Annotated in this window: 40 protein-coding genes, 3 pseudogenes and 1 other annotated feature (2 of these 44 only partly in view); of the genes and pseudogenes, 33 read left to right on the top strand and 10 right to left on the bottom strand. The window is 39.0% G+C overall.

Annotation, left to right across the window (positions count from 1 at the left end):
• On the top strand, positions 1-177 hold the 3' portion of the coding sequence (locus SJY28_RS12025) for a hypothetical protein (RefSeq protein ID WP_379544623.1). The gene continues 459 nt to the left of window position 1, outside the view; only the last 177 of its 636 coding nucleotides appear in the window; the start codon falls outside the window, past its left edge; its stop codon occupies positions 175-177.
• 172 nt (positions 178-349) lie between these two features.
• On the opposite strand, the gene SJY28_RS12020 is transcribed toward SJY28_RS12025, so the two are convergent.
• Positions 350-988, bottom strand: coding sequence for a TetR/AcrR family transcriptional regulator (locus tag SJY28_RS12020; RefSeq protein ID WP_156410701.1), 639 nt, complete (start codon positions 986-988; stop codon positions 350-352).
• Between the two features lie 378 nt (positions 989-1,366).
• Between SJY28_RS12020 and SJY28_RS12015 the strand changes: the two genes are divergently transcribed.
• The 7 genes from SJY28_RS12015 to SJY28_RS11985 all read left to right on the top strand — a co-directional run bounded on the left by SJY28_RS12015 (position 1,367) and on the right by SJY28_RS11985 (position 10,045).
• Positions 1,367-2,518: an acyl-CoA dehydrogenase family protein gene (locus SJY28_RS12015; RefSeq protein ID WP_379544622.1), complete on the top strand. Its 1,152-nt coding sequence runs from the start codon at positions 1,367-1,369 to the stop codon at positions 2,516-2,518.
• Positions 2,519-2,580: 62 nt separating this feature from the next.
• The gene (locus SJY28_RS12010) at positions 2,581-3,789 is read left to right on the top strand and encodes an acetyl-CoA C-acetyltransferase (protein WP_379544621.1); all 1,209 of its coding nucleotides are present in this window, start codon (positions 2,581-2,583) and stop codon (positions 3,787-3,789) included.
• A 72-nt stretch (positions 3,790-3,861) separates the two neighbouring features.
• Entirely contained in the window at positions 3,862-6,051 is a 2,190-nt protein-coding gene (locus SJY28_RS12005; protein ID WP_379544620.1) for a 3-hydroxyacyl-CoA dehydrogenase NAD-binding domain-containing protein, read from the top strand.
• A complete protein-coding gene (locus SJY28_RS12000; RefSeq protein WP_379544619.1) occupies positions 6,044-7,201 on the top strand; it encodes a CaiB/BaiF CoA transferase family protein in 1,158 nt (385 codons plus the stop codon). Before SJY28_RS12005 ends, SJY28_RS12000 begins: the two co-directional genes overlap by 8 nt.
• Before the next feature lie 303 nt (positions 7,202-7,504).
• Positions 7,505-8,209, top strand: coding sequence for a hypothetical protein (locus tag SJY28_RS11995; protein ID WP_379544618.1), 705 nt, complete (start codon positions 7,505-7,507; stop codon positions 8,207-8,209).
• A 306-nt stretch (positions 8,210-8,515) separates the two neighbouring features.
• A complete protein-coding gene (rluF, locus tag SJY28_RS11990; protein ID WP_379544617.1) occupies positions 8,516-9,520 on the top strand; it encodes a 23S rRNA pseudouridine(2604) synthase RluF in 1,005 nt (334 codons plus the stop codon).
• An 81-nt stretch (positions 9,521-9,601) separates the two neighbouring features.
• Entirely contained in the window at positions 9,602-10,045 is a 444-nt protein-coding gene (locus SJY28_RS11985; RefSeq protein ID WP_379544616.1) for an SRPBCC family protein, read from the top strand.
• An 87-nt stretch (positions 10,046-10,132) separates the two neighbouring features.
• Here the strand turns inward: SJY28_RS11985 and SJY28_RS11980 are convergent, their stop codons facing one another.
• Positions 10,133-10,444, bottom strand: a complete 312-nt coding sequence (locus SJY28_RS11980; RefSeq protein ID WP_341609467.1) for a DUF1244 domain-containing protein — start codon at positions 10,442-10,444, stop codon at positions 10,133-10,135.
• Between the two features lie 297 nt (positions 10,445-10,741).
• Here SJY28_RS11980 and SJY28_RS11975 point away from each other — a divergent pair, with 297 nt between their 5' ends.
• The 13 genes from SJY28_RS11975 to SJY28_RS11915 all read left to right on the top strand — a co-directional run bounded on the left by SJY28_RS11975 (position 10,742) and on the right by SJY28_RS11915 (position 25,040).
• Positions 10,742-11,263 carry a hypothetical protein gene (locus SJY28_RS11975; RefSeq protein WP_341609466.1) on the top strand — a complete coding sequence of 174 codons (522 nt, stop codon included), beginning with the start codon at positions 10,742-10,744 and terminating at the stop codon, positions 11,261-11,263.
• 11 nt (positions 11,264-11,274) lie between these two features.
• Complete coding sequence (locus SJY28_RS11970) at positions 11,275-11,721, top strand: hypothetical protein (protein WP_341609464.1); 447 nt, start codon at positions 11,275-11,277, stop codon at positions 11,719-11,721.
• A gap of 1 nt (position 11,722) precedes the next feature.
• Entirely contained in the window at positions 11,723-12,136 is a 414-nt protein-coding gene (locus SJY28_RS11965; protein ID WP_341609463.1) for an Imm44 family immunity protein, read from the top strand.
• A 95-nt stretch (positions 12,137-12,231) separates the two neighbouring features.
• Complete coding sequence (locus tag SJY28_RS11960) at positions 12,232-12,456, top strand: hypothetical protein (protein WP_341609462.1); 225 nt, start codon at positions 12,232-12,234, stop codon at positions 12,454-12,456.
• Positions 12,457-12,460: 4 nt separating this feature from the next.
• The gene (locus tag SJY28_RS11955) at positions 12,461-12,586 is read left to right on the top strand and encodes a hypothetical protein (RefSeq protein WP_341609460.1); all 126 of its coding nucleotides are present in this window, start codon (positions 12,461-12,463) and stop codon (positions 12,584-12,586) included.
• A 745-nt stretch (positions 12,587-13,331) separates the two neighbouring features.
• Positions 13,332-13,850, top strand: a complete 519-nt coding sequence (locus SJY28_RS11950) for a hypothetical protein (protein WP_379544615.1) — start codon at positions 13,332-13,334, stop codon at positions 13,848-13,850.
• Complete coding sequence (locus tag SJY28_RS11945; protein WP_379544614.1) at positions 13,834-16,074, top strand: hypothetical protein; 2,241 nt, start codon at positions 13,834-13,836, stop codon at positions 16,072-16,074. Before SJY28_RS11950 ends, SJY28_RS11945 begins: the two co-directional genes overlap by 17 nt.
• Positions 16,071-19,202, top strand: coding sequence for a site-specific integrase (locus SJY28_RS11940; RefSeq protein WP_379544613.1), 3,132 nt, complete (start codon positions 16,071-16,073; stop codon positions 19,200-19,202). The genes SJY28_RS11945 and SJY28_RS11940 overlap by 4 nt, the downstream gene beginning before the upstream one ends.
• Positions 19,203-19,570: 368 nt before the next feature.
• Entirely contained in the window at positions 19,571-20,278 is a 708-nt protein-coding gene (locus tag SJY28_RS11935) for a VWA domain-containing protein (protein WP_379544612.1), read from the top strand.
• Between the two features lie 13 nt (positions 20,279-20,291).
• Entirely contained in the window at positions 20,292-21,701 is a 1,410-nt protein-coding gene (locus tag SJY28_RS11930) for a protein phosphatase 2C domain-containing protein (protein WP_379544611.1), read from the top strand.
• 88 nt (positions 21,702-21,789) lie between these two features.
• Positions 21,790-23,088: a protein kinase gene (locus tag SJY28_RS11925; protein ID WP_379544610.1), complete on the top strand. Its 1,299-nt coding sequence runs from the start codon at positions 21,790-21,792 to the stop codon at positions 23,086-23,088.
• A gap of 75 nt (positions 23,089-23,163) precedes the next feature.
• On the top strand, positions 23,164-24,396 hold the full coding sequence (locus SJY28_RS11920) for a hypothetical protein (protein ID WP_379544609.1): 1,233 nt from the start codon (positions 23,164-23,166) through the stop codon (positions 24,394-24,396).
• A 14-nt stretch (positions 24,397-24,410) separates the two neighbouring features.
• Positions 24,411-25,040: a flagellar motor protein MotB gene (locus SJY28_RS11915; protein WP_379544608.1), complete on the top strand. Its 630-nt coding sequence runs from the start codon at positions 24,411-24,413 to the stop codon at positions 25,038-25,040.
• 21 nt (positions 25,041-25,061) lie between these two features.
• On the opposite strand, the gene SJY28_RS11910 is transcribed toward SJY28_RS11915, so the two are convergent.
• The 3 genes and pseudogenes from SJY28_RS11910 to SJY28_RS11900 all read right to left on the bottom strand — a co-directional run bounded on the left by SJY28_RS11910 (position 25,062) and on the right by SJY28_RS11900 (position 33,217).
• On the bottom strand, positions 25,062-26,021 hold the full coding sequence (locus SJY28_RS11910) for a tetratricopeptide repeat protein (RefSeq protein ID WP_379544607.1): 960 nt from the start codon (positions 26,019-26,021) through the stop codon (positions 25,062-25,064).
• 278 nt (positions 26,022-26,299) lie between these two features.
• Positions 26,300-27,434, bottom strand: a pseudogene (locus tag SJY28_RS11905) (IS3 family transposase).
• Positions 27,435-27,499: 65 nt separating this feature from the next.
• A complete protein-coding gene (locus SJY28_RS11900; protein WP_379544606.1) occupies positions 27,500-33,217 on the bottom strand; it encodes a UvrD-helicase domain-containing protein in 5,718 nt (1,905 codons plus the stop codon).
• A 626-nt stretch (positions 33,218-33,843) separates the two neighbouring features.
• Between SJY28_RS11900 and SJY28_RS11895 the strand changes: the two genes are divergently transcribed.
• The 4 genes from SJY28_RS11895 to SJY28_RS11880 are packed head-to-tail and all read left to right on the top strand — an operon-like array spanning position 33,844 to position 38,692.
• A complete protein-coding gene (locus tag SJY28_RS11895; RefSeq protein ID WP_379544605.1) occupies positions 33,844-34,866 on the top strand; it encodes a cyclic GMP-AMP synthase DncV-like nucleotidyltransferase in 1,023 nt (340 codons plus the stop codon).
• A gap of 8 nt (positions 34,867-34,874) precedes the next feature.
• Positions 34,875-36,566, top strand: coding sequence for a ThiF family adenylyltransferase (locus SJY28_RS11890; protein ID WP_379544604.1), 1,692 nt, complete (start codon positions 34,875-34,877; stop codon positions 36,564-36,566).
• Positions 36,551-37,066, top strand: a complete 516-nt coding sequence (locus SJY28_RS11885) for a Mov34/MPN/PAD-1 family protein (protein ID WP_379544603.1) — start codon at positions 36,551-36,553, stop codon at positions 37,064-37,066. Before SJY28_RS11890 ends, SJY28_RS11885 begins: the two co-directional genes overlap by 16 nt.
• Positions 37,067-37,069: 3 nt before the next feature.
• Positions 37,070-38,692, top strand: a complete 1,623-nt coding sequence (locus SJY28_RS11880; RefSeq protein ID WP_379544602.1) for an SAVED domain-containing protein — start codon at positions 37,070-37,072, stop codon at positions 38,690-38,692.
• A gap of 92 nt (positions 38,693-38,784) precedes the next feature.
• On the opposite strand, the gene SJY28_RS11875 is transcribed toward SJY28_RS11880, so the two are convergent.
• On the bottom strand, positions 38,785-41,046 hold the full coding sequence (locus tag SJY28_RS11875; protein ID WP_379544601.1) for a hypothetical protein: 2,262 nt from the start codon (positions 41,044-41,046) through the stop codon (positions 38,785-38,787).
• 549 nt (positions 41,047-41,595) lie between these two features.
• Here SJY28_RS11875 and SJY28_RS11870 point away from each other — a divergent pair.
• The 4 genes and pseudogenes from SJY28_RS11870 to SJY28_RS11855 all read left to right on the top strand — a co-directional run bounded on the left by SJY28_RS11870 (position 41,596) and on the right by SJY28_RS11855 (position 47,497).
• A complete protein-coding gene (locus SJY28_RS11870; RefSeq protein WP_379544600.1) occupies positions 41,596-43,989 on the top strand; it encodes an AAA family ATPase in 2,394 nt (797 codons plus the stop codon).
• Positions 43,986-45,263, top strand: coding sequence for an McrC family protein (locus SJY28_RS11865; protein ID WP_379544599.1), 1,278 nt, complete (start codon positions 43,986-43,988; stop codon positions 45,261-45,263). The genes SJY28_RS11870 and SJY28_RS11865 overlap by 4 nt, the downstream gene beginning before the upstream one ends.
• A 316-nt stretch (positions 45,264-45,579) precedes the next feature.
• Entirely contained in the window at positions 45,580-46,281 is a 702-nt protein-coding gene (locus SJY28_RS11860) for a hypothetical protein (RefSeq protein WP_379544598.1), read from the top strand.
• 12 nt (positions 46,282-46,293) lie between these two features.
• Positions 46,294-47,497, top strand: a pseudogene (locus SJY28_RS11855) (IS3 family transposase).
• Positions 46,569-46,685: a sequence feature (AL1L pseudoknot), on the top strand. (Overlaps the previous pseudogene by 117 nt.)
• 38 nt (positions 47,498-47,535) lie before the next feature.
• Here SJY28_RS11855 and SJY28_RS11850 read toward each other — a convergent pair.
• From SJY28_RS11850 to SJY28_RS11840, 3 genes and pseudogenes are all read right to left on the bottom strand, one after another.
• Positions 47,536-47,682, bottom strand: a pseudogene (locus tag SJY28_RS11850) (sulfite exporter TauE/SafE family protein); the annotation flags it as partial.
• 165 nt (positions 47,683-47,847) lie between these two features.
• Positions 47,848-50,151: a TonB-dependent receptor gene (locus tag SJY28_RS11845; RefSeq protein WP_379544597.1), complete on the bottom strand. Its 2,304-nt coding sequence runs from the start codon at positions 50,149-50,151 to the stop codon at positions 47,848-47,850.
• Between the two features lie 267 nt (positions 50,152-50,418).
• Complete coding sequence (locus tag SJY28_RS11840) at positions 50,419-51,012, bottom strand: hypothetical protein (protein ID WP_305936163.1); 594 nt, start codon at positions 51,010-51,012, stop codon at positions 50,419-50,421.
• Between the two features lie 1,002 nt (positions 51,013-52,014).
• Here SJY28_RS11840 and SJY28_RS11835 point away from each other — a divergent pair.
• The 3 genes from SJY28_RS11835 to SJY28_RS11825 all read left to right on the top strand — a co-directional run bounded on the left by SJY28_RS11835 (position 52,015) and on the right by SJY28_RS11825 (position 55,899).
• Complete coding sequence (locus SJY28_RS11835) at positions 52,015-52,455, top strand: YbaN family protein (protein WP_045456021.1); 441 nt, start codon at positions 52,015-52,017, stop codon at positions 52,453-52,455.
• 236 nt (positions 52,456-52,691) lie between these two features.
• Positions 52,692-55,178 (top strand): TonB-dependent hemoglobin/transferrin/lactoferrin family receptor, encoded by a 2,487-nt coding sequence (locus SJY28_RS11830; RefSeq protein ID WP_379544596.1) that lies wholly within the window; start codon positions 52,692-52,694, stop codon positions 55,176-55,178.
• A 142-nt stretch (positions 55,179-55,320) separates the two neighbouring features.
• On the top strand, positions 55,321-55,899 hold the full coding sequence (locus SJY28_RS11825; protein WP_290165007.1) for a biliverdin-producing heme oxygenase: 579 nt from the start codon (positions 55,321-55,323) through the stop codon (positions 55,897-55,899).
• Positions 55,900-56,319: 420 nt separating this feature from the next.
• On the opposite strand, the gene SJY28_RS11820 is transcribed toward SJY28_RS11825, so the two are convergent.
• Positions 56,320-57,072, bottom strand: a complete 753-nt coding sequence (locus SJY28_RS11820; protein WP_290165009.1) for a hypothetical protein — start codon at positions 57,070-57,072, stop codon at positions 56,320-56,322.
• 343 nt (positions 57,073-57,415) lie between these two features.
• On the opposite strand from SJY28_RS11820, the gene SJY28_RS11815 reads away from it, so the two are divergent.
• Positions 57,416-57,671: the 5' portion of a hypothetical protein gene (locus SJY28_RS11815; RefSeq protein WP_110817436.1), read on the top strand. It continues 185 nt past the right edge of the window; the window shows 256 of its 441 coding nt (coding positions 1-256); it begins with the start codon at positions 57,416-57,418; the stop codon falls past the right edge of the window.

The raw sequence follows: 57,671 nt of genomic DNA, 5'->3' as shown, positions 1-57,671 counted from the left end.
TTAGACGATGCTGCACGTAAATCAGTGATTCAGGATAGCATCTGCGAGCATTATCAGCAGTATGAGGGCAGTTTGCCATACGACGGTATCATCAAAGGCTATCGACTGACTATTGAACAAAACAACCATGTGGTCGACCATGCAGAGTATGGATTGCCAAAATCTAGCAGTATCTAAAAAACTTTGAATGTATAAGTAGTACGAGCTGTTAATTACACTGATTGAATAATCACATTGACCGAAAAAAAATATAAAAAAGCCTCACTTTATCGTGGGGTTTTTTACGTTAGGTTATCTTTTAAGAATCAAACACTGCTAAATATCAGTTTTATAAAATTCATTTTAAGCTTTAAGCTTCAGGTTTAGAGATGGCCCGCCATAAAATCACAAATAGCGCATCGAATTCTGCATTTAACGGTGTTTCTGTTTGGCGAATGGTATGCATTAAGCCAAGGCGACTGATAAACCCCATAAACACATCGAAGAGTATGTGTAGTGGGACAGTGTCATTGAGCACCCCACGATTTTGTCCATCTTCTAATACCGCCAAAAACGCGCCAATTAACTCTTTGTTTTCATAGATTGCGATATTACGTATCCGTGAGGCAGAGACCGAAGACAGCACCATCACCGCATCTGGGTGCGAGTCTACAAAATCAAAGCAGACCCACAGTGTCTTACGTAGACGATCTTGTACGCTATCAATCCCTTGCAGATGATCCATAATCCGAGCCGCTAATCTGCCGAGCACAATATCCATAATGGTATAAAACAGCGTCTGCTTATCTCCAAAATACTTGTAGAGTGTTTGCAAAGAGACGTTTGCAGACTTTGCAATCTGCGCCATCGTCACCTCATTAGCGTCAAATCCTGCAAAGACTTTACGAACAGCTTGCTCAATTTTATCCAAAGTTGCGGGCCGCATATCGGATAGGGGCGCTAGAGATCGAGTTTGCGTGAGGCTATCTGACTGATTAAAGGTTTTCATATTTATCGCTTCTTAAAGTATTGGCTATTTGATACGTCCTACCAGTTAAATGATTTGTTCCATAATTTAACGTGATTAAATTAATAAGTAATATAAATTACCATTTTTATTTAATTGATTGCGAAGTGGTTTTTCGTAGCCTAGTATAAGACTCATGTATTAATAAATACAAAGAATTTATAGTATATTTATAACGGTAATATAAATTACCATAATTTACAAAATGACTTAGTTATAGTCAGTTTAATATGATTTCGATACAAGGAAACCGAGTGCAAGTTATACATTAGTATGCTTAGCGAGGATGACGATGTAGCGGATTTATATAGACTTGACTATATAGTTGTTATTCACTCCACCTTGTCAAGGATAGACATCATGAGTATCGAAAAATTTACCCCAAACTGGATGACCGAAGAGCATCAGATGGTGCACGACAGCGCCTTAAAAATGTTTCAATCTTGGGATCACAAAGATGAGCAGTGGCGCAAAAATGGCATGATTGATCGTGCTGCATGGGAAGAGGCGGGCGAGATGGGGTTTTTGTGTGCGGCGATACCAAGCGAGTATGGCGGCGGCGGCGGGGATTTCGGTCATGAAGCCGCGCTTATCTACGCACAGACTGAGGCCAATCAATCGGGATTTGGCGGTATGGTGCACTCAGGTATTGTCGCGCCTTATATTTTAGACCACGGTACTGAAGAACAAAAACAAGCGTGGCTACCCAAAATGGCAACGGGCGAATATATCGGCGCTATCGCCATGACCGAGCCTGGTACTGGCTCCGACCTACAAAACATCAAAACCTATGCGGTAAAAGATGGTGATGACTACATTATCAATGGTTCTAAGACTTTTATCACCAATGGTCAGCACGCCAATCTTATCCTATTAGCATGCAAAACAGACCGTGAAAAAGGCGCACAAGGCGTCTCACTGATCATCGTAGAAATAGACAAAGTAGAAGGATTCGAACGTGGACGCAATCTCGATAAAATTGGTTTGACGTCGCAGGATACCTCAGAGTTGTTCTTTAGCAATGTACGTGTGCCACAAACTAACCTGTTGGGTACAGTAGAAGGTATGGGCTTTATCCAAATGATGCAGGAGTTGCCGCGTGAGCGTTTAATCATTGCGCTATCAGGGGTCGGTTCGATGAAGTTAGCGATCAACTTAACGCTAGATTATGTAAAAGGGCGCGAAGCCTTTGGCAAACCTATTTGGAAGTTTCAAAATACGCGCTTTAAGATGGCGGAATGCTATGCCGATTATCTCGCTGCCAGTACCATGTGTGATGCGGCAGTAGATGCGATGCTTGAGGGTAAATTATCAGTACCGCATGCCTCATTAATCAAATACTGGGTTACCGAAAAACAGTGCGAAGTCATCGACGAATGCGTGCAGCTATTTGGTGGCTATGGCTATATGACAGAGTATCCTATCGCACGTTTATATGCCGATGCGCGCGTGCAAAAAATCTATGGCGGTACCAATGAAATTATGAAAGAGCTGGCTTCACGCTTTATGTAGACGCTTATATTATAAGACTACGATAATTACTGTTTATTTAAAAAATAAAAAAAGGATTTTTTATGACTGAGACTGCATATATTTATGATGCTATCCGCACGCCACGTGGCAAAGGAAAAAAGGACGGCTCCTTATATCAAGCGTCACCAATTTGGCTGACACGAACTTTATTAAAAGAGATGCAGCAGCGCCACAACTTGGATACCAGTTTGGTAGATGATGTGGTACTTGGCTGCGTGACCCCAGTGGGCGAGCAAGGCTCTGATATTGCCCGCATTGCTGCTATTGATGCTGGTTGGGCACAAAGTGTAGCAGGGTTAACTTTGTCTCGATTTTGTGCCTCTGGTTTAGAGTCTATCAATTTAGCTGCTGCAAAAGTTATGTCAGGTATGGAAGACATGGTAGTGGCAGGCGGTGTGGAGTCTATGAGCCGCGTGCCGATGGGCTCTGATGGCGGTGCTTGGTACATGGATCCGCGCGTCAATGAAGCGACGCATTTCGTACCGCAAGGAGTAGGTGCGGATACCATCGCGACGCTCAAAGGCTTTAGTCGTAGTGATGTCGATGCCTTTGCCACCGAGTCGCATCGCCGCGCTGCACAGGCGTGGGAGAACGGCTATTATGATAAATCGGTCGTCCCTGTCACCGATATCAATGGCATGATGCTGTTAGATAAAGATGAAACTATCCGTCCTAATACCAAGGTCGAGACCTTAGCTGGGCTAAAACCTTCCTTTATTATGCCGGGAAAAATGGGCTTTGATAGCGTTATCTTGGACAGATATACCACGATTGAAACCGTAAACCACGTACACCATGCGGGTAACTCTTCAGGCATCGTTGATGGGGCAGCTATCTGTTTGGTTGGCAGCGCGGCGGCTGGTCAAAAAGCAGGGTTAAAACCACGCGCCAAGATCACAATGGCCTCAGTCATTGGCTCAGAGCCTGCCATTATGCTGACAGGTCCAACGCCAGCTTGCCAAAAGGCCCTTGATAAAGCGGGCATGCAAGCCTCTGACATAGACCTTTGGGAAATTAATGAAGCATTTGCTGCTGTGCCGATGAATACCGCTGATGACTTTGGACTCTCGCTTGATATCGTCAATGTCAATGGTGGCGCAATCGCTATGGGTCATCCGCTTGGCGCAACAGGCGCGATGCTCATGACGACTGTCCTTGATGAGTTAGAACGCCGCGACTTACAGACCGCTATGATTACGCTATGTGTGGGCGGTGGTATGGGAATTGCCACTATTATCGAGCGTGTTTAACTTTTCTCTAAAATAGACTGAAAACCAATTAGATTAAGAAATAATAGATAAAGAATCATTTAAGGGATAAAAATGATGACAAATAACCAGACAGCAGATAGCGTAACAGCCATTAATGAATTAGAAAACTTCTCAGCTCAGCGTGATGACGACGGTATCGTCACTGTCACAATTGACCAAAGCAAACGCAAAATGAATGTCATCGGTGATGGTTTTACAGAGTCGTTCGCCACGATAGTTGATAATTTCATCAATGATGACGCAGCCACAGGCTTAATTCTTACATCGGCCAAAGAAACCTTTGTGGTTGGCGCAGATATCGATCAATTGAACCAGATAAAGACAGCCGAGCAAGCATTTGCACTGACTGAAGAATTAAAAGGTAGTTTGCGTAAGCTTGAGACCTCAGGCAAACCTGTGGTCGCTGCTATGACAGGAACTGCATTAGGCGGCGGTTTAGAGCTTGCGCTAGCATGTCATTATCGTATTGCCATTGACACATCCAAGACCAAGCTTGGTTTGCCTGAGGTGAAACTGGGCTTGCTACCTGGCGGCGGTGGTACTCAGCGCTTACCAAGGTTGGTCGGCATTCAAGCAGCAATGGAGCTGATGACGCAAGGTAAAGAATTACGACCATCAGCAGCAAAAGACATTGGACTTATTGATGCGACCGCTACTGATCGAGCAGATATGCTGAAGCAAGCAAAAGACTGGATTCAAAATAATCCAAACGCTCAGCAGCCATGGGATAAGAAAGGTTTTAAAATTCCCGGCGGCGATAGTAAGCATCCAAAGGTGGTTCCTATATTTTCTATCGCCCCAGCCATGGCTAATCAAAAGTCACATGGCAACTATCCTGCGATCACTCATATTATGTCTTGTGTGTTTGAAGGGTGCTTAGTAGACATCGATACAGGGCTTGAGATTGAGTCACGTTATTTCGCAGCTTGCGTGATGTCTACTGAATCAAAGAATATGATTAACACCTTATGGACTCAGCTGAATAGCATCAAAAAAGGTCAGTCTCGTCCTCAAGGATTTGAGCGAACCCAAATTAAAAAGGTCGGTATCTTGGGCGCTGGCATGATGGGCGCTGGCATTGCTTATGTCACTGCCAAGGCAGGGATAGACGTCGTGCTATTGGACACGGATATTGCCAATGCTGAAAAAGGCAAAGCGTATTCTGCTAATATTTTGGATAAAGCCATCAGCCGAAAGCGCGCTACCGAAGAGAAAAAACAAGCTCTCTTAGAACGCATCACGCCAACCGTTTCTTATGATGATTTGGCAGATTGTGATCTTATTATCGAAGCGGTGTTTGAAAACCGAGAAATCAAAGCAAAGTGTACCCAGCAAAGTGAAGCAGTGATTTCAAGTAAGGCCGTCTATGCGTCTAATACCTCAACGCTACCGATTACTGGACTGGCAAAAGCCAGTACGCGACCAAACCAGTTTATCGGTCTGCATTTTTTCTCGCCAGTAGACAAGATGCCGCTCGTTGAGATTATCATGGGCGAGCAAACCGACGATGCGACATTGGCCAAAGCTTTCGACTATGTTGTGCAAATAGGTAAAACGCCTATCGTCGTCAATGACAGCCACGGATTTTATACCTCGCGGGTATTTGGCACCTATGTTTCAGAGGGTATTGCGATGCTAGGAGAGGGTATGCATCCGCGTAGCATCGAAGTCGCCGGACTAAAAACAGGTATGCCGATGCCGCCGCTAGCATTGCAAGATGAAGTGTCGTTGAGCCTCGCATTGCATGTCAGCGAACAGCAGCAGCTTGATATGGCAGTCGAAGGTAAGCCAATCGTAGTGCGGCCTTCTTATGACATACTAAAAACGCTGGTTAATGAGCATGGGCGCGAAGGTAAGAAAAATGGCAAAGGATTCTATGACTATCCAATAGAGGGTGATAAGCATCTATGGCCTGAGCTGGTAAATTTATATCCGCCAAAATCAGAGCAACCCTCGCAGCAAGATTTGGTTGACCGTTTGATGTTTATTCAAGCCAATGAATCTGCTAAATGCTATGAGGAAAATGTTGTGCGCTCAGTTGCCGACACCAATATAGGGTCTATCTTTGGCTGGGGGTTTGCACCGCAGCATGGCGGTACGCTACAGTTTATCAATGCAATTGGTTTGGACGAGTTCATCAAACGTAGTCGTGAGCTCGCGGCAAAATACGGCGAACGTTTTGAGCCAGCTCAAATCTTGTTAGATATGGCAGCCAAAGGCGAGGCCTTCTCCGATGACTGACATGCATGTATCAAATCATGATCAAATGGGAGACTGTCTACAAGGGTTACGAGTGATCGATCTAACTCGTAACTTGCCGGGGCCTTTTGCTACGCGTTTGCTAGCAGATTTGGGCGCGGACGTCCTTAAAATCGAACCCAAACAAGGTGATCCTGCTCGGGTATTTGGTGAGTTATTCGTAGCTCTAAACCACGGTAAGACGACCGAAAAATATGACTTTCATGATCCCAAAGCCATTGAAGCTATAAAAGCACATCTCAAAGAAGCTGATGTGATGCTAGATAGCTTTCGCCCAGGTGTCTTGGCGGAAATGGGGCTAGATGCTAAGACCTTGCATGCCATCAATCCAAAGCTAGTAATAGTGTCAATCACTGGCTATGGTGTAGCAGGCAATTACGTAAAAGAAGGCAATTACGTAAAAGAAGGTATTTACTTAGAAGATGCTGACTCAAAAAATGGCTCTCAAGTGAATCATGACTGGGCCAATAAGGCAGGTCATGATATCAATTTTATGGCTATGAGCGGTGTACTAGATCAGCTAAGAACAGCGCAGGGTGAGCAGGCTATGCCCAATATCCAGTTTGCGGATTTGGCAGGTGGTAGTGACACAGCCGTGATAGCATTGTTGGCTGCTGTATTTGCCGCCCAGCGTACGGGCAGGGGACGACACATTGCTATTAGTATGACGCACAGTTTGTACAATCATATGGTCATGCCAAAGGTCACAGGCAAACTGATTAATAGCCTTTCAGGAGATGGCTTAAACGACACTCTACTGCCGCAGCATGATTTTTTAGGCGGTGCATTACCATGCTATCGATTGTACCAAACCGCTGATCAGCGTCATATGGCGGTTGGTTCCTTGGAGCTGAAATTTTGGCAAGGTCTATGTGAGGTATTGGAGCTGCCGTCGCTTAAAGAAATACACTGGCAACTTGGTATCATGCCCAATAGACCCGAGAGTGAAGCCGCGACCAACACAATCGCGGAAAAATTTGCCAGTCAAACGCTTGAGTATTGGCAACTTGTATTTTCAGTAACGGATGTCTGTGTGACCCCTGTGTTGAGTTTACATGAAGCCAAAGTTCACCCTTTATTTGCACATCAAGATGAACATCATGCGACGTCAGGGTGGCAACAGGTGAATTAATAATTAGTATGTAAGTAGTCTTAGAGAAAAGTGAAAACTGGACTAATTCTTGAAGGCGATATCAAGATACTGCTGGCTAGTATCGTCTTTTTAGTCTGTATTATTCTAACTGCCTGTTTAAACCAGAGTGATTGAACTTGTATATTTACAACTGTCTATCTAAAATTGCCTGAATAAGAGACAATACGCCTATAAATCCTAAAGTCTTACGGTACTGAAAAATAGTAGCACGTTCAAAGGCTCTTAGAGATTGAGCAACACAGACATTTAATAAATTTAACTTAAGCAAAAAGGCAGTTCTGAATGACCAAACATAACCCGTATAATTTTTTACCTTTGCAGCCAATAGGTAGAAACGAGACCAATACTGCTAATACTTATGCTCCTGAAGATATGATTAAAATATACGAGCAGCAGTTTCTCATTCAAGTGCCAGAAGAAGAGCTGACCGAGTTTTTGCCAGCGTTAAAAGCATTCTATGATATCGACAACCATACCTTAGATGTCAGTGCCATTATTTTCGATGCAATCGCAGACTCTGCTATCATTTACAATCATAAAATCAAAGTCGGCGACTATCAAATATTAGGTGAGTTGATAGAAGAAGCGATTGAATATGATGAAGACAACAAAAGTGATGAAAGCGCTGAGAGTGAAGAGATTCAAGCCTATACATTAGAGTGCCAACGTACATTTTTTATCAATGATGTAGAAATACCTTATCATTTCAACCTATTCATTTATGGCGACGGTTATTCTACTTTAACCAAAAAAGAAACCGTACTAGAAAAAATGTACTGGTTTGTCAGAGGTAGATTTGAAGAGGATTTATTAGATGATGCTGAAGATAACGACAGCTTAGAATCTATTAATGCGCAACTAGCCAGTTTAGGTATTCGTGAAATGGATCTGACGACTGTAGATGAGATAATCAGCTATGTGGAAGGCAGTATCATTGACGATCCAATGGTGGACGAGCTTAATAAACTGTTGGATGATGCTGAGTAGTGAGTAAGATAAGTTAGTAGAGTGATCTAACGTCAAAAGAATAGATTTAAAAATAAAAAACTAGAAAAAAGCCTCACTGCTCGTATGATGAATGGTGAGGCTTTTTAAACTCACAACCTCATAAATAAGTTCTTTCAACATCATCCAAAATTACATGACGCCATACATTTCTAGGTTTTTACCCATCTCTCTTCAAAGGGTCAGTCGATTTCCTATATAATGTAAGCTATTTCATTATTGTTGATCCATTCAATTTAGGCTTTTTTCTTAGTAAAAAAAGCTTCTTATCAGGTAAAACGGTGCTTTATGTTCAACGCTTCCTCGACTCGTTTAAATAAATACATCAGCGAAAGTGGTATTTGCTCTAGGCGAGACGCTGACCGCTTTATTGAACAAGGTAATGTATACATCAATGGCAAACGTGCGTCGGTCGGTGATCAAGTGGTTGCTGGAGATGCGGTAAAAGTCAACGGGCAGCTTATTGAGCCAAGAGAGCCCGATGATTTTATTTTTATTGCGTTAAATAAGCCAGTGGGCATTGTGAGCACCACGGAAAGCTCTGAGAAAAATAATATTGTCGATTTTGTACGACATAGTTTGCGTATTTTTCCGATTGGTCGTTTGGACAAAGATTCTCAAGGTTTGATCTTTTTGACTAATAACGGTGATTTGGTCAATAAGGTATTGCGTGCTGGCAATAATCACGAGAAAGAATATCTAGTTACAGTAAATAAGCCGTTAACGGATAGTGTTATCGAAGGTTTGGCGGGCGGTGTGCCGATGCTTGGCAAGATGACCAAAAAATGCCCAGTGACTAAAGTAGCGCCTAATGTCTTTAACATCACGCTCGTTCAAGGTCTAAACCGTCAAATTCGCCGTATGTGTGAGCACTTTGGCTACGAAGTCGTCAAGCTTGAACGTACGCGGATTATGAATGTAAGTCTCAAAGGTCTTCCTGTTGGTGACTGGCGAGACTTAACCCCAAAAGAGCTGTCTGTGTTGCTTAAATCTGTAGAAGACTCTTCTTCACAAGACAACCACTCAAACAAGAAATCTCGCAATGCGCCACGAAAGAAACCTCGTACGGATGCTTCGTCAAAGTCAAAACCATCTACAAAATCGGCAGGGGCAGCAAAGGGGCGTAACAAATATGCCAAGGATGATGCTAGAAAACCAGCAGGTTCTAAAGGTAGGGATGGACGTCCTACTGGTCGTGGTAAGCCGTCAGGCAGTAATGGTAAGTCCGGAGGCAGTGGCAAACCTGCTACCAATGGCCGGCGTCCTTCAAAGGGACGCGGCTCTTCACGGTAATAATTTTTCACAATGTGACGGCTATATTTATTTCTGAAATAGCCGTAAGCTAAATAACTTTAGTCTTAATGAGATCATATTATGTTTAAAATAAAAGTAGAGCGCATTGTCAAAAAACCGATTGATGAGGTGTTTGAAGCACTGAGTGACCATGCCAGTTATGGCTCATTTAAAGCGGTGGGAGTGGCTAAGTTGGTGAATGAAGGTGACGAGGAGCGCAATGGCGTCGGGGCTTTACGTAGCATTCAAACGGGACCCGTTAAGTTCTGGGAGCGGATTACAGCGTTTGAGCGTCCTACTCATATGCAATACCAAATCGAAAAATCTAAACCCATCGAAATGCAGCATGATAAAGGTATCATTGACTTAAAAGACTTGGGCGATGGCACCACACGCGTGACTTGGGTGTCTGAGGGTCGATTGACGGTACCATTGCCATTAGTCGGTCGCCTGTTTGACCGTCAAATGCAGAAACAAGGAACCATAGGGTTTAGTAGCATACTCAAATCTATAGAAAGCCGCTAATCTAGCGGCAATGTTGGATTTTTTGATATAGTTATTTAGGACACGCCCTAGTGATGGCTTATTTTGTTTGAGCCATCACTATCAGTCTTAATCCGTTTTATTCTTAGCAGCTTCAATCTCGTTAAAACGCGCTAACTGCTCTGGCGTTGCTTTCTGTTGATATTTCTCTTTCCACTCAACATAAGGCATACCATAAACAAGTTCGCGCGCATCCTCGTAGTCGATGTCAATACCACGTTCTTCACCAGCCGCCTTATACCATTTGGATAAGCAGTTACGACAAAAATCGGCAAGGTTCATCAGCTCGATGTTTTGTACATCTTTACGCTCGTCTAAATGAGCTAGTAAGCGACGAAATGCCGCGGCTTCTAATTCGATGTTTGATTCTAATTTTGCCATAATATTTTCCTAATTGTAATTGAGTCATTTCAAAACTGAAATGATACTAACGATATAAATATTGCGCAACCTGTATGGGCTCAACATCTATAAAGTTTATGAATGGCTCAGTCAGTCGTTAATCAGAGTGCACTGTAGTGATAGTCAATTCTAATAGTACTATAACTCTCACAGTTGAAAAGAGACTTCAGTTTTGAAGATTGGGCACGAAATGGTCACGTTTTGGTCATGGTGCTGACTTTTAGGCTTTGTAAGTATTTGTAGTGGGAAAAAAGATTCGAACTCTCGACTCCAAGAATGGGTAATGGTCAAAGAGGCGCTATTGGTGATGCGAAAGAAGGAGCATACACTTACAATCCTGATGGTAGTATCACAGGCCCAAGTGGTGGAAGATTAACCAGTACGGGTAAGCGTGACGATAGTGGTAATGAAATCTATAAAAGAGACAGTGGTGGTTACTATGTGATTGATGATAATGGGGTTCAACGGACAACCAACTCGCCTAATGAGCATGGTAATACTTTAGGAAACCAGCCTACCGAAATTTACCAAAAGTATGATGCCGAGGGAAATTACCTAAAAACAGGCATTTCACAAAATGCCAATACTAGATACACAGATGCTGAAATTGACGGTGGAAGAATTAGAGTAATCGGCGAGCGTCCGCGAAATAAAGCTGTCCAGATAGAGCGTAATATAACCGAACGCCATCCAGGACCAGATAATAAGGAGTCATGGGCGGGCAAACGCGATCCCTCTCACCCTAAATACGACCCCAACTATATACCACCACATATAAAAAACAATACTGACGATTAAGGAGTATAACAATGTATATGATTCAATTTGGTGCTCAAAGTGGCAGTACTCAAGCTGACAAAATAATAGGTTCTTATCATCTTTTGTTAAACAAAATATTTTATCAGAAACAGGACGAAAGTGATTATTTTAAAACATTGCTCTTCCTATCCATTGTTTTTAGAGTTAGTGGTAAACATCAAAACTTTGAGTCTGAAGGAGCAGAATTTCTACAAAAGTCAGCAAGTAGGAATGTTTACACTATTGATTTCACCATTCCACAAGAGCGCTGGCAGAATAAAACCGATGTAGAGTTACGCTCATACATTGCCGAAGGGGTCAGATCCTGTTTTGATTTATTAAAACAAAAAGCTATAGAACTTGGTGAAGTCATAGATGAAGATAAGTTAGAGCGTGATTTTGAGTATGGCATGACGCAGTTTATGACTTTGTCACTCCCTGAGCTTAAAGGTAGGTAACATGAAATTATGGATAAGTTCGGAATATAGTGGTGATATTGGTCATGAGATGAGAACCGCAAGAAACTTCGTAGAAGATGAAATAAACGTAAAAATCAACGATAAAGACTATGATATTGACTTAGATAAATGGCGCTGCATAGCAATTTTAATGAAAGACAAAGTAGATCAAGAGCGATATTGTGAAGTCATAAAATACTCACCAAAGACTAAGAAAATGGATTTTAAATTACAAATTGATTACCCTGAATTTGTAAATGGAGATGCCAAGCGTCAGCAACAGTTTATCTACGAGATGCTGATGCGAAGTCTAGATTTATTAATTGAAAAGGGACTAAACGAAGCAGGCATTGAAAGCTTACGTCAAGATACACAAAGCGTTGCTTTAAAAAATGGCTGGATAATTGCTCATTAACATTACTGATTGTAGTGTGGGATGAGCCGTACACATAAAAGTTAAGCGCAATTAGATCAGAAAGCTACGATACTTCATGCATCGTAGCTTTTTTTATGTTTCTCACCAAAGCCACTGTTGGCCAAGGCGCTATTGTCACAGGGGACGCACTCACAGGTAAGGACAGCTTAGCAGGCGTCAACCGTGACGCCTTGAATACTGAAACAACTATTAAAGATGTGCAAACAGGTGGACTGGCTGTCGATACGGGTATTGATACGCGTGTGTTGACTCAGGCGGGTCGGACTGAGATTATTGATGAGCAAAAGGAACTTACCTAAGAATTTGAAAGCTATTGCAGCTATTACAGGTACGGCAGGGCTTGCTGTACCTGCTATCGCAGCGGGAATATTTGATAAAGGTAACAGCAACCCTGACAGTAAAAATAAATCAGGCCTTTTATGTATCTAACAGTCCACAGGTATCATTTACCGTGAGGAAGTTGACGAAATAGGCAATCCAGTTTTAAACGAGCTCATTTGGTGTGATATTAAAAACTTTTTATTCATGGCATCGTTGTATTGTTTAGAAAAAATTTCGATAAAACTGTCTCATTACAGTAAAGTTGCAAATAGCTGGATTACTGACTTTAAGCAGTCTAATAAATTATATCTTTTAGATGTGAATGATTCTGATATGGCATATTACTTAAAAAAAGATATGTTTTACTGTTTGTCAAAAGGAAGAAGTTATTTAATTACTTATAAGCTTTACACCGGGTTTTGTGAAGAGTTGAAAGATAAGCGAATGAGTCTGTGAGTAAGTGTCGTAACACATAAGCTTAAGTGGAGTAGCCCTCAAAAAACAAACAAAAAAAAGCCTCACTTCCTATTTAAGGAGTGAGGCTTTTAGTGCTTTTTCAAGCCATATTTGGAGCGGGAAAAGAGATTCGAACTCTCAACCCCAACCTTGGCAAGGACGCCGACCAAAGTAACATTGATGTTAATAAACCTGAAGTCTATTACTTTAAAGGGTTTCAGGTTTTTTTATGTATATAAATATTTATGAATTTTATGAATAATAATGATATAGATATATTTATGGACACTGCTATAGTATGGTAATATGACACCAACCAAAATACTATAGCGTGCCTGCCCTATCGACTATAATTGGTTTTGTACTGTATATGCGTTTGACATATGGATTAACGATTATGGCTAAAAATAATAAAGTAACTGATAAGTTAGTAGTGCATGAATGCGCTATTAAACCTTATCAAATATTTTGCGAATTAATCGAGACTGAGTTTAGTGAGTTTTCTGCAAACAAAACATTGTTTCTTGAAGTTGTTGATATCAATGACCAGTATTGGTTTTTTGATGGGTTTAGAGAAGTTAGTATGCTGACTTATTCTAATAAGGTTTCTATTAAACGAGTTAATCTATTTAATGCTGAAATAGAAAGACGTGCTTGGTCTTACTTGATAGAAGAGTTGAGAAATTTGAACCCTATCAATCCTAGAATTTTCGAAGCTATAAAAAACAATATGCCCATCTCAATACAACGTACTTTACTAGGGAGGGCACTGACTATTCAGTACGTGTTAAATGAAAAAAACTTAAAGCGTCATCATTATGATTATCAAGTGAGACATATGCGTAATCAGTGTACTAGTGAAATACCCTCGTTCTCTGAGTTAATTGATGAGGTGCGCTATGCTGATAGTAAGTAATGTGGAAAAGTTAATACCACCCACTGATGATGTTTATACCGATGAAATTAGTAACTTCTTTTTAACTGTCGCCAGCTTAGTCTCAAAGGACTTTATGGACATCACCATTGAGGTTGAACAATTAGAGTTTTTGACTTCAGTATGTTTAAAAAAAATATATAACTCCTACAAAGGCAAGCTAACTAAGCCCGAAAATTTGACTCGAGCTTTTATTGCTAGTACTTATCACTTACCAGAACTTAATGCTAGTAACCCCAGTAAAGAATGGTTGTGGGTCGCTAAATTGAGCCATTTACTAATCTATTTTGCTCAAAATGACTTACCTAGACGTATTGGTGAGACCACGGTTGAAGCTAGAAAATGGATGAATCAAGCAAGTAGCAATCACGGTATTTGGCAGCATTGCTATACAACATTACAAGCTGATACGTTAAAGACTACTTATGAAAGGTTTGAAGGTTATCGAGTCAAACTAGAAAGCAATAATGCTCTTACTCTCAAGTCATTTATCAAAATTTATAGAACCATCGATTTTGCATTCAACAATAGGGATAGCATAACGCGCACTTCCTTAGGCAGAAAACAGACTAAACAGAGCAAAGTTGATGAGCCAAAAACTGAGTATGTGACGCAAATGGATGTGGACGATGATACTGATGAGCTAGTATCAGTCACAAGTTTTGAGAAAACAGAGAGTGGTAATGATATTAATCGTGAACGATTAGATAACCCAAGGCCTGATTTCAATTATATCGAGCAAAAAACGCTAAAAGAAACTGAGAAATTCTCAACAAATCAGATTTATCGAAGGACGCGGGCGAAATTTGCGCATGCAAATAAAAATGAAAGGTTTGTAAGTAGCAATATCCGTCAGTTACCATTAACGGCTATTCAAAATATAGCATTTAAATTGTGGCAGTGGTTCGTTGACTATAATGACAGTGAAGCTGATAGGGACAAAAAACGAGCTATAGCTTATTTGCTGTTTTCTCTATACACGGGTCATTCAGTCGCTAGATTGGCTAATGATATTAATAATAATTATAAAGAAATAATTGATATTAGTGCTCGTAAAGCAAAGTACGAATTTATCATTAATCTAGATATCACGCCACTACGCATTAGAACGACAGGAATAGAGTCAGTTATTGCTAACCGATTGACACAGTTCAAGCTACCAATACCTGAGGCATTGGGCGTCTTTTTAACCTATAAAGGTTATCCGGATTCAGTATTGATTAATGAGGTCATTGCTGATCTACGAGCAACTTTACAGCTGCCAGTTATTAGTTTGGGTAGAATTGAAAAGTCGCTGTACACCATTATCATTTATGAAGTTGGTAGTACTCAACTAGCCACTATCATTACCTCACGTAACAGTAGAAAAAGAGCTGATACTTGGTATAGCTCGCACGATATTAAGAAAGTGAAAGAGGTCTATCACAATGCGATTAAAATTCTTACAGATCGCTGTCACAAAGAGAAATCCAGCGTCGTTGAATATTTATCCAAAGTAGCACTCAGCGATGATGCTATTGGCAGTCAAAACAGCCCTGACTATCCGATCGTCAGTTTATTCATTAACTATCTGTATCAAAAGGTAGTAACCACCACAAATTATAAAGAGAAATTCAATTTTTACAATTTATGGCTTTGGCATATTTCTCTTTTACTAACTTCAATAAGAGCGGTAGAAGGCGCACCGGGTTATCTAAACCAAATAAACTTGCAAGCAGGCATCGCTTGGATTTCTGATAAGGAGGAGCGAGCGACCGCTAACAGTCAGCGCTTAGTGCCTATTTGTTCATTTTTGACAGAAGCTATGCAAAATTTCTTACGTTATCTAGAAAGCTTTGCTAAGCGCTATGGACGCTTAGATTCTAATATTAGCACTGAAGTGAATAAAATCTTTGATTACCAGCGGCCGCTACTAAATTTTATAGATAAAAAAGGCGAGTTTCATGCGCTCAGGCCGGCTATTATTATTAAAGAACTAGATAGTCGTTTTCGCTTTAAGCCAGATTGGACACGCCATGTGGGACAAAAGTTTTTACATGAGCAGGGAGTAGCTGAAGCAGTCATTTTGGCGATTTTTGGTCATGAAATGATGGGCCAAGAAGCGTGGAGAAAAAATTCAGCACTGGCTATAGGGTATATAGTAGCCGCTAAAAAACCTTATCAGCAGCTGGCAGTAGAACTGGAGTTACAGCAGGTAATTTTATGACACAGTTAAAGACTTTACATGGTCATTTGAGGCGCTCAGAAAAAGCGCAGGATAAGCGTAAGCAGGTATTACAGTATACAAAAGAGATATGCCAACATGCTTGGAATGATTTTATTAAAAAGCATCAGTCGTCAGAGGTGATAATAGACGAGCAGATTTATGATTTATATGAAACGCTTCATAACGACATTAAAAAGACCGTTTCATCACATCTTATCCCATTTGCACTATTTGAGCGCAAGCGTTTTTTCGATAACATTAATGAATCGCGTAAAAAAAGACACCTGCCATTATTACCAAAGCCCATCATTGCTGTACGTCCACAGCGCCCAAAAAACATCAATGATTTTGATGAGTTTTTATATCTGACTAAAGCCCAGAATGTTGTTGCACAAGCATTTGATAAGTGGCAGCAGAGAAATACCTTTTCATTACTTGAGAGCGTCAGCTGGTTTTTATTCTCACTCATTAGTTTTGCAGGATATAACGATGAGCAGATACTCCAAGAGGTTTATGACTATCTAGAACAAAAAAAGCCTATTTATCAGATGTCTGATGACATGCTGGTCATGCCGATCAGACTACTATCATCCGACTATGGCAATGAGCTTGTTACTACAGAAAATGATTTAGATGAGGTGTATCACACACGCCTGATAATTATAGATGATATTAGCCGTTTGTGGCTGCTCAAGCTACAACGCCAGCGTCAAGCGCAAAGCGACTTTCCTAAATACCGTCAAATTATTAAAAGGCTAGGTGAGTTTGTTGGAGAGAACTTCACAGTTAAATCAATCCATAAATCTAACTATTTACAGCACATTGCAATCTACTGGCAAACTCTGCCAGACGTGTATTTGGATATTCAACTGGTCCAAGTGCTAACAGGTCAGCAAAAGCAAACATCAATATCAACATCGCAACTACTTAGGTATTTTCAGAGCATTAAAACATCCAAGGTGGTTCTGTCTGATGAGCATGTTAGTAAATTAATGATCGGGCCTAGTACTAGTAACAATAGTGATAACGCACTTGATGCTGTCAAAGTCGAACGGTTTAGGTCTGATGCAGTTAAAGAGATACGCACGATACTTAATAACGATAAAAAACAGGTTCAACCACAGCTAGTAAGTCTACTAACCCAAAACCTATATCCCAATCAACAACGATTGGTTAGATGGATGTTGGATCTGTGTATTAATGGAAGGAAAATTAATACTTTAAAGCGGTATTTGTCCGAGATCGGGAATGGATTTATTGCGGGGACACGCACTGCTGACTTTTTGCAATGGTCAAAACATGACTATCACTATATATATAACGAAATTATTGCAGAAAAGAACCCAAATAAATTAGGGTATACAAAAACAGTTATTTGCTCGCTGCATGATTCTTTAAAGAAGCATAACAAAGCGCCTGAAATCGACATTAGAGGAGGCGGTGATGCGCAAATAGTGTCGAGCTACCTGATTCCTCAGAAAGTTTATCATACTATTCTTGATTGTATCGCTGAGCAACAAGTGCTGAGTGAGTACTATAAACAAGCGCTTAGTATTGTGACAATACTGTTATACCGTACTGGCATGCGTATCAGTGAGATTTTGGGACTACAAGTTACAGATATCGAATATGACAATCAAAGCTTTACTGAATACAACGTTATTGTTCGCCCTAACGCGCATAGAGACTTGAAATCAGATGACGGCACACGGCGAATATATTTATCAATATTACTTTTGTCAGAAGAGCTAGAAGATTTTAAAAGATTCTTTCACTTAAAAAAGCGACAGTCTTCTCGTTACTTATTTACTTTAGCGTATCAGTCCTCTGTTATGTCTCGTTATAGTATTGAGCAGCCACTAAAACGCATACTAGAAAATACTGCTTATCACGACATTACTCTGCACAGCTTTCGTCATAATGCGATATCAAATATGGCGCTTATACTTAGATGTAACCCAATGCTAGTCATGCAGTTCACAGATTATGATGAGATAAAAATCTATGATATTAAAACTCATTTTTTAGGTAGGGTACGCAGCGTCTCGACAAATTACTGGGATGCACTAATGGAGTTTGCCGGTCATGCCGATCTCATCACGACTTTTAGCTCATATATTCATACTGCTGATATCATCGCAAGTCATCAATTGCAGCAGGCTAAATTGTCCCTGCCTTTGGACGTTGTTAATAAGTTGATTGGCACCAGTCGTATGGACTTAAAGCAGCATAACAAAAATGCTTTGGAGAGCAGGGACAACGCTGTTGATCTTAATCGAATCAGACAATACGTGAATCGTAAGGTTAATTGTGAAAAGTTAGTGCTTGCTAATAAGGTGAAAGTACCACTATTAAGTAATAGTTCTATTGATACTGATAAAAAGCAGTATTCAGCAGTGTTTGGTAGATATAGTCGTGAAATGATAGAAAAGCTTTTATGGGACATTGAGGATGGTCAAACGCTAGGTGAGGCCAGTAGTTTAAACTTTAGGTACGATGATGCGTTGATGATTTATGAGCGAGCATTGAACTTAGTTAAAGATACTGAGGGCAATCTAAACCATAAACTGGTCTCTAAAAAACGTAAACAACGCTCTGACCATATTTTACTAGCGCCAACACCGCTGCATTACCATGAAGAGCAAGCCTTAGTGAGCTTATGCTTTAATAATCTTGAAAAGTTATATGAGGCTAAGGAAGGCCGGCGTAAGGTGAAAGAGATGCTTCAAGTCTTTAATGAAAAGGTTAATAGCTCTAAAAGTGAGATTCGTTTTACTTTTAAGCAAAAAAAGAATTTCTATAAGTACTTAAGTACTATGTGTCAGATACTACCAAGTAAGCATTGGCGCGTTAATATCAGCTGCCTTAAGTCAGAGCCTTATCTCAATGAGAAGAATAAAAATGTATATCGCTCTGTTGTTGATAAATCAGCTAAGCTCAAAAAAATAGAAGAGTTTGAAAAGGACATGCCTGAATTCGAAGGTGACCTAATTTATTTAGACACTTACAACGGCTATTCATTAACACTTATTAGTCCGCTACAGAAAAAGGGTAAGGCAAAATTATCTTCTGCTTTGATGAGTTATGTTTTGCATTTTTTGCTCATCGTAGATGGTTTGACTGATTGATAGCTCTTAAGTTTAGTTGTATGGATTTGACAGCAGGAGTCAGGTTACTTGATTAAATATTTTTAAGTAAGTTTCTACAGGATTTACAGCTTCTGCTTTAAATTTCGCACTGTATTGTTGCTTTTTCTTAGTCATGGCAAATTCCTCATCAAATAGTTAGTTTACCAAGTTTACTTATAAAGTTCCTTCAGCATAGATTACTTTGAAAACTGAACATTAATCAAATTTTTCTTGTTATATGTGTTGATTTGTTGCAACATAGTATGTTGCTAAAATAACTGTTTGTAATATATTGTAAAGCGATGAAATATCCTTGCCTTCTCAATATTATCATCTTGAAATTCATTTAATTAAGATTTGGAAAAAATATGATTGATATCATTAAAAGACCAGGAGGAGCTCTAGCTACTCGTCCATTACATTTTATATGGATAGCAGACTGCTCAGGTTCGATGCATGGAGAGAAAATAAGCTCATTAAATTTTGCTATTCGAGAAGCATTGCCTGCTATGCGATCCGTAGCAGATGAAAATCCAAACGCTGAAATCTTGTGTAGAGCTATAAGCTTTGATACTAACGCTAAATGGCATATTAAACAGCCGACATCTATTGATAAGTTTGATTGGATAGACTTACCAGTTGGGGGACTAACTTCAATGGGCGCAGCGTTAAAGTTGGTAGCTGAAGAATTAGCAACAGAGAAAATGGGTGATAGAGCTCTTCCGCCAGTTCTAGTTTTATTATCTGACGGATCACCTACTGACGACTTTAATAGTGGTCTTAATGCAATAATGGCTCTACCTTGGGGTAAAAAAGCAGTTAAGTTATCTATTGCTATAGGTGCTGATGCCGATACAGACGTTTTGCAACAGTTTATCGGGCATGATGAAATGAAACCTTTAATTGCTAAAAATGCAGCACAATTGGTAGATTTCATCAGATGGGCTTCTACTGTCGTATTAAAAGCTGCTTCATCTCCTGATAGTAGAACGCCAGGTCAAAAAGCCTCAAAAACAAACGTTCCACTACCACCGCCACCCGTTACCGATATTGACTCACCATTAGATGTTTTCTAGTAAGGAGCAAGCTTTGTCCACTTCCGAACTCAAAATCCCTATTCATACCTTGTCTCAAATAGGCGCATCTCATGTACGTCAAAACAAACCTAATCAAGATCATGGTAAGTGTGATTTTCTAATATTTGGTGATGAGATATTACATATTCTATCTGTATCTGATGGACATGGCAGTGAGCGTAGCTTCAGGAGTGATCAAGGCTCTAGAATTGCAGTTGAATCTACGATAAAGGTATTAAAAGAAATATTTTTTAAGAACCTTTCAGTCAGTGAGCTAAAAACACAAAGCGACTTCATTATCGGAAGAATAATCCATTACTGGAAGCAGGAAGTAAAGCAACACTTTTATAAGAATACTTTGACAGAGTCAGAAGCCACTCTGTTTGACGAACAAAATCATACTGAAGAGCAGGTGACTGAGAATATTGAAAGAGCTTATGGCGCTACTTTGCTTCTCGCAGTTATTACACCAAATTATGTATTATATTTACAAATTGGTGACGGTAATATCTATGCTATTGAAGCATCAGGTAAATCTAACATTCCTTTTCAACCTGATTCAACAATCATAGGTAACGATACACACTCTCTTTGTGAAAAAGATGTTAGAAAATACATTCAGATAAAAATAGTACCTCATGATGATCTGCCTAATTTTGTTTTTTTAACGACTGATGGTCTTCCCAATAGTTTTGCTACAGATGATGAGTTTTCTTCGGCTGTTGAAGGCATATATAAGACAATTTGTGAGTATGGATTAGAAACTGTTTGTGAAGAAATCCCGCGCTGGCTACAAGAGTATACAGAGCAAGGTTCAGGAGACGATATTACTATTGCTTTCTACTATAGAAATAGACTTAAAAATAATAATACTCTCGAAGTAGTACAAGAGGTATGTCAAGAAGTAGCACAAGAGACAAGCCAAGAAGTAGCACAAGAGATAAGCCAGGAAGTAGCACAAGAGATAAGCCAAGAAGTAGCACAAGAGACAAGCCAAGAAGTAGCACAAGAGACAAGCCAAGAAGTAGCACAAGAGATAAGCCAAGAAGTAGCACAAGAGACAAGCCAAGAAGTAGCACAAGAGATAAGCCAAGAAGTAGCACAAGAGACAAGCCAAGAAGTAGCACAAGAGACAAGCCAAGAAGTAGCACAAGAGATAAGCCAAGAAGTAGCACAAGAGATAAGCCAAGAAGTAGCACAAGAGACAAGCCAAGAAGTAGCACAAGAGACAAGCCAAGAAGTAGCACAAGAGACAAGCCAAGAAGTAGCACAAGAGACAAGCCAAGAAGTAGCACAAGAGATAAGCCAAGAAACAGCACAAGAGATCAGTTCAGAAACGTTAGAAAGTGCTGATAATTCTTCAAGAAAGGTGAGGACACCTTTCCTGAAGAATTTCAGAAATATTTTCATTAAAAACGATTAATAACTGGACTTCTAATAACTTAACTAATAATTTTTTGTTTTGACACAATTTATATAAGTCTACTTTTCTTATACTTCATAGGTGTATTATGAGTTTTTTATTAAAAATAAATCAGCAGCTAACACTAGAAAGTGGTAGCAAATGTGTAGTGAATCAGTTCATAGGAAGTGGTGGACAAGGAGAAGTTTACGAAGTAATAGTAGACAATGAAAGCTACGCTCTAAAATGGTATTTTAATGATCAGGCAACCAAATATCAGGAAGAAGGTATCCGCGCCCTTATTAAAATTGGGAAACCTAACGATAGTTTTTTATGGCCTATTAACATAGCAACGTCTGAGAGTTCTAAAAGCTTTGGCTATATTATGGAGTTACGTCAACCGGAGTTCAAAAGTTTGTTTGATTTAATGAAAAATCGAATAAGCCCTACTTTCCATACGCTAGCCAAAGCCACTTATAATTTAGCAGATAGCTTCAGACAACTACATAGTAAGGGCCTATGCTATCGTGATATCTCTCATGGCAATATATTTTTTCATCCTGAAACTGGTGAAATTCTCATATGTGACAATGATAATGTTAGTGTAGATAACAGAGAAGATGAATCAAAGACATCAGGAGTTGTAGGTACACCTCGATTCATGGCGCCTGAAATAGTGAGAGCGGAAGCTTCTCCTAATGCAAATTCAGACCGTTTTTCTCTTGCGACTCTTCTTTTTTATATGTTGTTTACTAGCCATCCTTTAGAAGGAGAAAATGAGGCTAACATTAGGTGTTTTGACCAACCTGCTATGGATCAAATATACGGAGTAAAGCCAATATTCATTTTCGATCCTATTAATACTACTAATCGGCCAGTGCATGGTTATCACGACAATGCAATTTTATACTGGGGAATTTACCCAGACTTTCTAAAAGATATTTTTGTTAAAGCTTTTACTGAAGGTCTTGAAGCAAACAAGAGAGTAACAGAAACTGAATGGATGAACGCTTTAATTCAATTAAAGGATAGTATCTTCAATTGTAACTGCGGAGCTGAGAATTTTGCAAATAAGGAGCAGAAACCTTTGAGCTGCTGGAACTGCAGTAAAATTATCCAAGACACTAGGTTACAGTTTAAGCGTAGCTTTGTAAGTATTAACCCAAACACTAAATTATATGGCCATCACCTAAGCCATAGCACACCTTACGATCTTGGTGAACCGCAAGCATCTATTGCAACTCATCCGAACGACCCTAGTATATTAGGATTAAAGAACCTAGGGGAACACCCATGGAAAGCGCATTCTACAGCTAATGATATGCGTGCTATTGATCCCCAGAAAAGTATAGTTATCAAACTAGGTACTACAATTGATTTTGGTAAAGTTGAAGCAGAAATTATTTAACTTTATTCTTTCGTAATTAATTAAATTTTCTATTAATAGTTATTAAAACTAATATATTATTACACAAGGGTTATAGTGGAACTAATTAATTTTTTACTACCAAAAACTGAACTAGATTGGATATTTTTCTTAGCTATAGCATTTTGCTTTGTCATTACAATCATCTCCACTTTCATAGTACGAAGGTCAATTGATAAGGCACTAGATACTTCTAGTGCTTCCGAGTCTTTTACAGATGAAGCTAATATAAGTAATTACCTTGCAAATGATAAGTGGGATAAGGTTTTTGAAAATGGTGCGGGTTTTGTTCTAATACTTGGTTTACTAGGTACATTTTTAGGTATAGGGCTTGCTATTCAAGACGCGAGTAAGGTTATAGTTAGTTTAAATAGCTTTTCTAATGGTGCTGCTACATCTAATGCTATGGACACTGTTGGAAAACTAGCTCCTGTTCTTTCTGATATTGGTACTAAATTTAAAATTAGTGCATGGGGAATTGGATCTCATATATTAATTCGTTTGATAGTCCCTTTTTTTGGCATTGAGACAATACGCCAGAAATTTACTGCCGATCAATTGAAAAAAATAAATTTTGATAGAAAGCAACAAAAAGATAACTTTTATAAAGAAACCGTAAAGTTTTTTAGAGAAAATAAAGATATTAATCTTGATATATTAGAACAATTGAATAGGGTAGCTAATATCCCTGCTAATATTGATTCTAGTTTAATGGCTTTTACAAAGTCTATTGAAGACTATAATAAAAACTCTATTGAGTCAGCTCATAATTTTGTCAATATAGTTAATGATTTGAAAGTAGGGTTAGATAAACTACTTCTTGATATTGATAAATCTGTTAAATCTATAGATATAAAGGCTAATGAAAGTTTTACAGATTTAAACTCTTTAACAAAATCCATTGTTACAGACAGTATGAAAAATTTAACTGAAACTAATAATCAAGCGATAGAACTCATAAAGAATCTTGAAAGTTTTCTTCATGCAGATAATTTCACTTCCTTAATAAGTGATTTAAATATTACTAATGAAAATCTGCACTTTCTAACGGTATCTATATCAGAAATACGATCGATATTTTCGTCAGAATTAATACCTATTTTTGAAAGTATGAATAAAATTAATGAATTTCTAGATATTAATCTAGTAGCTACAGAAGGTTTGAATGCTAATTTGAAAACTAATGAAGAAATATTATTCTCGCTCAATAAGAGTTCAATACTAATGGAAAAGGTTAATAGAAACTTATTAAGATCTACTATAGATCGGCAAATTAAACTAGATAATTAATAGGTGTCGTAATAATGAAGCAAAATGATTATTGGGTATCTATAAGTGATTTAATGTCCGGTGTAGTAGGGGTTTTGGTTTTATTTTTTGTCATAACTATCTTAACTATTGTGGGAGCACAAGTAGCTGCTCAAGAAGAAAAGAAAAGAGGCGCACGAGAAGTTGTACAAAAGCTTAGCGAACAAAGTAAAGATAAAGATACGTATCAAGGAATAGAATTTTTTTCAAACAATGGCCTTATTAGATTAGCAGATAGCAGTTTTTCTCAGGGCAGTGCATGTATTAACCAAAGCGGTAAAGATTTCCTACGACAGCAAATGTCAGAAATTATCATCGATGAACTGTCTAAGGATAGTCAGCTTGGCGTTCAAATTGAAGGTCATACAGATATTGTGCCCGTTAGCACATCTAGAACAAGTAATGCGCGTACTTGTGCCCCATTTGATGATAATTATACTCTCTCTGCTGGTCGTGCACGAGAAGCAAGGAATGCTTTATTCTCTGACGTTGAAGGTACCAAAGCTGATTGGATGAGTAGAGTGTCAGTAGTAGGCTATGGTTCTGACAGACTAATTGATCCTGAAAATCCTGAGTCACATAAAAATCGAAGAGTTGAAATTCGATTTGTTAATATAGATGATTAATGTATCATTATTTTCACAATCTTACAGTTGAGATAAATGAAAGTTTGCTTCAGGATGTTTGTTTTTAGCTGCTAAATAATACCACTTTTTAGCTTCATCTATATTAGGATTGCCATTGGTAGGATATTGGTAGCTTTGAGCTAAATAGTATTGTGCTTGGCTTGAACCTTTCTCTGCTGCTTCCTTATATAGTGCTAAAGCACGTCTTTTATCTACACTTACGGAAATACCATTTTCGTAAAACCAGGCCATTTTGTATATTGCTTCAACAAAATCCTGTTTGTATAGTTTTTTATAGTTTTCAAAAGCCTTTGATTCATTTTGTTCTATACCAAGTCCATATTCATAACAATTAGCCAGGTTGTATAATGCATTTAGATTACCTTGTTTTGAAGACTGCTCATAGAAATTCTTTGCTTCCTTATAATTTCTGCTAACTCCTATCCCTTGATCATAACAAAGCCCGACGTAGTTTTTTGCCTCCGCATGATTGGATTTTGCAGACATCATAAAATAATCAAAGGCTTTTCTTAAGTCTTTTTCTATAACCTCTTTAGAATCTTCTTGTACTATAAAACCTTTTAAATAAGCTTTTCCTAACTCAAATTGTCTTTCTTTATTTCCTTTAGCTGCAGCATTCTCCAGTTCTTTTAAGGTACTACGCTTCTTTTCATGTGATTTAGTACTATGTATAATATTTGACCACGTGTAAATTGCCTGAAATGCTAGATCTCTCCTAACACCATAGTCTTCAATCATTTTTGCTATTGAGTTTTGCTCAAAAAAACTATCAACTCTACCGATTTCTAGCATTCTACTAGGAACTCTCATCTTTGCTGCTACTAATAATGTGTTAACCTCTTGAGTGTATTTAGCATCTATACACAAATCCATAAATACGGCCTCAACTTTACGATATTCTTTAAAAAATTCATTTTCAAAGTTTGATAAGATATAGTTAATAGCTTCTGATGGTTTCATAATACCTATCCGGTTAAGTTAAGAGCTTATTTAACGTAATAACATGCATGACAAGGAGCTTTTTTAGATGATAACTAGAAGTTGAGTTCGTTCAAATTTTAATTGAAGCATCAAGGGACAATCTCTCAATGTGGTAAAAAATTCAAGTTTTAGTACCTAATATTGTTTATATGCGTAACGCCCTTCGACTATAATGTAAGAGACCTGAACCCTGTTGTCAATCCCGTAGAACTAAACTTGGGAAATTTTAATTACGCAGCCTGACGATAATAATCAAACTACATTTGTCTTGGCGGTTTATAGCGCAAACCCTTTTGGATTCTAGTCTGATTGTAGTACAGCTCGATATATTTGATGATATCGGTAATAGCAGCAAATCTGGTCTTATAGTCTTGCTGATACACTAATTCGTTCCTCAACATGCCCCAGCGGCTTTCTATTGGCGCATTATCATAGCAATTGCCCTTACCACTCATTGAACTTTTAAAATGATGCTGTTTGATAATCTTATGGTAGGCATGGCTGCAGTACTGGCTGCCTCTATCAGAATGTACAATCAGCCCTTGGCCTGGTCGTTTGTTTTTGATCGCCATGTTTAATGCATTGCAAACTAGATCTGCCGTCATGCGTTTGTTGATGGCATACCCGACTAGCTCTTTGGTGTATAAATCTTTTACTTCTACTAAGTATAGCTAACCCTCGCTTGTCCAGATATAGGTGATGTCACTGACCAAGACTCATTAGGACGCTTAGCATCGAACTGCTGATCCAACACGTTTGGAACCATTTTATTATGGTTTGAGTCCGTAGTGATTTTAAAGCGTTTGTGGCGAGGGCATTTGATGCCATGTTCTTCTTTGATACGTCTGACCATGTACAAGCTAATGTCATGGCCTTGCTCTATGAGCTTTGCATGCAGTCGCTCAACACCATAGCACTCACGAGTTTCACTGTGAGCGGCCCTAACCAGTAGCTCAGAATGATTACGATGTATCTGTTGGTCACTGATATCACGACTCAGCCAGTCGTAATAACTTGATGGTTTAACACTTAGCATGCGGCACATAGTGGTGATGCTAAAGAAGTACTGGTTATCTTTGATAAAGGCGTACCTGACTAACTGTGCTTTGCAAAGTACGCCGTCGCCTTTTTTAATATCTCTCGTTTCTCTTCGGCTACTTTAAGCTGTCGTTTGAGCTGCTTTATTTCCTGAAGAGCCGTCATAAGATCAGGATCATATTGTTCTGTGCCGACAAGCTTGCCTTGATTGGCTTTGTTGTTCCAGTTCGATAAGGTTTGCATGGCGATGCCAAGCTGCTCTGCAGTCGCTGAGATATTGCCGTTATTATCCGCTATCTTCTTGACGGCCTCGGCTTTAAATTCGTCACTGTAGCTTCTTATTTTCTCGGTTATGATAAACTCCGATTAATACGCTTAGTTTACCAAGTTTACTTGTACGGTTTCTTCAGAATAGCTCATTACCTACACTGCACATTAAATTGAACATAAGGCACAATCAGATAATGACTACTCTCATTGCCATAATAACCAGCTCTTTCATACCAAGAGATATCCTGCTGATAAAATAGGGTAGTCGTAAAGCCAGCCATCAATAGATGTTGATTACCTTGCCCTTGAGAAGAATATTCTTTAGAAAAAGCTGTTGAGAACTGAGCAATTTGTTGGCCTTTAGCTGAGTAAAAGCCATCGCTTTTCCTATCTTGTCTATAGCAAGCGACATCAAACAATCCTAAAATATCATCTCTCGCTTTCGTCCAACTATCACGGCAAAAAGTCTGTTCTACAAACTTGCGGCCTGCATCATTAACTAGTGCGCGCGACGTCAAGACCAGCTCATCCAAACGCATAAATCGATGAAAAGTTAGCATTGAAGGTGGACTAACAGCAGGCAAATCAATTTGCTCAGCATGAGTAAGTAATGTTTTAGCTAAAGTTGGGTGATGCGTTTTATGATGGAGTAGTAAGCTCAAAGTTTGCTTTGCCCGCGTCAGTGCTACATATAACGGTCTATCATGACTATGATCTGCCTGAACGTTTGAAGATGAGTTTAAGAGTTGATCATCAATGACATAAACATGATCAAACTCCATCCCTTTCGCACTATGATAAGTGATTAATATAACCTGTGTTTTATCATCGTATAGAATAGACTCTATCGTTTGTAATACCTGCTCATAAGTCACGTTTTCCATATCTTGAGTGCAACTAATAATTGCCTCCCAAGCTTTATCTAAATGGTTTAAGCCTTGCTTGACCCGCCAGCATTCCAAAAATTTAGCAACATTACCCTCAATAAAGTCTAAACGTTTCGCGCTCAAATCTTTAAATAGCGCTTGTCCTATAAAGCTATTTATGGGAGTAACTTGCTCATTTTCATTATAGCGCTGACTACTAATATTTAGAGCTTCCAAGTAATGCTGTATGGCATCAAAATATGACCATTTAGGGGCTAGTACGGCTATGGTTTCTGGCGCTGCATTTTTTTGTTCATTACTTGCTAAGCGCTGCTCAATATCAGACGCGATCCATGCTGCCATGTCAACGCCTTTGGTCTGCTGGTAGTAGCTATAGCGAATAGGACTACTAGGATAGGGTTTAGTTGCCTTGATGCTATGCTCAGCCTGCTTTAGACGCTCACTACTTGGCAATGTAGTAGCTATAAATTCATTGGCAAGCTCGACTATATTATTAGCACTACGATAGTTATTGAGCAGATAGTATTTTTGCTCAGTATTAACATGGTAGTTGTCTGCAAACTGCTGGATATATTGAATGCTAGCGCCACGAAAGGCGTATAGGTTTTGGTCGTCGTCACCAACCACCATCAAATAGCCGCGCTGCTCAAAGTTATCATCAGTAGCATCACTATCAGCATCTATAGCAATATAGCTATCATTGGTGTCGCTATTATTGTCATCTTGTGTTTGTAGATCTGCTAATAGCCCAATCATTTGATATTGATATTCATCGATATCTTGAAACTCATCGACCATGATGTACTGAAAGTGTTGTGGCCGCTCTTGTAGTTGACTGATGGCCTGCTCAATCATCCACTGATAGCGAGCATTATCACGGCGCTTTTGTAAGTTTTTCTCTTGGTTTAAATGCTCAATGCGCGTGGCAATCTCATCAAGCGCGGCATCGGGTGCGTCTTTTTCACTCAGTCCTGTGATTTGCCGTGCCAGCCCATGGAATGTCTGAATGGTAACATTGATCGCATGATAACCAATCAAAGCCAGTAAGCGCGATCTTAGTTCGGCTACTGCCAAACGGTTATAAGCCAATATCAAAATTTTCTCAGGTTTGATTTCTTCTATCATTAATAGATAAGCGACTCTATGTACCACCACGGTGGTTTTTCCAGATCCTGGACCAGCCAGTACCATGGCCGCACGGCTTGTTTCTTTGATAATTTGTACTTGAGTGTCACTAAAATATTTAGGCAAAATCTCTTTTTCATAATCTTTGATATAAGGTTTATGCACATCAATAGCGTCGTTAATATAGGTTTCAATGACCTCAGATAGCGGCTTAGTAAAGTAGTCCTCAATCAACGCTTTTTGGACATCAGTATCTGCCTGTAGCCAAAAGCTCAGCATATGAATACGAGCGCAGCGGTCCTGATAATGGCTTTGTAAATACTGATAGGCGTTTTCATGATACTTTGAAGTGGATTTTCGGTGTTTACCAATAAAGAAAATAGCATCTTGCGTATCGTCTAAGCGGCTAAGCTCAATCAGCTCTAAGCGCTGTAACTGCTCAAGTTGGGTCAAGATAGTATCAGGATCACGCTGTAGCTTCTGGGCTAAAGTATCTAGATTAAATTCTTTACCATCACCATCTTTTTTATCAGGTAGGGCAGGTAGCAGATGCTCTTCATATAAAGGTGTCAAATTTGCTACGAGCAATTTTGCATAGCGAACCCAGCTCTCCCAATTGTCTAGCAGATCCTCATCAATTTGCCATAACTTAGTCCTATTTGTGGAGGAGACAAACACTTGGGTCGTACCATGATTGCGCGTTTTTAAGATACCTAGTGCTCGAAACATAGGTAAAATATGACGTTTACTAGATAAATTATGGCGCTGCTGAATCAGCCAGTTGTCGAGTGCCTTGGTATTGAGCTGGGTGGTGCCTTGCATTTCTATCGCTTCAGTGCCATTTAGCGCGCCATAACTGCTATTTAGACATTCCTCTAAAGCAGTAATAATACGGCTTAAGCGATTAAGTTCACCTTTTAAATAACGGTGTGTATATTTTAGTCGTACACGCACTACAACTTGCCACTGAGCATGACCTTGATTGACCAACTCACGTAGCCCTTTTAATAGTGACTTAACAGAATAGCCAAGTGCCAGTGCCAATTCAGGCAAATGATAGCGAGTCAGACCAGTATTGTTATCGTTGTTAGAGCCTTCGTCACTGCTATTCTGAGCACTAGCACTAACTATGTTTGTTGTCGCCGTGTTTAAGGTATCATCCGCAAGCTGCTGTAATTGAGCATAGAGCTTAGACATATTAGTATGTTGGCTGGCAGGCGGTTGGCTTGAGAGTTTGATACTGATCCAAGCCGGTTGCTGGTCTTTTTCAGTCAGCAATCCGTAACGCTCGAGCGCCAATAAAGCCACTCTTACTTGGGTATTAAGTTGTTCAGTCTCGTCATCTGGTGCAAGTATGGGCGCTAGTACACTGCTAGGGAACCATTGATCTTGCGTGGGTTTACTGAGAGCTGGACGTATGGCTGTCCAACAGTCTCTTAAGGTATTTGTATTTGGTATGCGTGACTCACGCTCTTGGAAAAACAAAGCTTCAATATCTCTTTGACCCCATAGCATATATGCTGCGCCGACCTCGTAGGACTTACGTGCTGCACGGCCAATCTCTTGAATATACGACTCAAGATTATTCGGCGGCCCACTATGAATAACGGTATGGATGCCTTCTTTATCGATGCCCATGCCAAAAGCATTGGTACAGACCACCACGTCTAGTTCATCATTTTTGAATTTTTCAAGTACATTCTTTTTTTGCCCCTCATTTAATTTAGAATGATAGGCGGCGGACACTAAGCCTTTTTTGGCGAAATCGTCAGCATATTGATCACAGCCTTTACGGTTACGCAGATAAACTATTGACACGCCTTTTTCAGGATGTTCTGGATATTGGTTTTCGTACCAAACTTTGCGCTCATTTATAATTTTATAGATATGAGCTTCACGCTCGTCCTTGGCTGCTTCTATAAAATGCGCAGTAATATCGTCACGCCAAATCTTAAGGCTTTCGATAGGGGTGCCATATTGCACCAAAGTTTTATTGTCAGTTAAGGCAGTAAGCTTATCTACCAGCTCACTTTCTAAATCATCTTTGACACGTGTAGAGGCTGTAGCAGTCACTAAGCTTATGGTAGGTGGTAAGAATTCCGACGTGTTACTGCTAATATTTGTTCTAGATGCGTTAGTATCGTCCTGATCAGATATCACTTCTAACATATCAAGCTGAAGCTTACCCTCTTTAATATCGCTTTGGCGCTCAAGCTGCTTTGTAAAGTGTTCTCGAAGCTCGTCGCTATAACACGCCATCATGTGATCGGCGATACGCAAAAAGTCTGGCCGAAAATCAGTGCCCCATTGGCTAAGAGTATGGGCCTCATCTAACACCCAAAATGCTGGTGGGCGATTTTTGAGTAGTTGACGAATACTATGTGTACGTAGTCGTTCTGGACTCATATAAATAATATCGATATCGCCTTGCCAAATACCGTCTAAGATGTCTTTTTGGGTTTCTATGGACTGCCCTGAAGTCAGATAAGCAATACGATTGGCGTAGTCTGGCAAATCAGTATGCAAGTTGACAACTTGGTCTTCGATTAATGCCTTTAAAGGCGATATCACTACGGTCAGCTGACGTTGGTACCTACTTAATATCAGTGCAGGTAGCTGGAAGGTCAAGCTTTTACCGCCACCTGTTGGTAATATGCCAAGAGGAATGTCTTTATTCACCAGCACTGCTTTGACAATAGACATCTGTCCTTCACGCAAATGCTCAAATCCAAAAAAGTGATGAGACTGTTGATTAATCCAATCTTCACTCGGCTCATGCAAATGCCAAAAAGTATTTTCAGCTTGGCTAAAACTATGTCTGTGGAAAGGGTGCTTGGTAAGCCAAACTGGACGGCGTGCTTGTGGCTTATCAAAATATCTTAGCCAGTTAATAAAGGTGGCTAAACCAAGATGTTGCCATAATGTTGAGTGCTCTTTATCATCATTGCTTATATGAGTATTGCCCATACAACTTTCTAATAGGTTGATAAGATCAGTTCGATTTCCTGCTGGTAAGTCATCAAAGATAGTTTCTATATCAAAGATATTATCTTCATCTATAGCAAAGTAGCTTTGACGGCTGAGCGTATGTAAATGCAAAAGCTGTGGTAATAGCTTGTGCAGTAATATTTGCATATTGGTAGGTAGGATTTGCCACGCCTGTGTGCAAAGCCCAAATACACAGCGACTTTCTAAGCAGTCAAGGACTGGGTTATTATAATCGACATTGGCTTTGTAGAGCTTAGCTAAGGCGTGGCTAGGCTGGTGCGGAATAAATAGGCAGCTCAGTATCAGTGTATCCCAAGCTTTCGCTTGCCATCGACGCAGTTTGTCAGAACCGTCAAGCTGGCTTGTTAATAGCGTGTGTTTATAGCTAGTGGTTGATAATGTATCGTTTAATAGCGAATATAGGTGAGGTAGATCAAACTCAATTAAATGGTGGCCACCTAAAAAATCAGCTTTATTCAATAGCTCATAAACGACATCCGACTGCTGTCGAAATTGCTGAGCACTAAAGTGCCAATAGTAGTCGTTGATTAAGAAAGCACCATCTATCAATGTCTCGTTTTCGGGGTTGATTTCCAAATCAAGCCATAGAGTTTGTTGTGGGTTCAACTTTGAGAGTAGTTCAAAAGCACTCTGAACCGCTGTTAACTCATCTATATACTTCGTTGCATTGAGACGTAGAAACTCCGGTAAGCTACTCGGTCTTGATTTTTGGATATCTGATGTAGGTGGAAGTGCGCTATTAATGGGATCAGGTATATCGTTATGGTTGTTTTGAGGGCCTATCTGCCCGGATATTCTGGAAGGTGAAAAAGAAGTAGGCTGGATAAAATCGGGTAGGTCTGACATGCTTTTAGCTTCTAAGTAGTAGGTAAATAAACGAACTATAGTATATAATTTTCTTTATCTTAGCCAGAGTTACAATGGGCGAGTACTTGCAAGTACTGCCACCTTCTTAATAAGCCCTAACATTAATAACAGCATCTAAGTAAAAACCAAAGCCCTAAATATAGTGTTAATGCCGAGTACTATGTAGGGTTAGCATCATATTTTTTAGTTATGAGGATATAGTTACTGTCAGTGCTTAATTAGAGAGTCTGCACATTAGCCGCGCCTCCAAATAGGACTTTTGAGAAGGAGTTATTGGATATTTTTCAGGCTTGATTTGATTGGAGACGGGTTAGCTGTCGCATGTAACCTAAGGAGGTTAGATGCGTTTTAAGTAGGTATGAGAAATAAACTATTCAGAACTATAACTATCTATCATGAAAGCGGTTCAAGAGTATTAGATAAAAATACTTGTAATTTTTTAGATAATATTAGTAGCTCGTTATGAGTGCTTAGGTTGGCATTGCAATTAGTCCTACTCCTTACGACACACAATGTCGTTTGTTATGGTTTATATCTATCAATGGCTATAGAGACTTGATATATTCTATAACTATTAAAACTTAATAATTGTTGAGAGGTGTAATATGGCAAATTTGCAGAAGCAGTTCTTAGAGTTTCATGATGCTATTAAATTAGGCACTTACGAAGAGAACGGCTTTTTACGTGAAAAACGCGACCTAATCATCGATAAGCTTAAGAGTAAACTGGCGGAAAGAAAAGACGATGGTTATCCTCAGTATGAAAGAAGCTTTAATCAAGGAAGCTATGCTTTAAATACAGGTATCCAACCTATAAGAGACGGTGATTATGATATTGATGTTGGCGTGCTTCTTGACTGCCATAAAGAAGACTATAAACCGGTCGAATTAAAAGAGTTAGTCGCAGACTGTATAAAACACAATAACCGGACTGTAGAAGTGAGTCGTTCATGTGTGACAGTGACATACATGAAAAATGGCAAACCAGATTATCATGTTGATTTGCCAATCTATGCTAAGTCTAGCAACGCATACGATGATACATACTATCTAGCTAAAGGTAGAAAAGGGTTAGCTGAAGATAAGCGAGTTTGGCAGGCAGCGGATCCTGAAGGTATCAATTCAATAATTAATGGCTTATACAAAGGTAATGATACCTATGAAAATAACGGTTCTGATCAACGTAAACAGTTTCGTAGATGCGTACGCTACTTAAAGAGATGGCGTCATCATAAATCTGTTGGGATTCATAGCATTGGGCTGACCATGGCAGCATATCATTGGTTAGAGCCCGAAGTAGAAGTTAAAAATGATGGAGAAGTTCTATTAAGCTTGGTCAAAACTATCTTGAATAATTTTGATTACTTTGGTCGTCTCAGCATTAATCTGCCTATAACACCTGGTGGCGATTTACTGAAGTCTGTCAGTGATGAAGACATGGCTACTATCAAGGAACGTTTTGAGACACTAAGGGATAATTTACAGTCAGCTGTCGATGAGCCAGATGCGCATGAGGCCAGTAAGACATTAAGAAAATTTTTTGGTGATGACTTTCCAGTAGTAGCCAAAACTGATAAAGCCAAAAGAAGTAGTGAAGCACCGTATGTGAGTACTGGCTCATCAGCATAGGTAATGTTATGAAAATCAGCGATGGCATACAGCAAAGCTTCAAAAATTATATTCAATCTCTTGGTGGTAAAAGCATTGAGAGCTATGATAAAAAGGATGGTTTTATAGCCATCGGCTTTGATTTAAATATTCATGGTCAGTCAGTTCCTTTATCAGTCAAATATGTTGATCAAAAGCGTTGGTTATCTTTGCCGACAGTATCAGTTGCTCAGTGCAACTTGCCAGCGTTAGATCATGTGAGTAATAACGGCTTGATATGTGTCACAGATCATCAAGGTGAGATGTTTGATAGCGCTGACTTATTTGGCCTCTTCAAATATGCTGTAGATACGGCTATAAGCATTCTGACGAATGCCCTTGAATCGTACAGTGCTGGAAACAGAGAGGCTTTATACGAAGAGATCGATGGTTACAATCAAACAGTCGTATTGGATGACCCTATTGTTATTGCGACGCATAATCCAAATCAGTCTGACAGCTTATATGCATGGTGTATTAATCTTACGAAACAACGTAATACACCTCAGTGTCATCATATCAAATACTTAGTTGACGGAGCTAGTCAACATCCACCTAGATCCAACCCTTACACTGCTATAAAAGTAACTAAAATAATCCTGCCTCGTATCGAGGATTTTGTTATTCCTAATCTTTTCACATCCTTTGATGAACACTGGTGGGAACAACAAACCTTAAACTTCAGTACCCAACAGTTAGACAGCTTAAATAAGAAAAGTAAGTTTAAAATCGTTCTCTTAGAGATACCTACGCCTAAAATGCATACTTACTTGGTCATCTCCTATTATCAGGATATGGCTTCGAATAAATATCGCAATTTTAAGATTCAAACCTTACAGCGCGGTTGGCGCGAGTATTTACTTAATCGTACTGGCATGGAGTCTCAATTTTCAAGTAAGAAAACTGTTGTGATAGCCGGATGCGGTTCAGTTGGGTCAAGAGTTGCAGAGATACTGGCTGAGTCAGACGTCGATAAATTAATACTGGTTGATTATGATGATATGAAAACCGACAACATTATGCGGCATTACCTTGGAGTACAAGATGTCAACCAGTCTAAGGTTAGTGCCCTCAAAAATCGTCTTCAGCAAAACATCCCTGAGCTAGAAGTAGTAGCATACAAGGCTAATATTTTAAACTGGCTCATTCGTCAAAATAATGAACAGCTATCTGAAATACATTCCATAGTGTTAGCTACTGGTCATCCTCCAACAGAACTAGAGGTATGCCGGCGCTTATATACTTACGAGGCGAATGTCCAAGTTGTATCTGGTTGGCTAGAGGCTTACGGGTTGGGTGGTCATATTCTAGGATTCAAAAGCAATGAGGATGGCTGTTTAAAATGCCTCTACTATGATGACGATGGCAATCCTTCAAATTATATAAAGACCAGTTTGTTTAGTAATCCTTCTGGCATAGTTTTATCAAAAAATATTACTGGATGCGCTGGAGCGTTCACAGCATATGGTTCAGTCCATGCTATGAAAACAGCAGTAATAATGGCTGAATATGTAATCGAGAATAAAGTAGGATTACAGTCGTGGTGCGCTACCAATAAGTTACCGACCAACTATAACTTGAAGGCCACTAAACATCATACATTGGCTCTACAAAATGGTGGCTACTACTCACAGCCTTTAAATACTATTAAAGTGGCAGGTTGCTCATGTTGCAGTACCTAAATAACCGCATCGTATGGAAGGAAAATGATAAAGCATACGATGGCGCAATAGCAGAGTCTGTCATAGCCACATGGTTTGATTTTAGACAATCACGAGCCAAATCCAAGGAAGCAGGCGGTATATTATTAGGTAGCTATTATCCAGATAGTCATACGATACTGGTAGACAACTTAACGATGCCCATGTTCAGAGACAAGCGTACTCGCACCACTTTCTTTCGTTCCAAATCTCACAATAAAGCTCTCAAAAAATATTGGAAAGACACCAAAGGTTATGGCGGTCTGGTAGGGTTATGGCATACACACCCTGAGCCAAAACCTAATCCATCTAATACCGACTTAAATGATTTAGCTAGTCAATTCACTAGCTCTAAATACCTATCAGAACGCATTTTGTATGTCATCGTTGGTACTAGTCATATTGGCTTTTGGATTGCCTACTCTCAAAACTCTAAAATATTTCTAGGCTATTTACCTTTTTCTACTGAATTGGACAATTAAATAATGACTACAAATAATCCATCTGCAGGAACTCAGATCCCACATGATCAAGCCGTAAACAAGACTATATTTACTGATCTTGACTCAGCCAAACAATATCTGGTTCATATTAAAAGTGAAGGATTGCAGTGGGATTATATTGGTTTATTTTCAGATGCAATGGGTCATAACCTTTTGGCTCTACTCTTCAATGATAATGCCTTAATCAATGTATTTAGATTTTCATTTCAAGGAAATCGAAACGAGCAACTGATTAGTTATTTAAGTGAGAGCTATACACTTAAGATTATATTCAAAGCTTCTATAAAAGAAGATTTTAATTTGGAGGAAATTCAATCTTTGGAACGTATGAGCTTGCTATGGAAAGATGAAACTATTAGCTCAAAAAAAATGAAATTTAATGAAATTACTAAGTTATTTGAGCGTTGGAATTTAGGTTGGGAAAAAGTTACAGGAAGAGGAAATAAGTTTACTCAGAATACTAAGCGTCTAGTAATGGAAGATAGTCATGGTCGCTGTATGTTTTCTGGTTGTGGTACAAGATTAGATTTTGATTCTCTGACTGGGCATAGAGGTAACTTCGGTTACATGGCTCATAATATTGCAGCTTCTGAGAGTGGCCCTAGAGGAGTGTTTTATTTGTCAGCTAATTTATCAGACGATCCAAGCAATGTTCTTTTACTATGTGATGTACATCATCGTCTCGTAGATCGAGTCGCCAATTTAGATTATCCAGCTCAAATCTTAGAAAAAATGCGTGAAAATCACATTATTTTATCTAACAAACTACTTGAATCTTTAAGTTATGCACCCGTTCCAATATATTTTATTCCTTGGGGTGTAAATGGTCAGGATATAGAAAAGCCAAACGATATTTCCATTGCTAATTCATTAAGTGTAGTGCGTCATAGAGCTAAACAAGATTTAACAACACTAGATTTTGGTGTTCCTGATTCAAGAAATAGCACCCAAGAGTTCCATAGAAGATGCTCAGAGCATATAGGAAACTCCGTTAGCCAAATAAAGTCATGGGCTAATGGTAGTAGCGCAGCTGTATTTGCTTTGGGACCAACTTTTGCTTTAATAGGTTTTGGCGCGAAGTTTGGTAATAAATCCAAATTAATGCCTATGTTGCGCTATAGAGATGCTAGTAGTTGGATGTGGCCAGGTGTGCAGCCTAGAGAAGATGCATTCATTATAGATGAGCCGAAGATTGACCCAGAGCAATCAGAGGTTATTGTTAGCGTCAAACTAACTGCAGATGCTGAAATGATTGATGCAACAATTGACCATCTTTATCAGCAAGCCCAAAACAAGCTTCCAGTAATAAATATATATCCTCCTCAGAGTTACGGATACGGTAATGGCGCAATAGCGCATCCACTTGAGGGTGAGAAACTAGCTAATAGACTTAAGGAGATTTTTACTAACTTGAATCAAATGCATGGTATCAAAAAAGTACATCTATTAGTTTGTGCCTCAAATGCGGCCTGTGTATATATTGGCCAAGCTGTAGATAGATTTCAGCCTGAGTTTATAGTCTACGACTATGGAACCGGGATGATGGAGCCTAAACTTAGAATATACAATGACGGAAAGACTACAGTCATTGAATGTGTACCATAGATTCATATACGTAGATTTGAGCTAATATAACCTGAAAGCGAGAATACTTTCCTATAGCTATCAGGTTATATTAAAAGGTTACACTAATGAAGTTAATTCACTTTATCACTACTCTCTAAAGTAAAATGTCTATCTATAACCTCCAATACATCGTCAGCTTTAAAATACTTACAAACTCTCTCATAGCCAACTGCTTGACCATCTCTACGATCTCTATATGCCGTATTAATAATGTCATATTTTGAGTACTCATTAGCGTTATCCAACATATAAGAGACCAGTTCAGCTTCATTAATCTCACAAGCTAATAAGAATGGAGTGTACCCGTCGATGCCATGCCAGTCATATCTAGCGCTAGGATTTGCACCTCGATCAATTAGTAGCTTTGCTATTTTTCGCATTTCGCTCAAATCGAATAACTCGTAGTTTGCCTGAATTTTCTCTTGGAAAAATTTAGATACATCTTTAAGAATAGCCATTGCATCCGAACTTCCCCTACTTTGGGCAAGATAGCGTTTCACTTGCTGTCTATTAATACCAAAACTACCTTGTGTATCTCTGATGAAGGTAGAAAACTCAAAGTCGCTCATTTTTTCTATTAAGACTTTTGGGTCTTTAGCCATCTTAGCCATCATGTCAAACTGATTAAGTTGTAGTTTTGAGTTCTTAATTGTTCCGATTAGAGATATACACATGGTTAGGGCGTCTAGATGGCTGCCACCACCTTTTTGATTGACATCTGCCCCTAAGTTTACAATATGTTCAACGATCTCAAGTCGTCCTGTCTGCACTGCACTTAATAATGGTAAAAGATGCTTTTTGGAGGTCATTGCATTAATCGTTTTTGGTGTGTAGCTCAAATCTTTAAGCGCTCGATAAAAGCTATCGTCTGGTTCATGAAGCTCAGTTAAATTCATATACTGCAAAGCAATCAATAAAGCTGATTCATTGTTATCAGAGAGGATATTGATGTCAGCACCAGCTTGCAAGAGTTTATTAACAGCACCTAGGTCTTCAAGCAACGTATTCCAGATGAGCTGTGTCGTTACTTGCTTCTTCTTATTCTTATCTCTATGGACCTTGCTACTGTCATTTAGCTTTACTTTCTTATTAGGTTTTTTAAGATCAAGCTTTAGTTCTTTTGCATCTAAATATACAGGTAGAACCGATGAGTACACAGTATATTTTTCGGGTAGTTCAACTTTAAAGTGACTGAATACCCTTTGCGCATTGCTCCGCCACATATTGATCTCCCAGTCCTCGACTAGGTTTTCCTTCTTGCGTTTGGTATCCTCAGTCACTATCGTAGGTAAAGTATAGCCATACAAGTTTTGAATACTTTTTAGCTTTGATATTAAGTTCATATCAGGTGTCTCTTGCCAGCTAGCGATAACGAGACCAACCTCGATAACCTTTTCACACATAGGACCAGACCGGTATAAGCTTAAATCAAATGCTTTAACGAAAGTTTCTTTAGATTGCTTTAAATTACCATCTGCAAACTCTCTCAAGATTTTTACTAGATACATTGAGATTATACTAGACATTTGAGTTACTGGTTTTTCAGTTTGATTTGCATAAGCGGCATATTGCAAATTTCTATCCAGCAGGTCGCAAACTTTATATTTGAAGTAGTCAATGAAATCTTCTAATAACTCAGGTTCATCGACATATTGCATTAATGCGTTAGATCCATACGTTATCTTAAAGTAGTCAATCGCTCTGGCCGCTATTAGGAATAAAAGTATGTTTTTGGAAGTATCTTTATTATAAGAATTACAAAGGTTATAAAGACTATAGAAACTAGGTAGGCTTTCACCACGACGCCACGAGGTTATTTTATCTTTTTCAGTTTTAGCCAGTTTTCTATAGAATTCCTGCCAGCCTTCGACTCTTTTCTCTATAATATTTAAAGCAATGTCTATACATGACGACTCAGCTACTATTAGCTCCAGATAATCTGATTTTTGAAACGGCTTTGTTCTCTTACCCAACAAATGAATGGCTTTCATCATATACGGGCAGAAGAATACCTCAATAATCCAAGCTCCTGTATCATCTCTAGTCCATTCTCCTAAGCTATAGTTTGCAACAACTTGCAAGTAGTTATCGAACACTTGAGCTACTAAAGCTTTTATTTCATTTTCAATTGACTTTTTAAGTTTGAGTTTCGCAATTGGTTTATAAATATGTTCCTCGATAAGTGCATCAAGCTCACTTCTACTTAAATATAAATCTTTACATTTACTGTCTAATGAGGCGTTATCATTTTTACTGTCAATCGCTCTAGCAATCGCTCTTACTATCTCTGCAGGTAGAAAGTAAGGAGTCGAAGGGTAATATTCATTAGTCATTCGAAATATCCTCTTTGTATATTTTTAATGTCATTTAAGAAATTCTGATAAGCTCGATAATCACTTGGAGAGTGCGAAAAAGTCATGCTTTTTTTATTAGGCGCTACCAATTGACAATGTTTACGACGGCGCTGAAACTCCCATCCTTGCTTAATTAAATTTCGAACTCGTTTGTTAAAATCCTTATTACTTGAATATCTCATATTATTCCAAGTAGATGTAGGAAAACCTACACCTACCTTCCTCATATTGATATGATTAATTTTATTTGGGTTTAGCATTTCCGCGATTTGATCCTGACGAATTGCTTGAACCATTTTTAGTTGGCCAGTTTCCGCCGTTGCCTTGGTTCGAAGTTGGCTTTGCTTTATTAGAATTACTCATCGTGTCGCTCCTATTATGTGTATGCCATTAGTGGCTTAATAATATTGACAAATAGTAGCTTCAATCTCCACTGGGTTAGTGCCGAGAAAATTTTTATTTTCGATTAAATGCTTTATAAGCTGTTTTTTAGTTATATTTTTTGAGTTTTTTAGAGGAAACAACAGTATGGATACAACAAAAATAGATAGTGATTTAGTATCGAAGATTATTGAGTTAAGCCAAGACGATGCGATTACAAGTAGGCCAGAAGGCGTTGAAGAGCTTTATAAAGAGTTTTTAAGTAAGTTTCCAAAAAATAAAATAACTGAATTAACTCGGGAGCAATACTGCTTAGGTCATGGATCTATCACAGATAATTACTGTCGATGGATAGAGCGTGGGCTACAGCCTATATTTGGTCGTTATATACCGGGCACGGCGAAAGGGCATCTACTTTATTTGAAGAAAGACGGAACACTATATAAGCATCAAAGCTTGAGTGACCTAAATGACGATGATGCTTTAAATTATGTGCTTAAGGTACATCAAGTGATAATCGATGCTGACGTTAACGCTGATATCACTTGGATTGACCAAGATAACGAGGTATATGATCGCGCAGGTGTAAAGCCTAGATGTGTTATGGGAGCAGGACGTCGTGCGCGTTTAATATCTATATACAATCCAGATACTATCTTGCCAATTTCTTCTACTGACCATATCGAGCACTTCCTGAAAGCATTTGATGTTCCAGAGCCAAGAATACCACCTTATAATCAAGTCATCCGACGCTTATTGATGCTTACCGATATATACCAAACTATTAACAGGGAACATGATTTAGACATCACTCCCCATGAGTTTATGTCTGTGCTTTACAGTGAAAAATTAGGTATTAAGCCAAGCAGAATATCTATCTACAACGATACCAACGAAGAATTAGACGAACTAACGATAAGCATGTTTGATAATGAAGCGCTTAATCGTATCGTCTACGGTCCACCTGGAACAGGTAAGACCTACTGTACTACAGAACTCGCTGTACAGTGCGCTGCTCCCGATTGGTATTGTGATTTTAATAATGATCATCTAGATGAATCAGAGAGAAGAGAGCGTTTAAAAGCTAAGTATGACGAATTAACGGATAAAGGTCGTATTGCATTTACTACCTTTCATCAAAGCTTTTCTTATGAAGATTTCGTTGAAGGTATTAGACCTATAGTTGTAGAAGGAATAGATGGGAGTTCAAATATTAGCTACGAAGTGGTTGATGGTATTTTCAAGCAATTATGTACTAATGCTAGAACAACAGAGCAGACAGGCTATACACAAGCAGTCAATATTGAAGGTAAAAACATATGGAAGCTTTCCTTAGGAAATACTAATATTTCCGATGAAAATGAGATATTTAATGAATGCATTGATAACAATTATGTGCTTCTAGGTTGGGGTGATGACATCGACTTTTCGAACTGTAGTAGTCGTAAAGAAATAGTTGCAAAGATAGAGCAATCGCATAACATTTCTTTAGCTGATGATCCTAATAATTATAAAGCTACAGCTGTTAATACTTTCAAAAATGCAGTTAGTATTGGTGATCTAGTAATCATATCTGATGGTAACCATAAGTTCCGTGCTATTGCCGAGGTTACAGACGACTATGAATTTTTAGATACAAAAGAACGCTCTGGTTTTCAGCAATTAAGAAAGGTTAAGTGGCTGCGTATTTATAGCCCGAGTCTACCAAAAGAGCGTTTATTTGATAAATCATTGTCTCAAATGACTATTTATCAGTTACGTAATACAACCATTAATCGAGAAAAGTTAAAGCAATTGCTTACTCCAGAGCCTACTACTAATTCTAGAGAGTTACCGCATTTGATTATCATTGATGAGATCAACCGTGGCAATATATCTCGTATCTTCGGTGAGCTTATTACATTACTTGAGCCTGATAAGCGTAAAGGTGGCTCCGATGTACGCGAAGTTATACTGCCTTATTCGAAATTACCGTTCTCAGTGCCCTCAAATCTTTACGTACTAGGTACTATGAACACCGCTGATAAATCTCTTGCACAGCTAGATTTGGCATTACGTCGCCGTTTTGATTTTATTGAGCTACTACCTAAGCCTGAACTTTTAGATGATATAGAAGTTCATGGCATCGCTATATCTGAAATATTGACAGTAATGAATCAGCGTATTGAAGTCCTGCTAGATCGTGAACACACCATAGGACACTCATATTTTTGGTCTTTGAAAGACTTGGGTTCAGATGACGAAAAAGAAATTGAATTAGGTAACATTTTCAAGAGACGGATTGTCCCGTTACTGCAGGAGTATTTCTTTTCAGATTGGGAGCGTATTGGCTGGGTGTTGAATGATCCTAGTAAATATACATCAGAACAGTTTGTTCAAACTGGGGCGATAACTCCGACCGTTAGCGAGTTATTCCATAGTAGTATTAAAGGTCTAAACGATCGTCGTTATCTTATCAATGAGACTGCTTTTAACAACCCTGAATCCTATAGGAAAATTCTAAATCAAACTCAGCCTAAATCTTCGGATGGCGAAGCATGATTCAAGTTAGAGAGTATGCTCAACTGACTACAGATAAAACAGCATGTCCTAGCTTAGATTTAGCTATTATCAAGCAAGAAACATTTGATTGGTTAGTGGAATTAAGTGAAAAAGAGAATTATGGGCGGTTTATTACTTATAAGCGCCCACAATACTTACAGTTACATTCTTACGTAGGTTATTTAGAAAGTCCTTGTGGTGAAGGTATTGAGATACTGCCAAAGACAGGATTAGGTGCTCAAGAGCCAGACAAGAGCAGATCGGTTTTATGTAAAATGCTAAGCTCCGTCTTAAATCTATCCTATAAAGAGGCTCAATCTGCTAGCCTCAATCGAATGAATCTACCTATTCATGAGTGGATATACTACCAATTTTTATATCTGTTAAAGGAGTTGGTAGCTTCTGGGCTCAGATTTGACTATCAAAGAATCGAAGAAGAAAGTAGGTTTATTCGTGGCCAGCTTGATATTGCAGTTCAACAAAGACAAACGGTTGGTAGAGCTCATCTTTTTCATATTCGTCACGATGTCTATCATCCCAATCGGCTTGAGAACCAATTAATTAAAACGGCATTGGATTACGTAAAGCAGCACTGTAGGAGTTCTGAGAACTGGCGACTGGCTAATGAGCTATCACACATCTTAGAACCTATAACGAGTCTTAGAGAGCCTCTAAACTCAATGCACAAGTGGTCAGATATTAAAATATTACAATCTTACCGTTCTATAAAGCCATGGTGCCAACTAATACTTGAAAAGCTTAATCCAAACTTTCAAAAGGGAGAGCACCGAGGTATTGCACTGTTATTCCCAATGGAAATTTTGTTCGAAAAGTATGTAGCAAGCTGTCTACGAAGAGATATCGAAGCACCTTGGCAACTAACAACACAAGCTTCTGATAAGCATATGGTGAATGACCAAGAAAATTTAAAATCGCGATTTCAATTAAGGCCTGATCTAGTAATCAGTAAAGAAAGGAAAAATTACCATGTACTCGATACCAAATGGAAGTTAATAAGCTTCAATGACAGTGATAACAATTTCAATATCAGTCAGTCGGATATTTATCAGTTATTTGCTTATGGTCATAAATATTTGAACGGGTATGGGGACATGATGCTTATTTATCCTAAGTATCATCAGTTCGAAACACCTTTGGAATGCTTTTATTTAGCAGAAGAGTTGAGAATATGGGCCATACCATTTTGTATTGAAACTGATAAAGTAATCACGGGTAAATGGATAGAAAGGTTCCCGTCTTTATCTCAAGTTTGAAATTGTAGTTCATACTGATTTCCTTCATAAATCTGCTTAGGTCGTTTTTAGCATCTTTTCCCATTATGCTAAAAGAATGGTAAATGATGACTTAGAACTGCCGACATTCTGCGTGTAGGGCAGAGTCTATAACAACTGAGCTAATTAAGTATTACTGTAAGTGCTGTTGTACATAAGAAGAATAATCTAGGATAGACAGTCCCAAGAACTCGTATTTGATGAGGCTCTACCAACTTGATATAGAAATTTTTGATAGCATAAGTACTAATTTTATTATGATGAGCTACTGTATTTTTAAAGGATTATTATAGTGCCTATGGCAGAATTCCAGCTCAACTTTTTAAGACGCATTCAATGGCTACTTGAATCTAGCTCCTACACATCAACCTATAAATTTGCCTTATTAATGGCAATGGTTAATCTGTCTATAGAGTCTGGAATTAATAATGACAGTGAACACAGTATTTCTTATGAGCAGTTAGCAGAGCAATTTATACAGCTTTACTGGACACAAGCATTACCATACTCAGATCAAAGTAGTGATTCTGTACTCAGACAAAGCAGTACAACAGGTCAGGCTAGTGTTATTAATAGCATTCTAGGTTTGCAGCATAAAACTAAGACAACCAGTCTGGCTATAGCTCACACACAAAATATCAAACTATGGCAATCCACTATCAAAGATATTTCCTCGACTATCAAAAAGTACCCTGCAAGGTATCTGCAAAGTGCGGAAGACAAAGTTAGTCGTGAGTTCTTATATGTTTATGACTCAAAATCAAAGGTAGTAACTTTAAAGCCTGGCATTGCATACTGTTTTACACGCTTTAGTAAAATAATTAATAAGCTATGTCAGCAATACTGGACAGAGTTCGTACGCAAGAACAGTCGTAACCAAATACATTTTAGCGATGATATTGATTTACAGCAGTTCTTGTTTAACCAGTCGCGCCAAGGTCTAAAAGTGTTAATACCTATACTGAACCGCCCCGGGATTGTCGGAGACTCAACATTCTGAGAGAATACAACGATGAAAACACGACACTACACCCCCGAGATTAAAGACCGCGCCGTTCGCATGCTGATTGAAGCATTAAGCGACTATCCCTCCACCTGGTCAGCTATTCAAGCAATTGCACCTAAGATTGGCTGTACGCCTGAAACCCTGCGGTCATGGCATAAAAAGCACATAGATCAAACTATTCCTGCCTCAGTGCAAGCCCAAAGCCAAGAGCAACGTATTAAAGAGCTTGAACGCGAGAATAAAGAGCTCAAGCAAGCCAATGAGATTATACGTAAGGCTGCTGCTTTTTTCGCCCAGGCGGAGCTCGACCGCTGACTAAAATCATGATTCAATTCATCGACGATCATAAGAATAATTATGGGGTCGAGCTGATCTGTAGAGTATTACCGATTGCCCCATCAACCTATCACCGTGCTAAAGACTTAGAAGAGTGCCCTGACAAGCGCTCACTGCGCAGTCAACATGACGACTTTTACATCAGCGAGATTAAACGTATCTGGCAGGACAGCAAATGCCGTTACGGTGCGCGTAAAGTATGGCAGCAGATGAAAGCTGACGGGTTAAAGGTTGCTCGTTGTACCATAGAGCGTTTAATGAGACAGCATGGCCTACAAGGTGTCTGGCGCGGTAAGGGTAAAATAACAACTCACAGCCGTGATGATCAAAAGCGTGCTGATGACCTAGTTAATCGTAACTTTAGCGCTCATCGCCCTAACCAGCTCTGGGTGGCAGACTTTACTTATATCAAGACGATAAGCGGCTGGGTGTATACCGCTTTTATTATTGATGTGTTTGCTCGCGCTATTGTGGGCTGGAAAGTATCTAATCGTATGAACACAGATATGGTGATGGCGGCGTTAAATCAAGCAATAGCAGATAGAAACTATCCCAAAGATGTGATTCATCACAGTGATCGAGGGGTTCAGTATTTATCCATTCGCTATACTGATAAAATGGCTGACTGCGGTGTGATTGCCTCTGTTGGCACTACAGGTGATTCATACGACAATGCACTGGGCTTTATAAGTCTGAGGTCATTCATTATTTGAAAGAGAGCTGGTCTGGTGTGAACGATGTTGAACTAGCAACCCTTGAATGGGTCGATTGGTTTAACAAAACACGACTGCATAGCACGATTGGATATGTGTCACCTTTTGAATTTGAAAAGCGGTATTATGATAATTTAATCCTGTCAGGCATTGCTGCCTGACTAAAGTAAATCAGCCTCCGATAAAGTCGGGGCGGTTCAGTTGCAATGAGGCCGCGTTTTTTTGCTGGACTAGCTTCTTTCATCGATAGTCCGAATGCAGTCACGATACCACCACACATACCTAAGCAATGCGGCGAACCAAAAAATCCCATTAAGAATGCTGCAATTAATAGTGCCATAGTCATGAAAGTGCTTCCTATAATATAATACCAAATCCAAAAATACGATTAACTTTATTAGACTTGCTAAGCCTGTTAGCGGTCATAGTCAAAAAAGTTATCCTTATTATTCTAATTTTTGGAAATGGTATAAGAGAAATAAAGTCAGTTAACAATCTATCTTAATGACACCTAAAACTTATAGTTAACACCTACATAGAATGAGCGACCCGCGCCAGGTATAGCCGTGCCCCAGTTAGAGCTGCCATCTATCTCCTTATTCATAGACATAGTTCTACCTTGCCCCATGTAGGCACCGCCTAAAGGTAGGGCATGGTTTTTGTCAAAGACATTGTCGATACCAGCCTCAATCGCTACCTGTTTGAACTGATAGCCTGTATTGAGATTTAATAAGCCATAGCCTGCTGTTTTAATTTCGTTGCGAGGGGTGGATACATCCTTTTTAGCTGAAACACCAACCACTTCAATTTGGTTTTTCCAACCGTTGTTTTCCCGATTTAGGGCAACACTGCCATTGAATGGCATGATGTTATATAAGTCTGATCCGCTGTCTTTATTTTTTCCTTTGGTGTAGTTAAGTGATCCGGATATCCCCCAGTTTCCCCAAGCATTGGATGTCAATTCTCGATCGGCTGTCAGGTCGATGCCGTATATCTCAGCATCTTGGTTGGTATAACGCAGTACGTTGTATTGGTCGGCGGTGTGAGTGTCAGCCGCTGTGTTCGTCATACGATCCGACTGTACGGCATCGACATAGTCATCTATTTTTGAATAGTAAGGAGTGGCTTTAACGCCCCAGCTATCATCAGCACCGCGCCAGTCTAAGGTGGCAGATAGGGTATTGGATTTTTCAGAACGCAGATTAGGATCACCAAAATAGCCATTGCCATCACCAACAGTGTTATTCATGACAGCCGCCATGGGCCATGTCGACCACGTATAACGCTCATAGAGACTGGGTGTGCGTTCTTTATGAGAAAGCCCCAATTCTAAGGTTTTTTGTGCATCAATGTTGTAGCGGCCAATCGCGGTAACGTCGATGTTGTGGTCAGTGCTGCTACGGTCACTGACATTAAAGTTAGCGCTATCTCGCAGCTGATTGGTCATATTGTTTTGACCACCGATTTGATAGCCATGTACTTCATCAGCACTGGTACGTACGTTTTCATAGCGAGCGCCAAGCTGGGTGCTCCAGTCAGGCGAGATGTCTTTTTCCCATTCGCCATAGATACCGATGCGCTGACGCTGACCATTGTTGATATTTTGAAAGTCGTTTGGCGACATCATACCGTCGCCAGATGCCGCCCACGTGTCATCGAGCGTGTAGTCTTGATATTCAGCACCTATATTGATCGTGCCTTGGTTGGTTAAATCGATAATACCTTTAATATTGGCTCCAATAGTCTTGCTATTAGTATTCATAGGCATGCCTGTGGCGGCGCCATATAAGAACTGTTTGTCGTCTCCAAAGTTCATATAGTGATCGACTTTTTCATGATAGGCCTGTGCTTCTAACTGCCCCCAATTTAACTCGCTTTTGTAACGCAAATTAATGCGGTCAAGCTGATTGTCGAGCATGTCCATCCGCTGATTTGGATATAGCTCTTTTGGGACGTTTTGCCACAGATAAGTTCCTTGTAGCAGATGATTGCCACTCTTATAAGCCACATCTACTGACTGGTTTTTGCTTTCATAAGCGGTTGAACCAACTTCGTCTTTCGCTAATGTTTTATTAGGGTTACCTGTTTGGGTATAAGATTTAAAATCACCACCAGCTTTATAATTATCCGCCTGCGCAAAGCTGCCTTTATAGGTGAGGCTAAGCTGATCGTTTGCCGCTGTGGTCGACAAGTTAGCCCCATAGGCGTCACCATTACTACGATAAAATGTGCCAATTTCACCTGAAGTTAGTATGTCGCTATCCGTTGAAAAGATAGGCTCTGCTGTTTCGACAACGATAGTACCGCCAATACTATTACCACCGACACTCACAGGCGTCACACCTGCATAAACGGTGGTCTTGTCTATAGCGCTTGGCGCAATATAAGACAAGGGTGAGTTCATACTGTTCGGACAAGAGGCGATTGAGTCAACGCCATCCACTAAGATACGCAGACGGTTGTCCGCCAAGCCTCTCATCACGGGCAAGTTTGAGATGCCACCGGCACTTTGTACATTCAGACCGGGTATTTTTGTCAGTATAGTGGCCGTATCACTGCTTGCCACTTGTTTGCTGCTAATAAATTTTTGATTAAGGCTGGCTGTTGTTCCAAGTGCATCGGTACTATATGGCTTATCCGCTGCTGTCGCATAAACGACGATTTCTGGCAATCGGATATGTGGCTCATCATCCGTAGTAGGCATGTGCGCTTTTACGGTTGTGGAATCCGCATAAGCGCTACTGATATGCAATAAAGACAAAGCTAAAACACTTAGTTTTAAAATAGGTACAGCGTTCATTGATGAAGATAACATCTTATTTTCCCAGAAATTCGCAAAAATATTTTATGAAATCGGTTATTCAGTTTTTACCAAGAGGCAATGTAAGCCAAGGTAAGCCAAGCCATTTATGGACTTAGACTAAGCACTTGCCGAATATTTTCCGATATAAATAGATAGTATTTTGAGTACAGTATTTTAGGCAAATAGGTACAAGTGCCTCAATCAGAGCGTCAAATGAGCGCGTTGATTGAGAGCATTGTCATTAATGCTCTAAAAATATTTGACTATAAATATGGATAATTATATGGGTGTGTCTGATGGTGGAGCGCGTGCGAGGGGTCGTAAAAAATTACTAGGAGAGTAGGTATGTGAGCGATACAAAAACGTGACTGAGACAGTAGATAGCTCAATCAAAGCCGAGTCAGTATGTGTAAAAGCGACTGGCAATAGTGCCGCAGACATGGCAGTGCAAAGGTCGCAGCCACTGTATTTTACGGCATCAGGGTTAGATTCAGCGCTTTCAATCTTATCTTTGCTATATAAGGCTTCCTGTGAAGGTGCAGCATCAACCGTTATGACTGGCTTAACGGTCGCAGGCGATGCTAAAGATAAGGATGCATTATGATGAAGGAAATGACGAGCGGCACTATCAATGGGTATGTTGTGATTCGTTTGCGCAATATCAGTCTGTATTTGCTCATACTGTTTGGCTGCCGATACAATCGGTGCAAGCTCTGCACAGATACCATGACCTAAGTGGGCATTATCATCCCATAGAGGTGTGAGCAACAGCGTGATGTGCATGATCCAAGCAAAACATGCGACCAACATGCCGAACCACATCGTTACCGGTGATGAATATCGTAAAACAAGCTTGTAGCGCTTAGTAGACATGATAGGGTCATCGTATTACCAGCATGCTGATGATGCATAGGTAACATTTATAAGTAAGGGGGCGCACTAACTTAGAACATCATTTCAAAGAATTTCAGAAAGAATTCTTAACAAAACAGATATTATCGTTAACAATGCCATTTTAAGACAATGACTATGGTCTTTACAAGCTTGAATCTTACATTGCTTTTGTAGCGAGTGTAGTAGTCAACTAATTTAGGATGATTAACAAGGGGATTTTATTCAAATACTGATTCTCTTTTCTTCTAGTGGCAAATAGTTATCGAGAGAGTGATATCTCACGGTCTAAAAATAAATAGCCTCTAAATAACAATTAAAATCCTCGGTTCAGAAATAGCTTCATAACTACAATATGGCATCTATAAGCTATGCTGAAAAAACTGTAGAACCCGTTTTGGTAAATTAAAGACTTAATAGAGCGTTTATCATGACTAAGATAACCAGGACTCATAGTGCCGCTTTTATGACTGAAACCGTCAAAAACTAGCAGATGACAACGACAACGGCAAAGTAGCTAGGCAGCTCAGGATGAATGAGACTTCTTAAATGAGGAAGGAGGAAGCGAAGCAGTATTACGCCCCGAGGCAAGATAGTGGCTATGCTAGCAGTAGAATTCAATAGCGTTTAAGCTATAGAACGCCAAGAAAAATGTGGTTTGACTTTCATTATCAGACTGCGTAAATAAAACCCCCTAAGTCAAGTTCTACAGGATTGATAGTATAGGTCTGTAATATAAGTATCTATTAGTTCACATAAAAAAATACTGCCCTACTTTTATCAAAAATATTCAATATAAATCGTAAAACACTCATTCATTGGAATGATTGGGGTAGTAACACATCATAATTTTGATAATTGAATGATTATCATTTACAATAATCTGTAAAAAACTACCTGCAAATACAGTTTATTCTCTAATAAAAATATTCGCAGTTCGCTAAATAACTGGCTGCTACTCTTTAACTATCGAGCTACTTTCTTATGAACAATGTGCAACCTTCAACAAATTCATCGAATTTACAAAAAAAAGTAATGCTCAACCAAATTCATCATAACCGCATAATACGAATATTATTTATGGCGCTAGGCGGTTTTTTCTTCTTCATAGGCTTAGTCGGTATTATTCTTCCAGTATTACCTACCACCCCTTTCATTTTACTAACGGCAGCATGCTGGGCTAAAGGGTCTGATAAATTCAATCAGTGGCTTCTCAAACATAAAGTGTTCGGTGAAATGGTAAAGAACTGGCAGCAGCATCGAGCTATTCCTCGTAAGGCAAAATATTTGGCTTGGTCAATGATGGCTATGTCATGCGGTATGTTGTTTTACCGATTTTCTGATAGTTTGCAGTGGCTTGCTTGGGTTACATGCGCAATATGCATCACTGTTACTGTGTGGATGTCTCGACTGCCGGACGCTTAATTTTTCCTACTATTACAAGACGTTTTCCTGACTCCTTGCTAAGCCTTTGCAAAAAGTAAAATACTCTAAGATAATATATTTTCCTATTTGTTAATGATTATCGTTTACAATGTAACTATATTGTTTTATTATATGAAGAAACTATCAGCAATGTTATTAACAATTAATATTATTTCCTTTGACGACGAGGCTGATGTGAAGAAAATTGTGCTTATTTTTACTATAGGAAATTTGGAATGCACGAGGATTCAACTTATAAGAAGTCGATATATATACCTAGTCTTAAAGGTAAGTCTAAAACCCTATTAAGTATTCTTGTTGGAACTTTGATGTATCAATCAGCCATTGCGGATACTCAGCACCAAGAAGAAAACTTACCGATGTTACATATGGACACGATAACTGTTTATGCTAATAAGCAGCCCCCTATAAATGTAGGGGACGACCTTAAAACGGCCAAGACGATATCAGACAACCTAATTGACAGTGATAAAGATTTAGTCCGTTATAACCCTGATATAAGTGTGGCAGATGCAGGAAGATATGGTAGCAATGGCTACGCCATCAGAGGGGTAGATGGCAATAGGGTAGCTTTAAACTTAGATGGCGTTAGCTTGCCAGATAAGCAAGTCAATGAAATATTTTCAGCTTATGGATATATGTTTGAGGGTCGATTTTCACCCGATGTAGAGCTTCTGTCAGAGGTGGAGTTTGAAGTCGGGGCGGACTCTTTTAATTCTGGTAGTGGTGCAATGGGAGGGTCTGTTAGTTTCAAGACCAAAGACCCAGAAGATTTAATAAGACCTGATCGTCAACTTGGTGGTTATATCAAAACAGGTTATAGCAATAGCAATGAAGAATTTAGTAACGCTTTTGGTTTAGCAGGGAAAAACGATAAGGTTGAGGCAATAATTAATTATGTGCATCGTGAAGGACATGAAACAAAAAATCACCGAATGTTAGATTTCGATAAAAACAAACTAGATCCTGCCTATGATTTTATCAATGATCCAGACTATAAATATCCCTCTACAGGATACAGATCTAATACAGCAGCAATATTACCTGACCCATTAAGTTATACAACAGAGGCAACGTTAGCAAAGTTATACCTCCATTTGAACGAAGAAAACCGATTAGGTTTTCATGCCACTAAACAAAAAACGGATAGAGTATCCAATAACTTTACCAGAAAGACTTTTGCTTCAAGAATTGGTAAGGATACTGCAGAATTAGAAAGTTATGGCATCAGTCATAGATACCTACCTATTACTAGTGAGTTCATAGATGAGGTCAATACCACTTTAACTCAGCAAAAAATTACAGGAGTGGCTAATACAGAAACTTATAGCCAAGTATGGGGATCTGACTCTTATAGGGTAGATGGAGTGATGCATCGGCCTCAAGAGGACAAAACCATACAACTAAGTATAGAGGCAACAAGCTTACCGTTAGAAACTGAGAAGCTAGGCTCTCATACTTTGTCAGTTAATACAAAATATGCAAAGACGGACCATAGATTGACCTTAGAAGAAACTTATATTCCTTCTTCAGGCAACCCCAGTTCTTGGTACGATTTTATTGGGCCCTCAGTGAAGCAAGATATCTTCAATGTGGCCATTCAAGACAAAATAAATTTAACGGAAAAGCTCGATACGACGATTGGACTTCGGTATGACAATTATAACTACAAACCCTATATGGATGAAATCAATAAAAAAGGCATCGAGAAGGCGAGCAAATATTATCCGGTACGTATTGATTATGAGAATGGCGAGTTTGATCACAATAATAAAATGGACAATATAGGAGGGATGTTTTCCATAAACTACAAACTTAGCCCATATTTACAGACCCAGTATCAGCTATCTACAGGATTCATGGCACCCGCTACCAGCCAAATGTATTCAGCATTTGAGATGATGGGAAACAGTTTGACGCCCAATGTTCATCTTAAGCCTGAGAAATCTATCAATCATGAACTTAGCTTGTCTGGCCAGTTTCAAGATTTAAGTTTTACAGCTATAGGTTTCTATACTAAATATAGTGACTTTATCAGTTTGTTGAATTCTCAAGAGGAACAACAACGATGCTATGAAGATTTTTCGACCGGCCAATCGGTTTGTTCACCCCTTTCTATAAATATACTCAGCGCCCAAAATATTGGTGACGCAGAGACTTATGGATTGCGTTTAGGAGGCGTATGGGATGTTGGACAGCTTGCTGACCTAGAAGGAGATATTCGAGTAATTGCTAATTTAAGTTATGCCAAAGATAAAACTGATAAAGGAACCAACTTACTTGCGACTCAGCCTTTGAATGTCACATTCGGGTTAGGTTATGAAGCCCCTAAAAAGGATTGGCAACTGTCTGCGAATCTAAGGTATTTAGGCAGAAAACATGCTGAAGACGCAAAAGTAGCTACCTTAGAATCAAATGGTTATAACATGCCTTATGAAAATGTCATTGCTCCTTATAAGCACATTGATAAGTCTAAATCGGCTTATGTATATGATGTTTATGGGAGTAAAAAATTAGGTTCTAATTTAAAACTATCAGCAGGGGTGTTTAATTTATTTGATGCTAAATATGTTCCGTGGGATAACTTGCGTTCGTTAGCAGAATTAAACGTCAACTCTATGGTAGATGACCAAGGAGTTGGCATTGAAAGATTTACGGCACCAGGAAGAAATTACAAAGTAGGGTTAACCTACGAATTTTAGCCCATATGTCTTGGATAAAATACATAAAAAACTATCAATAAAAACCCAAAAATATTTTGGCGTGCGCTCAATCTAAAAAAAGCTAACTAAATAGGATGAAATGGGAGAGCGCCCCTTAAATTAATAAATATAGGAAACAGTGATGAACTTACCTCTTAGTGAAGCATTAAAAAAGCACTCCCGCCAAACACATGATAGTGTTGACATGCTCGTTTTATCTATGGAACCATTTGCCTCTATAGAAAATTACAGTAAATTTTTACAAGCACAAAATGCTTTTCACGAAGTTTTGCAACCTATCTATGAGAATCCCAGCTTAAACCTTAAGATTAAGGGACTTAATAGTCTATCACGCTTAGAACAAGTAGCCATGGACATGCAAGACCTTCACGTTAAGACTATGTTAGTCGATGAGGCTATACCTAGTCCAAGTGAGTTTGAATCTATTGGTTGGCTTTATTGCTCTGAAGGTTCAAATTTAGGCGCCGCAATTTTATATAAAGAAGCTCAAAAAATTGAACTTACAAGTACTCATGGTGCAAAACACCTATCTGCACATAAAGATGGCAGAATGGTGCATTGGCGTAAATTTAAAGAGCAATTAGATGGCTTAGAATTGACACTAACACAACGCCAACAAGCATTAAAAGGAGCTGAAGATGCCTTTGCATTTTTTAAAAGGGTCATTCGACAAGTAAATTATGCTGAAGAAACGGTATAACGGTCATTTAGATTGAATGGTTGCTGACATACATGGTCATCAATGTAATTCGAACGCGCCTTAAAGCAGACGTTCGGTTTTTTAATGCCATATTGAGTAATCACTGAGCTATGCTGAGGAAACCGTATAAATAAACTTAGTAAACTAACGACTCGATGAGGAGTTTGCCATGACTAAGAAAAAGCAAAGCTATAGTACGGAAGTTAAAGTATAGGTCAATCCTGGGGCGGTCTAGCTCTCTTTTATCGAGCCCATCCCAGATTCTGTGTAACTGCCATTTGCTCGGCCAGTTTTTTAAGGTCAGATTGAGTAGTCATTGCTTATTCTCCAGTTAGTGGATTATAAGCAGTTACACAAAGTTTGGGAAACTCCCATTATCTGATTATGGCTATTTTCCCTTTTTTATTTTTCTGAAGGCGTTTATAATTTTTGACAGTTTTGCAATAACGCGTAGCCACCTTTAGATTTTTTTAAATCTAACAAAGAGTAGACCATTGAGTCTCCAAACACGCCATCATTAATAGTTCCTACGCTCAGTAAGTAGTTATTATTGGAGAATACTGGATTATTTTTTTTACTATATTGATCATCAAAGTTTAGCTGTTGTGAAATATTATCGTAAGTCACTGTCGCACTAGTTTTTTGGTTATTAAAGTGGTAGGTTACGCTTAGATTTTCGTTGCTATCACACTTGTAGTTGACGACATAATTTTGCTGGTTAGATGGTTGCTGCTGGTCAGTGATAAAGCCTTTCAAATTAAAGTTTTTTGCGGTGTTTGCATGCTTACGGGCATCATTGCGTGTTTGGCTTACGATAAGCTTATAATCCCCTGTATAAGGCAGGACTTGGAAATCACCAGAGAGTTCACTAGTTTTATTGTTATTTCCAAGATACAGTAACTTTAATACCACATCGTCTGATGTGTTTTGTCTTACTACTCTTAATACTTGATTAGCTTGTGCATGGAATATATATTCCTTTGTATCATAGCCAGTAATACTGCCCTTGATATCCAAAACTTGGGGGTTAGCAATATTACTGTGACTATTTTTATGAGAAGTCTCTACTGCATTAGTATACTGACTACTGTTATCAGGTGTTGTGTTACAGCCTGCTAAAGCAGCTATACACGACATCACAAATGCAAGGGCGAGTATTTTCTTTGATTTCATCTTAAAACCTTTCGTATTAAAAAATAATTGATTATTTTAACATCCAAAATAGTTGAGTTTATTGGTGTCGGAAAAACTATATATTACATCCATATCTTCGAGTAGATTTTAGCTAGTACACAATAGACCAAAGCAAATCCAATGAAAAAACATAACAGATTAACACTCCACCCCAGTGAATGATATGTTCAAGCTAGTAAAATACGGCAAATATTCAAATATTATCCAATCAAGAATCCAAATAATCACGCACGGGGCGTTTATTAAATTGGCTAGCGTCTTTAATTTAGTTGACACAGAGTTTTGAACGCCCTCTTCTCTTATTATATTTAAAGGAAAAATTATGCGTTCTTTGCTTCTAACGACAATGTGCTTAACGGGCAGCTTAGCTCTAGTGGCTTGTAGTAACCATCGTGCCGACACCACGGATCTGAGTAAGCAGCCTACAATAGAAGCGCCGGTAGCGTCAGGGGCATTTACTGCTTTTGGAAACAAAGGGAAAATTTGGCGAATAGTGATTGAAGGAAATGAGCTAAGTATAGAGGCAAATTTCTTAAAGCCAACGACAGCAACAGTTACCGTGGTGGGTTCTGGTTCTG

Origin of the sequence: Psychrobacter sp. R86515 (assembly GCF_042466315.1) — a bacterium.
Classification (GTDB): domain Bacteria; phylum Pseudomonadota; class Gammaproteobacteria; order Pseudomonadales; family Moraxellaceae; genus Psychrobacter.
This window is presented reverse-complemented; position numbering and strand designations above follow the sequence as displayed.

Coding starts and splice junctions, on each gene's coding strand:
- SJY28_RS12020 (WP_156410701.1), bottom strand. CDS start 988: ATGAAAACCTTTAATCAGTCAGATAGCCTCACGCAAACTCGATCTCTA.
- SJY28_RS12015 (WP_379544622.1), top strand. CDS start 1,367: ATGAGTATCGAAAAATTTACCCCAAACTGGATGACCGAAGAGCATCAG.
- SJY28_RS12010 (WP_379544621.1), top strand. CDS start 2,581: ATGACTGAGACTGCATATATTTATGATGCTATCCGCACGCCACGTGGC.
- SJY28_RS12005 (WP_379544620.1), top strand. CDS start 3,862: ATGATGACAAATAACCAGACAGCAGATAGCGTAACAGCCATTAATGAA.
- SJY28_RS12000 (WP_379544619.1), top strand. CDS start 6,044: ATGACTGACATGCATGTATCAAATCATGATCAAATGGGAGACTGTCTA.
- SJY28_RS11995 (WP_379544618.1), top strand. CDS start 7,505: ATGACCAAACATAACCCGTATAATTTTTTACCTTTGCAGCCAATAGGT.
- rluF (WP_379544617.1), top strand. CDS start 8,516: ATGTTCAACGCTTCCTCGACTCGTTTAAATAAATACATCAGCGAAAGT.
- SJY28_RS11985 (WP_379544616.1), top strand. CDS start 9,602: ATGTTTAAAATAAAAGTAGAGCGCATTGTCAAAAAACCGATTGATGAG.
- SJY28_RS11980 (WP_341609467.1), bottom strand. CDS start 10,444: ATGGCAAAATTAGAATCAAACATCGAATTAGAAGCCGCGGCATTTCGT.
- SJY28_RS11975 (WP_341609466.1), top strand. CDS start 10,742: ATGGGTAATGGTCAAAGAGGCGCTATTGGTGATGCGAAAGAAGGAGCA.
- SJY28_RS11970 (WP_341609464.1), top strand. CDS start 11,275: ATGTATATGATTCAATTTGGTGCTCAAAGTGGCAGTACTCAAGCTGAC.
- SJY28_RS11965 (WP_341609463.1), top strand. CDS start 11,723: ATGAAATTATGGATAAGTTCGGAATATAGTGGTGATATTGGTCATGAG.
- SJY28_RS11960 (WP_341609462.1), top strand. CDS start 12,232: ATGTTTCTCACCAAAGCCACTGTTGGCCAAGGCGCTATTGTCACAGGG.
- SJY28_RS11950 (WP_379544615.1), top strand. CDS start 13,332: ATGGCTAAAAATAATAAAGTAACTGATAAGTTAGTAGTGCATGAATGC.
- SJY28_RS11945 (WP_379544614.1), top strand. CDS start 13,834: ATGCTGATAGTAAGTAATGTGGAAAAGTTAATACCACCCACTGATGAT.
- SJY28_RS11940 (WP_379544613.1), top strand. CDS start 16,071: ATGACACAGTTAAAGACTTTACATGGTCATTTGAGGCGCTCAGAAAAA.
- SJY28_RS11935 (WP_379544612.1), top strand. CDS start 19,571: ATGATTGATATCATTAAAAGACCAGGAGGAGCTCTAGCTACTCGTCCA.
- SJY28_RS11925 (WP_379544610.1), top strand. CDS start 21,790: ATGAGTTTTTTATTAAAAATAAATCAGCAGCTAACACTAGAAAGTGGT.
- SJY28_RS11915 (WP_379544608.1), top strand. CDS start 24,411: ATGAAGCAAAATGATTATTGGGTATCTATAAGTGATTTAATGTCCGGT.
- SJY28_RS11910 (WP_379544607.1), bottom strand. CDS start 26,021: ATGAAACCATCAGAAGCTATTAACTATATCTTATCAAACTTTGAAAAT.
- SJY28_RS11900 (WP_379544606.1), bottom strand. CDS start 33,217: ATGTCAGACCTACCCGATTTTATCCAGCCTACTTCTTTTTCACCTTCC.
- SJY28_RS11895 (WP_379544605.1), top strand. CDS start 33,844: ATGGCAAATTTGCAGAAGCAGTTCTTAGAGTTTCATGATGCTATTAAA.
- SJY28_RS11890 (WP_379544604.1), top strand. CDS start 34,875: ATGAAAATCAGCGATGGCATACAGCAAAGCTTCAAAAATTATATTCAA.
- SJY28_RS11885 (WP_379544603.1), top strand. CDS start 36,551: ATGTTGCAGTACCTAAATAACCGCATCGTATGGAAGGAAAATGATAAA.
- SJY28_RS11880 (WP_379544602.1), top strand. CDS start 37,070: ATGACTACAAATAATCCATCTGCAGGAACTCAGATCCCACATGATCAA.
- SJY28_RS11875 (WP_379544601.1), bottom strand. CDS start 41,046: ATGACTAATGAATATTACCCTTCGACTCCTTACTTTCTACCTGCAGAG.
- SJY28_RS11870 (WP_379544600.1), top strand. CDS start 41,596: ATGGATACAACAAAAATAGATAGTGATTTAGTATCGAAGATTATTGAG.
- SJY28_RS11865 (WP_379544599.1), top strand. CDS start 43,986: ATGATTCAAGTTAGAGAGTATGCTCAACTGACTACAGATAAAACAGCA.
- SJY28_RS11860 (WP_379544598.1), top strand. CDS start 45,580: ATGGCAGAATTCCAGCTCAACTTTTTAAGACGCATTCAATGGCTACTT.
- SJY28_RS11845 (WP_379544597.1), bottom strand. CDS start 50,151: ATGTTATCTTCATCAATGAACGCTGTACCTATTTTAAAACTAAGTGTT.
- SJY28_RS11840 (WP_305936163.1), bottom strand. CDS start 51,012: ATGTCTACTAAGCGCTACAAGCTTGTTTTACGATATTCATCACCGGTA.
- SJY28_RS11835 (WP_045456021.1), top strand. CDS start 52,015: ATGAACAATGTGCAACCTTCAACAAATTCATCGAATTTACAAAAAAAA.
- SJY28_RS11830 (WP_379544596.1), top strand. CDS start 52,692: ATGCACGAGGATTCAACTTATAAGAAGTCGATATATATACCTAGTCTT.
- SJY28_RS11825 (WP_290165007.1), top strand. CDS start 55,321: ATGAACTTACCTCTTAGTGAAGCATTAAAAAAGCACTCCCGCCAAACA.
- SJY28_RS11820 (WP_290165009.1), bottom strand. CDS start 57,072: ATGAAATCAAAGAAAATACTCGCCCTTGCATTTGTGATGTCGTGTATA.